46 protein-coding genes and 1 riboswitch (1 of these 47 cut by a window edge) are annotated in these 43376 nt (G+C 71.7%); of the genes, 24 read left to right on the forward strand and 22 right to left on the reverse strand.

Translation table 11 applies throughout. The features are described 5' to 3' along the window. The 7 genes from hypB to ACWEBX_RS02830 form a co-directional block, all read left to right on the forward strand. Nucleotides 1-324: the 3' end of a hydrogenase nickel incorporation protein HypB gene (gene hypB / locus ACWEBX_RS02800; RefSeq protein ID WP_451883099.1), read on the forward strand. 492 nt of this gene lie to the left of the window's left edge; only the last 324 of its 816 coding nucleotides appear in the window; its start codon lies off the left edge, out of view; its stop codon occupies nucleotides 322-324. Between the two features lie 44 nt (nucleotides 325-368). Beyond that, on the forward strand, nucleotides 369-2681 hold the full coding sequence (gene hypF / locus ACWEBX_RS02805) for a carbamoyltransferase HypF (protein WP_451883100.1): 2313 nt from the start codon (nucleotides 369-371) through the stop codon (nucleotides 2679-2681). Nucleotides 2682-2716: 35 nt separating this feature from the next. Next, nucleotides 2717-3055, forward strand: a complete 339-nt coding sequence (locus ACWEBX_RS02810; RefSeq protein ID WP_451883101.1) for a HypC/HybG/HupF family hydrogenase formation chaperone — start codon at nucleotides 2717-2719, stop codon at nucleotides 3053-3055. Then, a complete protein-coding gene (gene hypD / locus ACWEBX_RS02815; protein ID WP_451883102.1) occupies nucleotides 3052-4170 on the forward strand; it encodes a hydrogenase formation protein HypD in 1119 nt (372 codons plus the stop codon). The genes ACWEBX_RS02810 and hypD overlap by 4 nt, the downstream gene beginning before the upstream one ends. 73 nt (nucleotides 4171-4243) lie before the next feature. Then, nucleotides 4244-5233, forward strand: coding sequence for a hydrogenase expression/formation protein HypE (hypE, locus tag ACWEBX_RS02820; protein WP_451883141.1), 990 nt, complete (start codon nucleotides 4244-4246; stop codon nucleotides 5231-5233). Nucleotides 5234-5437: 204 nt separating this feature from the next. Then, nucleotides 5438-5794 carry a DUF779 domain-containing protein gene (locus ACWEBX_RS02825; RefSeq protein ID WP_451883103.1) on the forward strand — a complete coding sequence of 119 codons (357 nt, stop codon included), beginning with the start codon at nucleotides 5438-5440 and terminating at the stop codon, nucleotides 5792-5794. A 75-nt stretch (nucleotides 5795-5869) separates the two neighbouring features. Next, on the forward strand, nucleotides 5870-7099 hold the full coding sequence (locus tag ACWEBX_RS02830; RefSeq protein ID WP_451883104.1) for a phosphodiester glycosidase family protein: 1230 nt from the start codon (nucleotides 5870-5872) through the stop codon (nucleotides 7097-7099). 25 nt (nucleotides 7100-7124) lie between these two features. Here ACWEBX_RS02830 and ACWEBX_RS02835 read toward each other — a convergent pair whose 3' ends face one another. The 6 genes from ACWEBX_RS02835 to ACWEBX_RS02860 all read right to left on the reverse strand — a co-directional run bounded on the left by ACWEBX_RS02835 (nucleotide 7125) and on the right by ACWEBX_RS02860 (nucleotide 12695). Beyond that, nucleotides 7125-7319 (reverse strand): hypothetical protein, encoded by a 195-nt coding sequence (locus ACWEBX_RS02835; RefSeq protein ID WP_451883105.1) that lies wholly within the window; start codon nucleotides 7317-7319, stop codon nucleotides 7125-7127. A gap of 104 nt (nucleotides 7320-7423) precedes the next feature. Then, nucleotides 7424-8287, reverse strand: coding sequence for a phosphatidylinositol-specific phospholipase C/glycerophosphodiester phosphodiesterase family protein (locus tag ACWEBX_RS02840; RefSeq protein ID WP_451883106.1), 864 nt, complete (start codon nucleotides 8285-8287; stop codon nucleotides 7424-7426). A 265-nt stretch (nucleotides 8288-8552) separates the two neighbouring features. Then, nucleotides 8553-9677 carry an acyl-CoA dehydrogenase family protein gene (locus ACWEBX_RS02845; RefSeq protein ID WP_451883107.1) on the reverse strand — a complete coding sequence of 375 codons (1125 nt, stop codon included), beginning with the start codon at nucleotides 9675-9677 and terminating at the stop codon, nucleotides 8553-8555. After that, complete coding sequence (locus ACWEBX_RS02850; protein ID WP_451883108.1) at nucleotides 9656-10846, reverse strand: acyl-CoA dehydrogenase family protein; 1191 nt, start codon at nucleotides 10844-10846, stop codon at nucleotides 9656-9658. Before ACWEBX_RS02850 ends, ACWEBX_RS02845 begins: the two co-directional genes overlap by 22 nt. Next, a complete protein-coding gene (locus ACWEBX_RS02855) occupies nucleotides 10843-11820 on the reverse strand; it encodes an NADPH:quinone oxidoreductase family protein (RefSeq protein ID WP_451883109.1) in 978 nt (325 codons plus the stop codon). Before ACWEBX_RS02855 ends, ACWEBX_RS02850 begins: the two co-directional genes overlap by 4 nt. A 230-nt stretch (nucleotides 11821-12050) precedes the next feature. Beyond that, entirely contained in the window at nucleotides 12051-12695 is a 645-nt protein-coding gene (locus ACWEBX_RS02860; RefSeq protein ID WP_451883110.1) for a helix-turn-helix domain-containing protein, read from the reverse strand. A 101-nt stretch (nucleotides 12696-12796) separates the two neighbouring features. On the opposite strand from ACWEBX_RS02860, the gene ACWEBX_RS02865 reads away from it, so the two are divergent. From ACWEBX_RS02865 to ACWEBX_RS02885, 5 genes are all read left to right on the forward strand, one after another. Then, complete coding sequence (locus ACWEBX_RS02865) at nucleotides 12797-13777, forward strand: NAD(P)/FAD-dependent oxidoreductase (protein ID WP_451883142.1); 981 nt, start codon at nucleotides 12797-12799, stop codon at nucleotides 13775-13777. Nucleotides 13778-13957: 180 nt separating this feature from the next. Continuing rightward, on the forward strand, nucleotides 13958-15496 hold the full coding sequence (locus tag ACWEBX_RS02870; RefSeq protein ID WP_451883111.1) for an ATP-dependent DNA ligase: 1539 nt from the start codon (nucleotides 13958-13960) through the stop codon (nucleotides 15494-15496). Then, nucleotides 15493-15969, forward strand: coding sequence for an NUDIX domain-containing protein (locus ACWEBX_RS02875; protein WP_451883112.1), 477 nt, complete (start codon nucleotides 15493-15495; stop codon nucleotides 15967-15969). The genes ACWEBX_RS02870 and ACWEBX_RS02875 overlap by 4 nt, the downstream gene beginning before the upstream one ends. A gap of 110 nt (nucleotides 15970-16079) precedes the next feature. After that, nucleotides 16080-17471 carry an NADP-dependent succinic semialdehyde dehydrogenase gene (locus tag ACWEBX_RS02880; protein WP_451883113.1) on the forward strand — a complete coding sequence of 464 codons (1392 nt, stop codon included), beginning with the start codon at nucleotides 16080-16082 and terminating at the stop codon, nucleotides 17469-17471. Nucleotides 17472-17496: 25 nt separating this feature from the next. Further along, on the forward strand, nucleotides 17497-17736 hold the full coding sequence (locus tag ACWEBX_RS02885) for a DUF6213 family protein (RefSeq protein ID WP_037616672.1): 240 nt from the start codon (nucleotides 17497-17499) through the stop codon (nucleotides 17734-17736). A 65-nt stretch (nucleotides 17737-17801) separates the two neighbouring features. On the opposite strand, the gene ACWEBX_RS02890 is transcribed toward ACWEBX_RS02885, so the two are convergent. Together ACWEBX_RS02890 and ACWEBX_RS02895 are read right to left on the reverse strand one after the other, a co-directional pair. Continuing rightward, nucleotides 17802-18497 carry a transcriptional regulator gene (locus ACWEBX_RS02890; RefSeq protein WP_451883114.1) on the reverse strand — a complete coding sequence of 232 codons (696 nt, stop codon included), beginning with the start codon at nucleotides 18495-18497 and terminating at the stop codon, nucleotides 17802-17804. 223 nt (nucleotides 18498-18720) lie between these two features. Beyond that, entirely contained in the window at nucleotides 18721-19950 is a 1230-nt protein-coding gene (locus tag ACWEBX_RS02895; protein WP_451883115.1) for an acyl-CoA dehydrogenase family protein, read from the reverse strand. Nucleotides 19951-20119: 169 nt separating this feature from the next. Here ACWEBX_RS02895 and ACWEBX_RS02900 point away from each other — a divergent pair, with 169 nt between their 5' ends. Continuing rightward, nucleotides 20120-20764 (forward strand): TetR family transcriptional regulator, encoded by a 645-nt coding sequence (locus ACWEBX_RS02900; RefSeq protein WP_451883116.1) that lies wholly within the window; start codon nucleotides 20120-20122, stop codon nucleotides 20762-20764. Nucleotides 20765-20839: 75 nt separating this feature from the next. Here the strand turns inward: ACWEBX_RS02900 and def are convergent, their stop codons facing one another. Next, nucleotides 20840-21379 (reverse strand): peptide deformylase, encoded by a 540-nt coding sequence (gene def, locus ACWEBX_RS02905; protein ID WP_451883117.1) that lies wholly within the window; start codon nucleotides 21377-21379, stop codon nucleotides 20840-20842. Nucleotides 21380-21532: 153 nt separating this feature from the next. Here def and ACWEBX_RS02910 point away from each other — a divergent pair, with 153 nt between their 5' ends. The 4 genes from ACWEBX_RS02910 to ACWEBX_RS02925 all read left to right on the forward strand — a co-directional run bounded on the left by ACWEBX_RS02910 (nucleotide 21533) and on the right by ACWEBX_RS02925 (nucleotide 25943). Further along, complete coding sequence (locus ACWEBX_RS02910; RefSeq protein ID WP_451883118.1) at nucleotides 21533-22771, forward strand: MurT ligase domain-containing protein; 1239 nt, start codon at nucleotides 21533-21535, stop codon at nucleotides 22769-22771. A gap of 19 nt (nucleotides 22772-22790) precedes the next feature. Continuing rightward, entirely contained in the window at nucleotides 22791-23519 is a 729-nt protein-coding gene (locus tag ACWEBX_RS02915) for a type 1 glutamine amidotransferase (RefSeq protein ID WP_451883119.1), read from the forward strand. A 308-nt stretch (nucleotides 23520-23827) separates the two neighbouring features. Further along, nucleotides 23828-24853, forward strand: a complete 1026-nt coding sequence (locus tag ACWEBX_RS02920; RefSeq protein ID WP_451883120.1) for a 6-phosphofructokinase — start codon at nucleotides 23828-23830, stop codon at nucleotides 24851-24853. A 136-nt stretch (nucleotides 24854-24989) separates the two neighbouring features. Beyond that, nucleotides 24990-25943 carry a cytochrome c oxidase assembly protein gene (locus ACWEBX_RS02925; protein WP_451883121.1) on the forward strand — a complete coding sequence of 318 codons (954 nt, stop codon included), beginning with the start codon at nucleotides 24990-24992 and terminating at the stop codon, nucleotides 25941-25943. A gap of 46 nt (nucleotides 25944-25989) precedes the next feature. Here ACWEBX_RS02925 and ACWEBX_RS02930 read toward each other — a convergent pair whose 3' ends face one another. The 5 genes from ACWEBX_RS02930 to ACWEBX_RS02950 form a co-directional block, all read right to left on the reverse strand. Beyond that, nucleotides 25990-26148 carry a hypothetical protein gene (locus tag ACWEBX_RS02930; RefSeq protein WP_384782862.1) on the reverse strand — a complete coding sequence of 53 codons (159 nt, stop codon included), beginning with the start codon at nucleotides 26146-26148 and terminating at the stop codon, nucleotides 25990-25992. A 128-nt stretch (nucleotides 26149-26276) separates the two neighbouring features. Beyond that, nucleotides 26277-27482 carry a sensor histidine kinase gene (locus ACWEBX_RS02935; protein WP_451883122.1) on the reverse strand — a complete coding sequence of 402 codons (1206 nt, stop codon included), beginning with the start codon at nucleotides 27480-27482 and terminating at the stop codon, nucleotides 26277-26279. After that, nucleotides 27479-29260, reverse strand: coding sequence for a sodium/solute symporter (locus ACWEBX_RS02940; RefSeq protein WP_451883123.1), 1782 nt, complete (start codon nucleotides 29258-29260; stop codon nucleotides 27479-27481). Before ACWEBX_RS02940 ends, ACWEBX_RS02935 begins: the two co-directional genes overlap by 4 nt. A 3-nt stretch (nucleotides 29261-29263) precedes the next feature. Further along, a complete protein-coding gene (locus ACWEBX_RS02945) occupies nucleotides 29264-29659 on the reverse strand; it encodes a hypothetical protein (RefSeq protein WP_451883124.1) in 396 nt (131 codons plus the stop codon). Nucleotides 29660-29670: 11 nt separating this feature from the next. Next, nucleotides 29671-30426: a LytR/AlgR family response regulator transcription factor gene (locus tag ACWEBX_RS02950; RefSeq protein ID WP_386981237.1), complete on the reverse strand. Its 756-nt coding sequence runs from the start codon at nucleotides 30424-30426 to the stop codon at nucleotides 29671-29673. Between the two features lie 98 nt (nucleotides 30427-30524). Here ACWEBX_RS02950 and ACWEBX_RS02955 point away from each other — a divergent pair, with 98 nt between their 5' ends. The 4 genes from ACWEBX_RS02955 (at nucleotide 30525) to ACWEBX_RS02970 (ending at nucleotide 34033) form a co-directional block, all read left to right on the forward strand. Then, nucleotides 30525-31028 (forward strand): Lrp/AsnC family transcriptional regulator, encoded by a 504-nt coding sequence (locus tag ACWEBX_RS02955; RefSeq protein ID WP_451883125.1) that lies wholly within the window; start codon nucleotides 30525-30527, stop codon nucleotides 31026-31028. 125 nt (nucleotides 31029-31153) lie between these two features. Continuing rightward, nucleotides 31154-31966 (forward strand): dimethylargininase, encoded by an 813-nt coding sequence (gene ddaH / locus ACWEBX_RS02960; protein ID WP_451883126.1) that lies wholly within the window; start codon nucleotides 31154-31156, stop codon nucleotides 31964-31966. After that, on the forward strand, nucleotides 31963-33207 hold the full coding sequence (gene rocD, locus ACWEBX_RS02965) for an ornithine--oxo-acid transaminase (protein ID WP_451883127.1): 1245 nt from the start codon (nucleotides 31963-31965) through the stop codon (nucleotides 33205-33207). Before ddaH ends, rocD begins: the two co-directional genes overlap by 4 nt. A 100-nt stretch (nucleotides 33208-33307) precedes the next feature. Beyond that, nucleotides 33308-34033, forward strand: a complete 726-nt coding sequence (locus tag ACWEBX_RS02970) for a lysophospholipid acyltransferase family protein (RefSeq protein ID WP_451883128.1) — start codon at nucleotides 33308-33310, stop codon at nucleotides 34031-34033. Between the two features lie 67 nt (nucleotides 34034-34100). Here the strand turns inward: ACWEBX_RS02970 and ACWEBX_RS02975 are convergent, their stop codons facing one another. The 8 genes from ACWEBX_RS02975 to ACWEBX_RS03010 all read right to left on the reverse strand — a co-directional run bounded on the left by ACWEBX_RS02975 (nucleotide 34101) and on the right by ACWEBX_RS03010 (nucleotide 41182). After that, nucleotides 34101-35711 carry an alpha/beta hydrolase gene (locus ACWEBX_RS02975; RefSeq protein ID WP_451883129.1) on the reverse strand — a complete coding sequence of 537 codons (1611 nt, stop codon included), beginning with the start codon at nucleotides 35709-35711 and terminating at the stop codon, nucleotides 34101-34103. Nucleotides 35712-35879: 168 nt separating this feature from the next. Further along, complete coding sequence (locus tag ACWEBX_RS02980) at nucleotides 35880-36638, reverse strand: urease accessory protein UreD (RefSeq protein ID WP_451883143.1); 759 nt, start codon at nucleotides 36636-36638, stop codon at nucleotides 35880-35882. After that, the gene (ureG, locus tag ACWEBX_RS02985) at nucleotides 36635-37312 is read right to left on the reverse strand and encodes an urease accessory protein UreG (RefSeq protein WP_451883130.1); all 678 of its coding nucleotides are present in this window, start codon (nucleotides 37310-37312) and stop codon (nucleotides 36635-36637) included. Before ureG ends, ACWEBX_RS02980 begins: the two co-directional genes overlap by 4 nt. Nucleotides 37313-37571: 259 nt before the next feature. Further along, nucleotides 37572-38246: an urease accessory protein UreF gene (locus ACWEBX_RS02990; protein ID WP_451883131.1), complete on the reverse strand. Its 675-nt coding sequence runs from the start codon at nucleotides 38244-38246 to the stop codon at nucleotides 37572-37574. Continuing rightward, complete coding sequence (locus tag ACWEBX_RS02995) at nucleotides 38246-39967, reverse strand: urease subunit alpha (RefSeq protein ID WP_451883132.1); 1722 nt, start codon at nucleotides 39965-39967, stop codon at nucleotides 38246-38248. The genes ACWEBX_RS02990 and ACWEBX_RS02995 overlap by 1 nt, the downstream gene beginning before the upstream one ends. Then, entirely contained in the window at nucleotides 39960-40271 is a 312-nt protein-coding gene (locus tag ACWEBX_RS03000; RefSeq protein ID WP_361684177.1) for an urease subunit beta, read from the reverse strand. The genes ACWEBX_RS02995 and ACWEBX_RS03000 overlap by 8 nt, the downstream gene beginning before the upstream one ends. 15 nt (nucleotides 40272-40286) lie before the next feature. Then, nucleotides 40287-40589: an urease subunit gamma gene (locus tag ACWEBX_RS03005; protein WP_103550668.1), complete on the reverse strand. Its 303-nt coding sequence runs from the start codon at nucleotides 40587-40589 to the stop codon at nucleotides 40287-40289. A 314-nt stretch (nucleotides 40590-40903) separates the two neighbouring features. Beyond that, nucleotides 40904-41182 carry a type II toxin-antitoxin system Phd/YefM family antitoxin gene (locus tag ACWEBX_RS03010; protein ID WP_451883133.1) on the reverse strand — a complete coding sequence of 93 codons (279 nt, stop codon included), beginning with the start codon at nucleotides 41180-41182 and terminating at the stop codon, nucleotides 40904-40906. A 187-nt stretch (nucleotides 41183-41369) separates the two neighbouring features. On the opposite strand from ACWEBX_RS03010, the gene ACWEBX_RS03015 reads away from it, so the two are divergent. From ACWEBX_RS03015 to ACWEBX_RS03025, 3 genes are all read left to right on the forward strand, one after another. After that, the gene (locus ACWEBX_RS03015) at nucleotides 41370-42005 is read left to right on the forward strand and encodes an ATP-dependent Clp protease proteolytic subunit (RefSeq protein WP_451883134.1); all 636 of its coding nucleotides are present in this window, start codon (nucleotides 41370-41372) and stop codon (nucleotides 42003-42005) included. Between the two features lie 7 nt (nucleotides 42006-42012). Beyond that, nucleotides 42013-42318 carry a hypothetical protein gene (locus ACWEBX_RS03020; protein WP_037616621.1) on the forward strand — a complete coding sequence of 102 codons (306 nt, stop codon included), beginning with the start codon at nucleotides 42013-42015 and terminating at the stop codon, nucleotides 42316-42318. Between the two features lie 361 nt (nucleotides 42319-42679). After that, nucleotides 42680-42852: riboswitch (cyclic di-AMP (ydaO/yuaA leader) on the forward strand. Nucleotides 42853-42855: 3 nt separating this feature from the next. Next, complete coding sequence (locus ACWEBX_RS03025; RefSeq protein ID WP_451883135.1) at nucleotides 42856-43329, forward strand: C40 family peptidase; 474 nt, start codon at nucleotides 42856-42858, stop codon at nucleotides 43327-43329. Nucleotides 43330-43376: the final 47 nt, after the last annotated feature.

Raw genomic sequence — 43376 nt, forward strand, 5'->3', positions numbered from 1 at the left:
ATCACGAAGACCGACATCGGGGACGCCGTCGGCTTCGACCGGGAGGCGTTCCTGCGAGGTGTCCGGCAGGTCAATCCCGGGGTGCCGGTCCTGGAGACCTCGGCGCGCACCGGCCAGGGGGTCGACGCCCTGCTGGCGCACGTCCTGCGCTGCGCTGCCGGCGAGGAGGCGCACGTACCGGTCCTGGCGCCGCAGCACGAGCGGTACCTGCACAGCCACGAGAACGGGAACGGCCACAAGCACGAACACGGTCACGAGCACGAGCACGAGCACAGCCACGAACACTCCGGCGGGCACGCAGCCGTGGACGGGCAGGCGCGGTGAAGCGGGCCCCGGGGCGCGAGCGCCGGCACGTCACGGTCACGGGCGTGGTCCAGGGGGTGGGTTTCCGGCCCTTCGTGTACACCCTCGCGGAGGAACTGGGGCTGAGCGGCTGGGTCACCAACAACGCGCGGGGCGTCGAGGCCGAGGTGGAGGGCCCGGGCGCCGACGTCGCGGAGTTCTGCGCTCGGGTCGGGACGCGACCGCCGCCGCTCGCGGTCGTCGAGTCGGTCGAGCAGCGGACCGTGCCCCTGGAGAACGACGGCTCGGTGTTCACCATCCGGCCCTCCTCCGGCGGGCCGGGCCGCACCCTGGTCTCCCCCGACACCGCGACCTGCGACGCCTGCCTGCGCGAGCTCGCGGACCCCGCCGACCGGCGCTACCGGCACCCCTTCATCACCTGTACGCACTGCGGTCCGCGGTTCACGATCGTGACCGCGCTGCCGTACGACCGGGACAGCACCACCATGGCGGGCTTCCCGATGTGCGCAGACTGCGCCCGTGAGTACGCGGACCCGTCCGACCGGCGCTTCCACGCCCAGCCGATCGCCTGTCCCGCCTGCGGTCCCCGGCTCACGCTGCGCACGGGAGCGGACGATCCGGGCGAGCTGCGGGGCGCGGAGGCACTCGCCGAGGCCCGTCGGCTGCTGGCCGAGGGCGCCGTGGTCGCGGTCAAGGGCATCGGCGGCTACCACCTGGCGTGCGACGCGGGGGATCCCGCGGCCGTACGCACCCTGCGCAAGCGCAAGAACCGCGGCGGCAAACCCTTCGCGGTGCTCGCCGGCTCGCTGGAGACCGTCCGGCGGCTGGCCCATGTCGGGCCCGAGGAGCGGGAGTTGCTCCTCGGGCCGCGCAAGCCGGTGGTCCTGCTGCGGCGGCGGGCGGGGGCGGCCGACGAGATCGCGGCGGGCGTCGCGCCCGGCAGTCCCGACCTCGGCTTCATGCTCCCGTACACGCCGGTGCACCGGCTGCTGCTCGGTCTTCCCGGTGATCCGCCGGGTCCCGCCGTCCTCGTCATGACCAGCGGGAACCACTCGGGCGAACCCATCGTCACCGACGACGCCGAGGCGCTGACCCGGCTGGCGGGGCTCGCCGACGCCTGGCTCGCGCACGACCGGCCCGTTCACGTGCCCTGCGACGACTCGGTGGTCCGGGTCTGCGCGGGAGCCGAGCTCCCGGTGCGGCGCTCGCGCGGCTACGCCCCCTTCCCGATCGCGCTGCCGGTGCCGGTGGTCCCGGCGCTGGCGGTGGGCGGCGACCTGAAGAACACCTTCTGCGCCGGGGACGGCCGCTACGCCTGGCTGTCCGCGCACGTCGGGGACATGGACGACCTGGCCACCCTGAACGCCTTCGAGCGGGCCACCGGCCATCTGACGGACCTCACGGCCGTCACACCGCGCCTGCTCGTCGCCGACCGGCATCCCGGCTACCGCTCCACCCGATGGGCACGGCGCGCCGCCGAGGCCCACGGACTGACACTGCGCCAGGTGCAGCACCACCACGCCCATGTCGCCTCGGCGATGGCCGAACACGGGCTCGACGGTTCGGCGCCGGTGATCGGGGTCGCGTTCGACGGGACCGGTTACGGCGACGACGGGGCGGTGTGGGGCGGTGAGGTGCTGCTCGCCGACTACGACGGATACCGGCGGTTCGCCCATCTGGGCTATGTCCCGCTGCCGGGCGGCGACGCGGCCGTACGCAATCCCTACCGGATGGCCCTGTCGCATCTGCGGGCCGCGGGACTGGCCTGGCTTGACGAGCTGCCGTGCACCGCGGCGGCCACACCGGAGGAGCGTCGGCTGCTCGAACGGCAGCTGGAACGGGGCCTCAACTGCGTTCCCACGTCCAGCATGGGACGTCTCTTCGACGCGGTGTCCTCGCTCGCGGGAGTCTGCCACCGGGTGGAGTACGAGGCCCAGGCGGCGATGGAACTGGAGAACGCGGCAATGGGCGACCTGGCGGGGCCGCTGGCCGACGACGAGCGGAACGACGCGTACCGGTTCATGCTGAGAGCGGCCCGTCAGGGCCCCGAGGTGCCGCTGGTCGCCGATCCGGCGCCGGTCCTGGCCGCCGCCGTCGCGGACGTCCGGGCTGGTGTCACGGCCGGGACGGTGGCCCGTCGGTTCCACCAGGCCGTGACCGGTCTGGTCCTGGAGGTGTGCACGGTGGCGCGAGAGCGGACCGGGCTCGACACGGTGGCCCTCAGCGGCGGGGTGTTCTGCAACGCCCTGCTCACCGAGGCCTGCGGCGCCGTCCTGGAACGGGACGGCTTCACCGTGCTGAGGCACCACAGAGTTCCCCCCAACGACGGCGGTCTGGCCCTCGGTCAGCTCGTCGTCGCCGCCCGGTCGATGGACTAGCGCGGCGGAGCGCACGAGCGAGGCAGGAGCAAGTCATGTGTCTGGCCGTACCCGGCCGAGTGCTGGAGATCGAGGAACGTGACGCGACGCGGATGGCCAAGGTGGACTTCGGCGGTGTCGTCAAGGACGTGTGTCTGGAGTACGTGCCGGACATGAAGGTCGGTGACTACGCCATCGTCCATGTGGGATTCGCGTTGCAGCGGCTGGACGAGGAATCGGCGAAGCAGACCCTGGAGCTCTTCGAGAACCTCGGGGTGCTGGAGGAGGAGTTCGGCGACGCCTGGGGCAAGGCCGCCCGGGACGCCGGCGCCGAACGCCCCGACGGAACCGGACTACCGCCCCTGGAGGGCGCCGAGAAGGAGGCGCGGTCATGAAGTACCTGGACGAGTTCAGCGACCCGGCCCTCGCCAAACGGCTCTTCGACGACATCAGGGCCGTCACCACCAGGCCCTGGTCCCTCATGGAGGTCTGCGGAGGCCAGACACACTCGATCATCCGCCACGGCATCGACCAGCTCCTGCCCGAGGAGATCCAGTTGATCCACGGGCCGGGCTGCCCGGTCTGTGTGACCCCGCTGGAGATCATCGACAAGGCGCTGGAGATCGCCTCCCGACCGGACGTGATCTTCTGCTCCTTCGGCGACATGCTGCGCGTGCCCGGCAGCGGACGCGACCTGTTCAAGGTCAAGAGCGAGGGTGCGGACGTCCGTGTCGTGTACTCGCCGCTGGACGCGCTGAAGATCGCGCAGGAGAACCCCGACCGGCAGGTCGTGTTCTTCGGCATCGGCTTCGAGACCACGGCACCGCCCAACGCGATGACCGTCTATCAGGCCAAGAAGCTGAACATCCCCAACTTCAGCCTGCTGGTCTCGCACGTCAAGGTGCCCCCGGCCATCGACGCGATCATGAACTCGCCGGACTGCCGGGTCCAGGCGTTCCTCGCCGCCGGGCACGTCTGCACGGTGATGGGCATGGCCGAGTATCCCGAGCTCGCCGAACGGCACCGGGTGCCGATCGTGGTGACGGGCTTCGAGCCGCTCGACATCCTGGAGGGCATCCGCCGCGCGGTGCGCCAACTGGAGGCGGGTGAGCACACCGTGGAGAACGCCTATCCGCGCGCGGTCCAGCCCGAGGGAAGCCCCACGGCCCGGGCCATGCTCTCCGACGTCTTCGAGGTGACCGACCGGGCCTGGCGCGGGATCGGCATGATTCCGCAGAGTGGCTGGCGGCTGTCGCCCAAGTACCGCGAGTTCGACGCCGAGCACCGCTTCTCGGTGACCGGCATCGATACCGAGGAGTCGACCGTCTGCCGCAGCGGCGAGGTGCTCCAGGGCCTCATCAAGCCGCACGAGTGCGCCGCCTTCGGCAAGGAGTGCACCCCGCGCAATCCGCTGGGCGCGACCATGGTCTCCAGCGAGGGCGCGTGCGCCGCGTACTACCTCTACCGGCGGCTGGAGACCCCGGACAAGGAGGCGAGCTCCGTTGGCTGACTCGGCATACGCCCCGGTCGACTTCTCCTCCTGGACCTGTCCGGCGCCGCTGCGCGACCACGACAGGATCGTGATGGGGCACGGCGGCGGCGGCACGCTCTCCGCCGAACTGGTGGAGCACCTGTTCGCGCCCGCCTTCGGCAGTGACGTGCTCGCCGAACTCGGCGACTCCGCGCATCTGCTGCTGGGCGGCGCCCGGCTCGCCTTCTCCACCGACTCCTTCGTCGTACGGCCGCTGTTCTTCCCCGGCGGCAGCATCGGGGACCTCGCCGTCAACGGCACGGTCAACGACCTGGCCATGGCGGGGGCCGTACCGGCCTACCTCTCCTGCGGGTTCATCCTGGAGGAGGGCGTCGAGCTCTCCGTCGTGGGTCGCGTGGCCGAGGCGATGGGCGAGGCGGCGCGGACGGCCGGAGTGGTGGTGGCGACCGGCGACACCAAGGTCGTCGACGCCGGTCACGGCGACGGCATCTTCATCAACACCGCCGGGATCGGGCTGATCCCGGAGGGCGTCGACATCCGTCCGCAGCGCGCGGCACCCGGTGACGTGGTGCTGGTCAGCGGACCGATCGGCGTGCACGGGGTGGCGATCATGAGCGTGCGGGAGGGTCTCGAGTTCGGCGTCGAGATCCAGAGCGACACCGCCTCGCTGGCCGGTCTGGTCGCGGACATGCTGGCCGTCTGCCCCGACCTGCACGTGCTGCGCGATCCGACCCGCGGCGGTCTGGCCACCTCGCTGAACGAGATCGCGGCGGCGGCACGGGTCGGCATCAGGCTCGACGAGCGGTCGCTGCCCGTCCCGGAGACGGTCGCCAACGCCTGCGCCTTCCTCGGTCTGGACCCGATGTACGTGGCCAACGAGGGCAAGCTGGTGGCCTTCGTGGCGGCCGAGCACGGCGACGCGGTGCTCGCGGCGATGCGGGCGCACCCGCTGGGCAAGGAGTCCGTGGCGATCGGCCACTGCGTCCCCGACCACCCGGGAATGGTGGTCGCGGCCACCGGTCTGGGCGGCACCCGGGTGGTGGACATGCCGCTCGGCGAGCAGCTTCCGCGCATCTGCTGACCCACCGCTTCCACGCCCACGGCTGACTCCTCGTCGGCCGGCACGAGTGAGTACTTCCGAGGCCGGTCCTCGGTGACGGACCCGCATCACGCGGGTGTCACCGGGGACCGGCCTTTTCCGTGCCCGTGGTGTGTGCAACCCTCTCGCAACGTCCGGTCTGGTCGGCTGGTGCGCGACAGCCGTGAGACCCGAGGGGGAGAGCCGATGGACGTCGTCCCGCGCGTGGAACTGACACCCGCGGCCGCCGAACTGCTGCGGCGGCTGCGGACCCTGCACGGACCGCTGATGTTCCATCAGTCCGGCGGCTGCTGCGACGGCAGCGCCCCCATGTGCTACCCGGAGGGCGAGTTCCGCACCGGCGGTTCCGACGTCCTGCTGGCCGAGCTGGAGATCGAGGGGGTCGCGGAGCCGGTCTCCTTCTGGATCTCGAAGAGTCAGTACGAACTCTGGAGCCATACGCGGCTCATCGTGGACGTCGTCGCCGGCCGGGGCAGCGGCTTCTCCCTCGAAGCACCCGAAGGAGTGCGTTTTCTGATCCGTTCCCGCGTCGTCGGCGTCTAGCCACCGGACCGGGTCCCCGTCTCTGGTGCAATTCCCCTGAGTCCTGGCAGAGTTGACGAGACATCAGGGGGCACGGTGACGCGTCTTCGCGGACGGTTCAGAACGGCACTGACAGTCTTCACGGCAACCGGAGCGCTGGCCGGTGCGGCCCTGACGGGGGCGGCACCGGCCGCCGGCGCGGAGGGCGCGACCCGTATCGCGCCCGGCGTCGCGTACACGGAGCTGGACATCCCGGCGGCCAAGGGTGTGGCCCACGCTCATGTGCTGGACGTCGATCTGCGCAATCCTCATGTGCGGGTCGACCTCCTCTACCCCGGCGCGGTGGCGTCGCGGGCTCCCGTCTCTCAACTGGCCGACTCCCAGGGCGCGGTCGCCGGGGTCAACGGCGACTTCTTCAACATCACGGAGACCCAGCATCCGGGTGTCGAGGCGACGGGCGCGACGGTGGGCCCGGCGATCGCGAGCGGCCGGGGCCTCAAGGCCGCGGTGCCCGACGGCCAGCGGTTCGGGCCGGCGCTGCCGCCCGGCACGCACACCGAGGACGTGTTCGGTGTGGGCGTCGACCGCCGGGCCCGGCTGGACGACGTGCTCCTCGACGGATCCGTCCGCGGTCCCGACGGCATCTGGCCGCTCGGCGGGTTCAATCAGTACGCGCTCCCGGTGGACTCCCTCGGCGCGTTCACCGCCGACTGGGGAAGCGTCTCGCGGGTCCGCGCGACCTGCGGTACGGACACGAACCGGGCCGCGCCGTGCAGTTCCGACACCTACGAGGTGACGGTCCGCCACGGGCGGGTCGTGTCCGCGGCCGACACTCCCGGCAGCGGGCCCATCTCCCGGGGCACCACCGTGCTGGTCGGCCGCGAGGCGGGTGCCCGGAAGCTGCGGAAGCTGTCCGTGGGCGAGACGGTCGGGGTACGGCACCGGCTGGTCGCAAAGTCCTCCAAGGTGCCCTTCCGGTTCGCGGTCGGCGGCTATCCGATGATGACCGACGGCGTGCCGCTGCCGGGTCTGGACGACAGCACCGCCGCCGTACGCACCGCGGTGGGCTTCTCCGACCACGGGCGCCGGATGCAGCTCCTCGCCCTGGACGGCGCACCAAGGTTCCGCGCCGGGCTCACCATCGCCGAGGTCACTCGGGCGATGGAGCGGCTGGGGTCCGAGGACGCCTTCAGTCTGGACGGCGGTGGATCCACCACGATGGTCGCCCGGCAGCCGGGGACGGACTCCGTCAGTGTCCTCAACCATCCGAGCGGCGGTGCCGAGCGTCCCGTCCCCAACGGCATCGGGGTGTTCGAGGGCCCGTGAGACGCGGGCCGGAAACGGGGTCGGGTCACGGGGTCAGGCTGCCCATGATGTCGGCCGTCGCGGTGAGACCGCTGTGGATGGTCGGGGCCATGCTCGTGCTGGCCAGCAGGAACCCGAGCAGGGCGCAGACCAGGGCGTGCGAGATCTTCAGCCCTCCGTTGCGCAGGAAGATCACCGCCAGCACCAGGAGAAACAGCACCGCAGAGATGGAAATGGCCATCGTCAACCTCCTCCGCCACGTCCGCTTCGCGGCGTTCGGCCGCAAGTGTGGCGTAGCGGAGGGACCGGCCGGGCGGCTGACGTGTCCCCCGAACGGGTGGTCTTCTACCGTCGGTCGTGGGCGTCCAGGAACTCCTCGAGACCGCCCAGGTCATCGGTGTTGAAGTAGTCGACGCCGGCGGCGAGCAGTTCGTGCCAGAGCGCCTCGCGTGTCGGGCCCGGGAGGTCCGGGGTGGCCCAGAACCGGACCTTCTGCCGACGCGTGTGGGCGGCGGTCATGATGCCCCGCAGCTTCTCGCGTTCGGCGTCCGGGAACGGGCCTTCGCCCAGCCAGCCGAAGGTGAGGGTCCAGTTGTCGCTGATCAGCGGGATGAAGGAGGCGGGGGCGGTGCCGCCGAGGTCGGCGAGCCGGCCGTCGTAGAAGGCGAGCCGCTCGGGCTGCGCCTCCATCGGGACGCGCGCGGCGCGGTCGCCGGAGATCACGGCCGTGACCGGGCCGGGGCGCACCTTGCCGTGCGCGTACGACGTGAACAGGTGCCGGTGGCGGCGCAGATGACGGTCGAGTTCGAGGTACGTCGAGGAGCCCTCGGTCTTGATGTCGATCAGCAGGTGCAGCGGCCGATGGTGGCCTCGGTACACCGAGCCGTGGTTGGCCCTGACGCGGGCGGCCAGCGGTTCGAGGTAGAGGGATTCGAGAGTGCGGGTGGGGTCGAGGTCCACCGGGTCGTGGGCGACGAGGAGTTGATCGCCGACGAGGTAGATGTCAGCCTCGACGCTGCCGAAGCGGTGGTCGAGCGCGTCGAGGAGGGGGCGGGGGTGCTCGTAGTCGTTGTGCGCGTGGGCTCGCCATAAGGGCTGGGTCCGGGGCTTCGTCCCGCCCGCGAGAGCCCGTGGCGCGGGCAGCGCGAACGAGCCCGCGAGGGCGGCGCCGAGGGTGGTGAGGGCTCTGCGTCGGGTGGTGTGGGCCATGCTCTGCCTCCCTTGAGGATGCCGTACAGGACCTCAGGGAGTATGCGGCCCGCCGAGGCCGGAGAACCGTGCTCCGGGGGGAGTTGGCCGGACCGACGTGACGCGTTCACTTCACCGGAGCGGGGCGTGATCCGGTGTTCCCTCCCGCTGCCCGGTGCCCGGCGGGCACACGGAAGAGCCCGCCCCAGGCGGGGCGGGCTCTTCCGGAGACGGTGTCAGGGCGTTTGTGGGACGACCCTGTCGGAGCGCTCGCGGGTGGACGAGGTCACGGCGCCCGCAGGTCGACCAGTTCGGCCAGGGCCTCGCGGTGCGCGCCCGCCGTGCCGTAGGCGATGGAGTCGGCCTTGGCGCGCTTGAGGTAGAGGTGCGCCGGGTGCTCCCACGTCATGCCGATGCCGCCGTGGAGCTGGAGCGCCTCCTCCGCCGCGTGCACGGCGACCGGTGCCGCGTACGCCTGGGCGACGGCGACGGCCACGTCGGTGTCCGTACTCGCGGTGGCCAGCGCGTCGGCCGCGTTCCGGGCGGCGGCCCGGGTGTTGACGACCTCCAGCCACACCTGAGCCAGCCGGTGCTTGAGCGCCTGGAACCCGCCGACCTGGCGGTTGAACTGCTTGCGCTCCTTGAGGTAGCGCACGGTCTCCGTCAACGAGTGCTCCGCGATCCCCAGTTGCTCGGAGGCGAGCAGTCCGGCGCCGGCCCGCAGGGCACGGCGTACGGCACCCGCCACGTCCGCGGTGAGCTGCCGCGCGGGCGCGGAGTCGAAGGTGATCCGGGCGAGCGGCCGGGTCTGGTCGAGACTGACCTGCGGGACGATCGTGACGGCGTCCGCGTCGACGGCGTACAGCCCGCCGTCCTCGGCCGGAACGAGCAGGACGTCGGCGGCGGCCGCGTCGGCGATGCCCGTCAGCTCCCCGTGCAGGGAACCGTTCTCCAGCCGTACGACCTGGTGGACGGCGCCCGGTCCGATGTTCAGCGCGACGGCGAGGGCGCCCACGGTCCGGCCGGAGGCGAGCGCGGCAAGCAGTTCGGCCGCGGCCGGCCCCTCGCAGGCCAGGAGGGCCTCGGTCGCGACGACGGCGCTCGTCAGATAGGGCACGGGAGCGACGGCGCGGCCCAGTTCCTCCAGGACCACGGCGGCCTCACGGTGCGTGGCGCCCTGGCCGCCCCGGTCCTCGGGCACGAGGAGGCCCGCGAGGCCCATGCCCTCCGTGAGGGCCTTCCACAGGTCGGCGTCGTGCGGGGTGCCCGACTCGCTGCGGGTGATGACGTCCGCCGCGGCACAGCGGTCGGTGAGGAGGTCGCGGACGGCCGCGCGGAGCGCCTCTTCCTCCTCGGTGTAGAGCAGATCGGGCTCGGTGCTCACCTGGCTCATCGGGCGAGGTCCTTCCATGCGACGTCCTTGTCGGTGCGCGGCTCGGACGGCAGGCCGAGGACGCGTTCGGCGACGATGTTCAGCAGGACCTCGCTGGTCCCGCCCTCGATGCTGTTGCCCTTGGAGCGCAGGTAGCGGTATCCGGCGTCCCGGCCGGTGAAGTCGACGAGTTCGGGCCGGCGCATCGTCCAGTCCTCGTACAACAGGCCTTCCTCGCCGAGGAGTTCGACTTCGAGGCCGCTGATCTCCTGGTTGAGCCGGGCGAAGCCGAGCTTCATGCCGGAGCCCTCGTGGCCGGGCTGGCCCTGGGCGAGCTGCTGGCGCAGCCGTTCGCCGGAGAGCCGGGCGACCTCGGACTCGACCCACAGCTTCAGCAGCCGCTGGTGCGTGTCGTGGGTGCGCAGTTCGGGCCGCTCGCGCCAGGTCTTCGAGACCGGGCCGATCATGCCGCCCTCGCGCGGGATGCGCATGCCGCCGATGGAGACGCGCTCGTTCATGAGGGTGGTCTGCGCGACCCGCCAGCCGTCGCCGACCTCGCCGAGGCGGTGCGCGTCGGGGATGCGGACGTCGGTGAGGAAGACCTCGTTGAACTCGGCCTCGCCGGTGATCTGGCGCAGGGGCCGCACCTCGACGCCCGGATCGGTCATGTCGCAGATGAAGTAGGTGATGCCCCGGTGCTTGGGCACGTCCGGGTCGGTGCGGGCGATGAGGATGGCCCAGCGGGCGACGTGGGCGCTGGAGGTCCACACCTTCTGCCCGTTGACGACCCACTCACCGTCCTCGCCGTCCGTGCGGACCGCGCGGGTGCCGAGCGCGGCGAGGTCCGAACCGGCGCCGGGCTCGCTGAAGAGCTGGCACCACACCTCCTCGCCGACCCACAGGGGCCGCAGGAAGCGCCGCTTCTGCTCCTCGGTGCCGAAGCCGAGGATGGTCGGGGCGGCCATGCCGAGGCCGATGCCGATCCGGCGCGGGTCGTTGTCGGGTGCGTTCGCGGCCGCGAGTTCGGCGTCCACGACGGCCTGGAGGCGGCGCGGGGCGCCGAGGCCGCCGAGGCCCTCGGGGTAGTGCACCCAGGCGAGGCCGGCGTCGAAGCGGGCTCCGAGGAAGTCCAGCCGGTCCGTTTCCCCGGGCGGGTACGCGGCCAGCAACTCCTGGGTGCGGCGGCGCAGTTCTGCTGCGTCGGTCATGCGGCGGCTCCGTTCTCCAGTGTGGGCACCACGGCGATCCGCCCGGTGGTGACTCCGTCGGCGACCCGCTGCACGGCGGCGGCGGCCCCGCTCAGCGGCACCCGCTCGCTCACCAGCGGCTTGATCGCGCCCCGTGCGGCCAGCTCGGTGAGCTGCTCGTGGCAGTGCTGGACGAGCTTCGGGTTCTTGGTGTTGTACAGGCCCCAGTGCAGGCCGAGGACGCCGTAGTTCTTGACGAGGGCGTGGTTCAGCGCGGGGCTCGGGATCGAGCCGCTCGCGAATCCGACGACCACGATCCGGCCCTCGAAGGCGACGACCTTCGTGGACTGGGTGAAGGCGTCGCCGCCGACGGGGTCGTAGATCACGTCGGCGCCGCGTCCGCCGGTCGCCTCCTTGACGGCGCCTATGACGTCCTCGGCGCGCCGGTCGACCACGACGTCGCAGCCCAGCTCGCGTGCGACGGCGGCCTTGTCGGCGCCTCCGACGACACCGATGACCCGGGCGCCCGCCGCCTTTCCGAGCTGCACGGCGGCGCTGCCGACGCCTCCGGCGGCCGCGTGGACGAGCAGCGTCTCGCCTGCCTCCAGGCGGGCGCGGCGGTGCAGGCCGAACCAGCCGGTCTGGTAGCCGATGTGCAGGGCCGCGGCCTCGGCGTCGTCGAGGGCGTCGGGCGCCGGCAGCAGGGCGGCGGCGTCCGCGACCGCGTACTCGGCGAAGCCGCCGTGCGGCAGCGCGGGGTTGGCGATCACCCGGCGGCCGTCCTCGGTCTCGCCGCAGATCTCCACACCCGGCGTGAACGGCAGCGGCGGCCTGACCTGGTAGTGGCCGCGGCACATCAGTGCGTCCGGGAAGTTGATGTTCGCGGCGCGCACCCTGAGCAGGACCTGGCCGTCACCGGGCGTCGGCCGATCCACCTCCAGGAGGCGCATCGCCTCTGCGGGCTCGCCGTTCTGGTGCACTTGCCATGCCTGCATGCGGGGCCTCCAGGGGGCTGCGTCGGCTGACCGGGGTCCTTCGCATACTAAGCGGTCGCTTGCCGCCCTGGGAACAGCGGACGGCCCACGTCTTCACCGAGCCCGGCGCCGGCGGCGCTGCCTCGGCGCCGTCGACCCCTGCTGCGCCGCCCCGCCGCCCGGGACACTCGCGTCCCCGCCCCCTCGACCCCCGGGGACTCCCCCTCCCCTTGCCGCCCCGCCGCCCGCCGTCACTGCCCGTCGGACCGGGCCTTGGGCCGCGCCCGTACGTGCATCCGCTCCCCCTGCGGACCGAACAGGCTCAGGAACTCCGCGGGCCCCTCCCCCGTCGAACCGAACCAGTGCGGCACGCGGGTGTCGAACTCCGCCGCCTCGCCGGCCTCCATCACGACGTCGTGCTCACCGAGGACCACCCGCAGCCGCCCGGAGAGCACGTACAGCCATTCGTAGCCCTCGTGGGTGCGCGGATCGGGCTCCGCCGTCCGCTTCGGTTCGAGCACCTTGTAGGCCTGGAGTCCGCCCGGCTGGCGGGTCAGCGGCCAGTACGTGCGGCCATGGCGCACGAGCGGCTCGGCGCGCACCCGGGGGTCGCCGACCGGCGGGGCGCCGACCAGTTCGTCCAGGGGAACCTGATGGGCCCGCGCGATGGGCAGCAGCAGCTCCAGGCTGGGCTTGCGCAGGCCGGACTCCAGGCGCGAGAGCGTGCTCACCGAGATGCCGGTGGCCTCGGACAGCCCTGCGAGGGTCGCCCCGCGCTCCTTCCTGATCCGGCGCAGCCGCGGACCCACCTCGGCGAGAACCTCGTCCGTCGCCGCGTCGCCGGTCACTCCGCGCCCGCCACCGTCACTCCCGCCCGCACGGGCCGCGTCACTCATCCCTCTATTGCAGAATCGGCAAAGCCGTTTGTCAATCCGGCGGCTTCGGGGCGACCGTCTCCGTGGAGGTGGTCACCATGACCGAGGCAGTGACCGAAGCAATGGCCGAGACGATGACCGGGACAACGACCGGCACATCGTCCGGGTCGTACGAGGTGGTCGTCGTGGGCGGCGGCACGGCGGGGCTCTCCGCGGCCCTGGTCCTCGGCCGGGCGCGGCGCCGCACGCTCGTCGTCGACGAGGGCGAGCCGCGCAACGCGCCCGCCGCGCACCTGCAGGGCTATCTGACCCGCGACGGCATGCCGCCCGCCGAGTTCCTCGCCGAGGGGCGACGGGAGGTCGAGGGGTACGGCGTGGAGATCGTCAGGGGCCGGGTGACGGACCTCGTCCGGGACGGCGCCGGGGAGTTCGACGTCACGGTCGGGTCCGGGGACACGATCCACGCGCGCCGGCTGATCGTCACGACGGGCCTGGCGGACGAGATGCCGTCGGTGCCCGGCGTCGCCGAGCGCTTCGGGCGCGACGTGCTGCACTGCCCGTACTGCCACGGCTGGGAGGTCCGCGACCAGGCCTTCGGCGTGCTGGCCACGACGCCGATGAGCGTGCACCAGGCGCTGATGGTCGGCCAGTGGTCGAAGGACGTCACCCTCTTCCTGCACACGGTGGCCGAGGACGAGCTCTCCGACGAGGACCTGCGCCGGCTCGCCGCGGCGGGGGTCGCCGTGGTGCCCGGTGAGGTCGCGGAGCTGGTGGTCGCCGGGGACCGGCTGACCGGCGTGCGGCTCGCGGACGGGACCACGCACGACCGCTCGGTACTGTTCGTGGCGCCGCGCCCGGTGCCGCGCACCGGCCTGCTGGAGCGGCTGGGCGCGGACCTGCGGGAGACGCCGTTCGGCAGCTACCCGGTCGTCGACCCGAGCGGGCTGACGAGCGTTCCCGGCGTCTGGGCCGCAGGCAACGCCGCCGGTTTCGCGGAGCAGGTGGTGAACGCGGCGAGCGGCGGATACCGCGCGGCGGCCACGCTCAACGGAGAACTCCTCTTCGCCGACCTCGACGCGGCGATCACGCGCGGACAGGACTGAGACCGCGGCCCGGGGCACACGCGGGCAGATCTGAGACCCACCGCCCGAGGCACACGCGGACGGGGCGGAGACCCGCCGCCCGGAGGCGCCTGCGGGGACAGGGCCGAAACACGCCGCCCGGTGGCACGCTCCGCGTCCCGTACGGGTGTGAAGCGGGCGCTCGCGTTGCACGATGGCTGCATGCTGCTGAGCCGGCTCGCCCATGTGTCCCAGGAGGTCGCCGCCACCTCGGCGCGGTCCCGGAAGACCGCTCTGCTCGCGGAGCTGTTCCGGGACGCCGAGGCGGACGACGCGCCGATCGTGATCCCCTATCTGGCGGGCCGGCTGCCGCAGGGCCGCATCGGCGTCGGCTGGAAGGTGCTGAGCACACCGGTCTCCCCCGCCGCCGAACCCACCCTCACCGTGCGCGAGGTGGACGCCCGGCTCACCGCGCTCGGCGAGGTCTCCGGCACCGGTTCGCAGGCCGAACGAACCCGTCTGGTGGGCGAGTTGATGGCGGCGGCCACGGAGGAGGAACAGCGTTTCCTGTTCGGGCTGCTCACCGGCGAGGTCCGCCAGGGCGCGCTGGACGCGCTCGCGGTCGAAGGCCTCGCGGAGGCGACCGGCGCGCCCGCCGAGGACGTACGGCGGGCGGTGATGCTGGCGGGTTCGCTGCGGGCCGTGGCGCGGGCCCTCCTGGCGGACGGTCCGGGGGCCCTGGACGGGTTCCGGCTCACGGTCGGCCGCCCGGTGCTGCCCATGCTGGCGCACTCCGCCTCCTCCGTCCCGGAGGCGGTCGGCAAGCTCGGCGCCTGCGTGGTGGAGGAGAAGCTGGACGGCATCCGGGTGCAGCTCCACCGGGACGGCGAGGACGTCCGCGTCTACACCCGTACCCTCGACGACATCACCGGCCGGCTTCCCGAACTGACCGCCGCCGCCATGGAGTTGCGGGGCGAGCGGTTCATCCTGGACGGCGAGGTGATCGCCCTGGACGACCGGGGACGGCCGCGGTCCTTCCAGGAGACGGCCGCCCGGGTGGGGTCCCGTGTGGATGTGGCGGCGGCCGCGGAGACCATGCCCGTCTCCCCCGTCTTCTTCGACGCGCTGTCCGTCGACGGGCGGGACCTGCTGGATCTGCCGTTCACCGAGCGGCACGCGGAACTGGCCCGGCTGGTTCCCGAGCCGATGCGGGTGCGGCGGACGCTCGTGCCGGGGCCGGACGACACCGAGCGGGCCGAGAGGTTTCTCGCCGAGACGCTGGCCCGGGGGCACGAGGGCGTCGTGGTGAAGGCCCTCGACGCCCCGTACAGCGCGGGCCGGCGCGGTGCCGCCTGGCTCAAGGTCAAACCCGTGCACACCCTCGACCTGGTGGTCCTCGCGGCCGAATGGGGCCACGGGCGGCGCACCGGCAAGCTCTCGAACCTGCACCTGGGGGCCCGCACCGCCGACGGCTCCTTCGTCATGCTCGGCAAGACGTTCAAGGGCATGACCGACGCGATGCTCACCTGGCAGACCGAACGGTTCCGGGAGCTGGCCGTCTCGGACGACGGCCACGTGGTGACCGTACGGCCCGAACTCGTCGTCGAGATCGCGTACGACGGACTGCAGCGGTCCACCCGCTACCCGGCCGGTGTCACCCTCCGCTTCGCCCGGGTCGTCCGCTATCGCGAGGACAAACGGGCGGCCGAGGCCGACACCGTGGACACCCTGCTCGCCGCCCACCCGGAGGTGACGCGATGAGCGGAGGGCAGCACGGGAAGCGGAGCGCCGGACTGCTGTTGTTCCGGCGCACCGACCACGGCGTGGAGGTGTTGGTCGGCCATATGGGCGGCCCGTTCTTCGCGCGGCGGGACGCCGGGGCCTGGACCCTTCCCAAGGGCGAGTACGGGCCCGACGAGACGGCCTGGGACGCCGCCCGCCGCGAGTTCCGGGAGGAGCTCGGGCTGCCGCCGCCCGACGGCGAGGCGGTCGCCCTCGGCGAGGTGACCCAGACGAACGGCAAGGTGGTCACAGCCTGGGCGATCGAGGCGGATCTCGATCCGGCGGCCATGGTCCCCGGCACGTTCACGATGGAGTGGCCCCCGAGGTCGGGGCGGCGCCAGGAGTTCCCCGAGCTCGACCGGGTGGAGTGGATGAGCCCGGAGCGGGCCCGGACTTTGCTCGTGACGGCGCAGACCGTGTTTCTCGACCGGCTGGCTGAGCACTCGCACTGAGAGCCGGCGTTCGGCCAGGAGCGTCGGCTCACCTCGGGGGCCCGCCCGCGTTGCGCCGTGCCGCACCGCGCGGGAGGGTCGGGGAACAGCCAGTCTTCAGGAGGTCGGCCATGCCCATCGCGACGGTGAACCCGGCGAACGGCGAGACGCTCAAGACGTACGACGCCCTCGGCGCCGAGGAGATCGAGCGCAGGCTCGCTGCCGCCGAGGCCACGTTCCGTACGTATCGCACCACCCCGTTCGCCGAGCGGGCGCGGCTCATGCACCGCGCGGCCGCTCTCCTGGACGACGACCTGCAGGACATCGGCCGGGTGATGACCACCGAGATGGGCAAGCCGGTCAAGCAGGCCCGGGCGGAGGCCGCCAAGTGCGCCAAGGCGATGCGCTGGTACGCCGACCACGCCGAGGATCTGCTCGCCGACGAGCTGGCGGCCCCCGCCGACGCCGCGGACTCCGGGGCCTCCCGGGTCCTCGCGCGCTACCGTCCGCTCGGCCCCGTGCTCGCCGTGATGCCGTGGAACTTCCCGCTCTGGCAGGTGGTCCGCTTCGCCGCGCCCGCGCTGATGGCGGGCAACGTGGGACTGCTCAAGCACGCCTCGAACGTGCCGCAGACCGCCCTGTACCTGGAGGACCTGTTCCGCCGCGCGGGATTCCCCGAGGGCTGCTTCCAGACGCTGCTGATCGGCTCGGGGGCGGTCGAGGGCGTCCTGCGCGACCCGCGCGTCAAGGCGGCCACCCTCACCGGCAGCGAACCGGCCGGCCGGGCGGTCGCCTCGGTCGCCGGAGACGAGGTGAAGAAGACGGTGCTGGAGCTCGGCGGCAGCGACCCGTACGTCGTGATGCCGTCCGCCGATGTCGAGCGCGCCGCGACGATCGCCGTCACCGCGCGTGCGCAGAACAACGGACAGTCGTGCATCGCCGCCAAGCGCTTCATCGTGCACGCCGACGTGTTCGACGCCTTCGCCGAGCGGTTCACGGCGGGTATGCGGGCCCTCACGATCGGCGACCCGCTGGAGGAGGACACCGACATCGGTCCGCTGTCCACCGAGCAGGGCCGGGCCGACCTGGAGGAGCTCGTCGACGACGCGGTCGAGAACGGCGCGACGGTGCTGTGCGGCGGCGAACGCCCCGACGGTTTCGGCGGCGGCTGGTACTACCGGCCGACCGTGCTCACCGACATCACGCCCGACATGCGCATCCACCAGGAGGAGACGTTCGGACCGGTCGCCACGCTGTACCGGGCCGCCGACCTGGACGAGGCGCTGGTCCTCGCCAACGACACCCCGTTCGGGCTGAGCTCGAACCTGTGGACCCGTGACGAGGCCGAGGTGGAACGGTTCGTACGTGATTCCGAGGCGGGCGGGGTGTTCGTCAACGGGATGACGGCCTCGCACCCGGCGTTCCCGTTCGGCGGGGAGAAGCGGTCCGGCTACGGGCGTGAACTGTCGGGGCACGGAATCCGCGAGTTCTGCAACATCACCACCGTATGGCACGGAGCGTGAGCGTTCCGCAGCTACGATCCCTCGTGTGAACCGCGAAGTGACCCTCCCTCTGATCGTCGACGACCGCGGCACGTTGCAGGTGGCGGCCGCCGACGTCAGCAAGCTGTTGCGCACGGTGGGCGGCCGGTGGCTGCATCTGGTGGAGGCCGGCCAGGACGGTCTCGACGAGGACACGGTGGCCGCGCTCACGATCGAACTGGCCAAGCTGGCCGACCGGATCGACGTGGCCTGCATCGCGCACAGCAGCGGCCCGAACGGACGCTGAACACCGGCGGCGACGCCGAAGCGGCCACGGACGGCGTCCCGGCACGGGACGCCGTTCCGGCCGTCTCAGGCGACTCGCTGGTCCTGTTCCCACAGGGCGTGCCAGAACTTCGCCTCGTAGGCCTGGAGCAGCCGCCCGTGGCGCAGGACGTCGTCCAGGGAGATCCGTTCGGCGTCGAGACCGGCCTGCACGGCGTCCAGGGCCTTGCTCTCCAGCTCGGGCGCCGGCTCGGCGAAGAAGTCGAAGAAGCCGCAGACCTCGTCGTCGAAGCCGTAGTGACGGCGCAGGGCCTCGGTGATGGTCTCGCAGTAGCCGCCCCACGCGGCGAAGCCGGCGCCGAGCGCGAGGACCACGTCGGTCGGCTCCCCGTTCAGGGCGAGCCAGGCGACGTACGCGGGATAGGCCTGGCAGTCGGCGAGCGGTTCGTACTCCGCCGCCCGCGCCTCGTCGGCTCCCACCGCGGTGGCGAACGCGCCGAGCCGGTCCGCGGCCACCGCCTCGCCCTCGGCGAGCATCCCGAAGAAGGCGGCGCTCGCCGGGTCGGCCGGCGACGTCCGTGTACCGGCCGCCGAGCGTTCGGCCAGATGAACGAACGCGCGGTGATCGGCCGCGACCACGTGGCGCTCTTCCATGGCCAGTGCGGCGAGCGTGTCGAGCTGGGCGGCACCCCGGGCGATCAGCGGGAGCAGCCGGTTCGCATGGGGGTCGGGGGCGAGTTTCCCGGTGACGCCCTCCAGCAGTTCCCTGGCCGTCCGCGTCATCGCGCGCTCCTTCGGTCCGGCTGACTCCGAGCCCCCGCGACCAGAGTGCACGGTCATCCCCGGTTCATGCCGCTGCGACGCGACGTGCCAGGTCCGGTGGGGTGACGGCCGCTGCGCGAGGCAGCGGCGGCCGCGCTCGGCCTCGAGAACACCCGCGGACGCCCGGGACGCCGGTGATCACCGGCGTCCCGTCATCGGAACGGCCCCGGGCCGTGCGGCGGTGTCAGCGGATCGGCATCCCGGACAGGGTGCGGGCGATCACGAGGCGCTGGATCTCGCTGGTGCCTTCGAAGATCGTGTAGATGGCCGCGTCGCGGTGCATCCGCTCCACCGGGTACTCACGCGTGTAGCCGTTGCCGCCCAGGATCTGGATCGCCTGGCCCGTGACCTTCTTGGCCGTCTCGCTGGCGAACAGCTTCGACATCGAGCCCTCGGCCGCGGTGAACTGCTTGCCGTTGACCGCCATCCAGGACGCCCGCCAGACGAGCAGCCGGGCCGCGTCGATGGAGGTGCGCATGTCGGCGAGCTGAAAGGCGACGCCCTGGTTGTCGATGATCGGGCGGCCGAACTGCTCACGCGTCTTCGCGTAGTCGAGGGCGACCTCGTACGCGGCCCGCGCGGTGCCCACCGCCATGGCGCCGACGGCCGGACGGGAGGCCTCGAAGGTGGCCATGGCGGCGTTCTTCACCCGCTCGCCGCCACCCGCCTTGGCGCGCTCGCGGGCACGGGCGAGGCGCTCGTCGAGCTTCTCCTTGCCGCCGAGCAGGCAGGATCCGGGGATCCGGACGTTCTCCAGGACGACCTCGGCGGTGTGCGAGGCGCGGATGCCGTGCTTCTTGAACTTCTGGCCCTGGGACAGGCCGGGCGTGTTCGGCGGCACGATGAAGGAGGCGTGGCCCTTGGAGCCGAGTTCCGCGTCGACGACCGCGACGACGACGTGGACGTTGGCGATGCCGCCGTTGGTCGCCCAGGTCTTCGTGCCGTTCAGGACCCACTCGTCCTTGGCCTCGTCGTAGACGGCGCGCGTGCGCATCGAGGCGACGTCGGAGCCGGCGTCGGGCTCGGAGGAGCAGAAGGCGGCGACCTTGACATCGTTGGCGTCGCCGTACATCTGGGGGATCCAGGTGCCGATCTGCTCCTCGGTGCCGTTGGCGAGGACGCCCACGGCGGCGAGGCCGGTGCCGACGATGGACAGCGCGATGCCCGCGTCGCCCCAGAACAGCTCCTCCATCGCCATGGGTATGCCGAGCCCGGTGGCGTCGAAGTACTGCTGGGCGTAGAAGTCCAGGGAGTAGATGCCGACCTTCGCCGCTTCCTGGATGACCGGCCAGGGAGTCTCTTCGCGCTCGTCCCATTCGGCGGCCGCGGGGCGGATCACATCGGCGGCGAAGCCGTGCAGCCAGTCCCGGACCTCCTTCTGTTCGTCGTTGAGCTCCATGGTGAACTCGGCCATGTCCCCTCCAGCGCTGCACTAAACTGTTACTTGCGGTAACTGGAGTGTGTTACTGGCTAGTAGGAAAAGTCAACTCCCGAGCCCGGCTCGGCATCCCGTTCGATACCCATACGACGATCAGTGTTAGTTTGCGCAGGCGTCACCGAATAACCACGGGTGGGGAGAGCACATGGACACCACACAGCGGACCGATCAGCAGAGGTCCGCCGACCGCCGCCGGCGCGAGCTGCTGGAAGCCGCCGACAGAGTGGTGCTCCGCGACGGCCCCGGGGCCTCCATGAACGCCATCGCGGCCGAGGCGGGCATCACGAAGCCCATCCTGTACCGCCACTTCGGCGACAAGGGCGGCCTCTACGCCGCTCTCGCCAAGCGGCACACGGACGCACTCCTCGAAGCGCTGCGGGCGGCACTGGACGCCCCGGCCGAACGGCGTGAGCGTGTGGAGTCGACGCTCGACACCTACTTGGCCGCCATCGAGGCCCGCCCGCAGGTCTACCGCTTCCTGATGCATCCGGCGGAGGGCGGCCAGCCGGGCGACCCCGGCTTCGACGTGGGCAAGTACTCCGCTCCCGTACTGCGCCGCATGGGCGAGGAACTGGCCGAGGTCATCGAGGAGCGGGTGGACCTCGGACCGGGCAGCCAGCAACTGGCACGGGTGTGGGGCCACGGCATCGTCGGCATGATGCACGCGGCCGGGGACTGGTGGCTCGGCGAACGGCCGTGCACGCGCGCCGAGTTGGTGCGCAGCCTGGCCGACCTGCTGTGGGGCCGTCTCGCGGCGGCCGGCGACCGGGTCGGCGGCCCGGGTTTCTGACCGGGGCTCACCCGGACATCCCGTCAGGACAGGGGGCACCGACCGCCGGAGGCGGCCGGCGGCCCCGACCGGCCCTCAGCCGCTCCAGGAGGCCCGTTTCACCTTGCGCAGCAGGCGCCGCCGGCGCCACCCGGTGACCCGGTCCGCGTACACCCCGCCTTCGAGGTGGTCGCACTCGTGCTGGAGACAGCGGGCGAACCAGCCGGTGCCGTGCACGGTGACCGGCTCACCGGTGACCGTACGGCCTTCGACCACGGCATGGTCGTACCGCTCGGTTCCGGCCTCCAGACCCGGCAGCGAGAGGCAGCCCTCCGGTCCGCGCAGGACCACTCCGTCCGCCTCGACGAGACGAGGGTTCACCACATGACCGACATGACGGACATCGTCGTCGTCCGGGCAGTCGTACACGAAGACCCGCAGACCGACGCCGATCTGGTTCGCGGCGAGCCCGACGCCCTCGGCGGCGTACATCGTCGCGAACATGTCCTCGACGAGCTCCGCGAGTTGGGGGCCGAAATCCGTGACGTCCTCGCAGGCTGTACGCAGGACGGGGTCACCTAGCAGGATGAGGGGCCGGACGCGCCCGCGCGTGCCGGGGATGGAACCGTGTCGCATGGCGGCAAGGGTACGGTCCTGGTAGGCGCGCGCATGTCGCGCCGGCACCGAGGTGGTGCCGCGATTCGGGCCCGTGAGTGGATCTCGATAGGCTGACCCCCACATGTGCCGGGGGCAGGGGCGCGGCGCGTACGCAAGGAGGATCGAGAAACGATGTCAGGCAACTCGGACCCGCTGTCGCCGCGGGCCAAGCTGGCCGTGACGGCGGGCAAGGCGGCGGCAGCCGTCTCGCGTGCCGCCGGACGCGGCAGCGGATCGGTGATCGGCGGCCGGGTGGCGCTCAAGCTCGACCCCGACCTGCTGGCGAGGCTCGCCACGCACCTGGACGTGATCCTGGTGTCGGCGACCAACGGCAAGACCACGACGACCCGGCTGATCGCGGAGGCACTGCGCGCCGCGGGTCCGGTCGTGTCCAACGCGCTCGGCGCCAACATGCCCGCGGGCATCACCTCGGCGCTGGCCGGCGGCTCGGACGCCAAGTTCGCGGTCATCGAGGTCGACGAGAAGTACCTCGCCGGTGTCGCCCGTGACACCGACCCGAAGTGCATCGCACTGCTGAACCTCTCGCGCGACCAGCTCGACCGTGCCGCCGAGACCCGGATGATGGCCGAGCACTGGCGCGAGGGGCTGGCCGGTTCCAAGGCCGTCGTCATCGCCAACGCGGACGACCCGCTGGTCGTCTGGGCCGCGTCCTCCTCGCCGAACGTCATGTGGGTGGCGGCGGGCCAGATGTGGAAGGAAGACGCCTGGTCCTGCCCGTCGTGCGGCGGTGTGATGCAGCGCCCCGGCGACGACTGGTTCTGCGGCGAGTGCGGCTTCCGCCGTCCGACGCCGAGCTGGGTGCTGTCCGGGGACCACGTCCTCGACCCGCACGGTTCGGCGTGGCCGATCCACCTCCAGCTGCCGGGCCGCGCCAACAAGGCCAACGCCGCCTCGTCGGCCGCCGTGGCCGCCGTCTTCGGAGTTCCGCCGCAGGTCGCCCTGGAGCGCATGTACCAGGTGCAGGCGGTGGCCGGACGCTACGACGTGGTCCAGTTCATGGAGCGTGATCTGCGCCTGCTGCTCGCCAAGAACCCCGCGGGCTGGCTGGAGACCTTCTCCCTGATCGACCCGCCGCCGACCCCGGTCATCCTGTCGGTGAACGCGCGCGGCGCCGACGGCACCGACACCTCCTGGCTGTGGGACGTCGACTACACCCGCCTGACCGGACACCCGATCTTCGTCCTCGGCGACCGCAAGCTCGACCTCGCTGTCCGCCTCGAAGTCGCCAACCAGCAGTTCCAGGTCTGCGACACCCTCGACCAGGCCGTGCAGATGGCGCCGCCCGGACGCATCGAGGTCATCGCGAACTACACCGCATTCCAGGACTTGAGGCGTCGTGTCGGCAACTGAGCCACGGAGGACGAAGAGAATGACTGACAACAGCCTGCGCCTGGTGTGGATCTACCCGGACCTGCTGAGCACCTACGGCGACCAGGGCAACGCCCTCGTCGTGGAGCGCCGGGCACGTCAGCGCGGCCTCGACGTGGCCCGTGTCGACGTGCGCAGCGACCAGCCGGTCCCGACCTCCGGTGACATCTACCTCATCGGCGGCGGCGAGGACCGGCCGCAGCGGCTCGCCGCGGAGCGGCTGCGCCGCGACGGCGGTCTGGAGCGCGCGGTCGGCAACGGCGCGATCGTGTTCTCCGTCTGCGCCGGCTACCAGATCCTCGGGCACGAGTTCATCAACGACCTCGGCCAGCGCGAGCCGGGCCTCGGCCTGCTCGACGTGGTCTCGGTGCGCGGTGAGGGCGAGCGGTGCGTCGGCGACGTCCTCGGGGACATCGACCCGCGGCTCGGTCTGCCGCAGCTGACCGGTTTCGAGAACCACCAGGGCGTCACCCACCTCGGACCCACCGCCCGCCCGTTCGCGAACGTGCGGCTCGGCAAGGGCAACGGCACGGGTGACGGCACCGAGGGCGCGTACAACGACACCGTGTTCGGCACGTACATGCACGGGCCCGTCCTCGCCCGCAACCCGCAGATCGCGGACCTGCTGCTGAAGCTGGCCCTCGACGTCAACGCGCTGCCGCCGACCGACGACCGCTGGTACGAGGCGCTGCGCTCCGAGCGCATCGCGTCCGCCCAGCAGCCCGCGTAGGGCCGGCCCGCCGCTGCGGGTCAGAGGAACCGTTTCTCAAGGAGGAACGGTTCCTCTTCGCGTTTCCCGGAAAGAACCGTTTCCGACGTCCCGGGAAACGCGAGGTGAAACCGTTTCCGCTGGGCGCGAAGGACCCGTGGGGCCCCCGCCCGGAGCCCGTCTGAAACGGCATCCGCACAGGTGAGCGGGTGCGTCCAGCAGGCGGACGCACGGTACGGCGAGGACCCCTCCCGCCGGTAGGCTGGCGCCGATCCTCGCCGGACAACGTGGTCCGGTCCCCGGACCACGTTGAGAAGGTATTTCGGGCTATGCGCATTGGTGTCCTCACGTCCGGCGGCGACTGCCCCGGCCTGAACGCCGTCATCCGGTCGGTCGTACACCGTTCCGTCGTCGACCACGGCGACGAGGTCATCGGCTTCCGGGACGGCTGGAAGGGTCTTCTGGAGTGCGACTACCTCAAGCTCGACCTCGACGCGGTGAGCGGCATCCTCGCTCGCGGCGGCACCATGCTCGGCTCCTCCCGGGTCCAGCCCGCGCATCTGCGTGACGGCGTGGAGCGGGCCAAGGGCCACGTCGCGGACCTCGGGCTCGACGCGATCATCCCGATCGGCGGCGAGGGCACGCTGAAGGCGGCCCGTCTGCTGTCGGACGGCGGCCTGCCGATCGTCGGGGTGCCGAAGACCATCGACAACGACATCGCGGTCACGGACGTCACCTTCGGTTTCGACACGGCCGTCGGTGTCGCGACCGAGGCCCTCGACCGCCTCAAGACCACCGCCGAGTCCCACCAGCGCGTCCTGATCGTGGAGGTCATGGGCCGCCACACCGGCTGGATCGCGCTGCACTCCGGCATGGCCGCGGGCGCCCACGCCATCGTCGTACCGGAGCGCCCCTTCGACATCGAGGAGCTGGCCGCGCGGGTCGGCGAGCGCTTCGAGGCGGGCAAGCGGTTCGCCATCGTGGTCGCCGCCGAGGGCGCGAAGCCCCGCGAGGGCTCGATGCGCTACGACGAGGGCGGCAAGGACATCTACGGGCACGAGCGCTTCGCGGGCATCGCCCGGCAGCTCTCCATCGAGCTGGAGGAGCGGCTCGGCAAGGAGGCCCGGCCGGTCATCCTCGGACACGTGCAGCGCGGCGGTACCCCGACCGCGTACGACCGCGTGCTCGCGACCCGGTTCGGCTGGCACGCCGTGGAGGCCGTGCACCGGGGCGAGTTCGGGATGATGACCGCGCTGCGCGGCACCGACATCGTGATGGTGTCGCTCGCGGAGGCGGTCGAGACCCTGAAGACGGTTCCGGACGAGCGCTACGCCGAGGCGGAGTGCGTGCTCTGAGCCGTACGTCTTCGGAACCGCCCCCGGTCGCAGTCGCGGCCGGGGGCGGTTCTACTCTGGTGCGGACAGACAGCGCACAACCTCCCCCAGTGCCTTAAAAGGGCCGGGAGGTATCCCCAGAAACAGGAGCCGGCGGATGGATCACAGCGGGCACGGCATGACCATGGATCTGCCGCCGTTCACGCTGGGGCGGGGGCTCGAGTGGTCCGCGGACCCGTTCTTCCTCGTCGCGTGCCTGCTCGGGCTCGGACTGTACGGCTGGGGAGTCGTCCGGCTGGTCCGGCGCGGCGACGCCTGGTCGTGGGGCCGTACGGCCGCCTTCGTGACCGGCGTGCTGACGGTCATGCTCGTCATGTGCACCCGGCTGAACGACTACGGCATGGCCATGTTCAGCGTGCACATGGTCCAGCACATGGTGATGAGCATGCTCACCCCGATCCTCATCCTGCTCGGGGCGCCGATCACGCTGGCGCTGCGCGCGCTGCCGGTGGCCGCCAGACGCGGCACCAAGGGGCCGCGCGAACTGCTGCTGATGTTCCTGCACAGCCGGTACATGCGTGTCGTCACCCACCCGGCGTTCACCATCCCGATGTTCATCGCGAGCCTCTACGCGCTGTACTTCTCCCCCATCTTCGACTTCCTGATGGGCTCCACCACGGGCCACATCGTGATGATGTGCCACTTCCTCCTCGTCGGCCTGTTCTTCTTCTGGCCGATCATGGGCGTGGACCCGGGCCCGCACCGGCCGGGCTATCTGATGCGGATGCTGGAGCTGTTCGCGGGGATGCCGTTCCACGCGTTCTTCGGCATCGCCCTGATGATGGCGTCGGGCCCGATGGTCGAGTCGTACAAGAACCCGCCGGCCTCGCTCGGCATCGACGCGCTCGCCGACCAGACCGCCGCCGGCGGGATCGCCTGGGCGTTCAGCGAGATCCCCTCCGTCCTCGTCCTGCTCGCGCTGCTCTTCCAGTGGTACAACTCCGAGCAGCGGCAGGCCCGGCGCCTGGACCGCGCCGCGGACCGGGACGGCGACAAGGAACTCGAGGCCTACAACGCCTATCTGGCCTCGCTGAACGCACGCGGCCGCTGAGGTTCCGGCCGCCGGGAGAGGACCGGCCGGTGCGGCGGGCTCACGGTCAGGTGCTGCGGGAGACCACCATCCCCAGGGTGATCAGACCCAGCACGACCCAGCCGAACCACAGCCAGCCGTTGCTGCCCAGCGCCACCGTGTAGGCCGTCACCACGACGAGCCCGCCCACGGTGAGCACCCCCATCGTCTTCGTCGAACCGGGCATCGCAACACCCTCCTCGAGGCGGGTCCGCGACGCGGGCCGTGGCCTTTGGGGCCATTTTCACCCGGAGGGACGCGCTTCGCCAGGGCCGTGCGAACTCCCGGGCCCCTCGGGCGCGGGCCGTGATGATCTCACTGGCGGGAGAGACGGGTCGCGGAGTGGACGCCCGGCTGGTACTTGGGGAGCCGGGCGGTGATCTTCATTCCCGCCCCCATCGCGGTTTCGATGACCAGGCCGTGATCGTCGCCGTACACCTGGCGCAGCCGTTCGTCGACATTGGAGAGTCCGATCCCCCCGGAGGGGCCGACCTCCCCGGACAGGATGCGGCGCAGCCGTTCGGGGTCCATGCCGATGCCGTTGTCCTCGATGACCACCAGCGCCTCCGCGCCGGCGTCCTGCGCGGTGATGCTGATGTGGCTCTTGTCGGTCTTGCCCTCCAGACCGTGTTTGACGGCGTTCTCCACCAGGGGCTGGAGGCAGAGGAAGGGCAGTGCGACCGGCAGCACCTCGGGCGCGATCTGCAGGGTGACGGACAGCCGGTCGCCGAAGCGGGCCCGGACGAGCGCCAGGTAGTGGTCGATGGCGTGCAGCTCGTCGGCGAGAGTGGTGAAGTCACCGTGCCGGCGGAACGAGTAGCGGGTGAAGTCGGCGAACTCCAGAAGGAGCTCGCGGGCGCGCTCGGGATCGGTGCGCACGAACGAGGCGATCACGGCGAGCGAGTTGAAGATGAAGTGCGGGGATATCTGCGCGCGGAGCGCCTTGATCTCCGCCTCGATCAGCCGTGTCCGGGACCGGTCGAGGTCGGCCAGTTCCAGTTGGACGGAGACCCAGCGCGCGACCTCGCCGGCGGCGCGCACCAGGACCGCGGACTCGCGGGGCGCGCAGGCGACGAGCGCTCCGTGCACCCGTTCGTCGACGGTGAGCGGAGCCACGACGGCCCAGCGCAGCGGGCAGTCGGGTTCGTCGCAGGTCAGCCGGAAGGCCTCGCCCCGGCCGGTCTCCAGCGGGGCGCCGAGACGTTCCATGACCTCGGCGCGGTGGTGGGCGCCGACGCCGTCCCAGGCGAGGACCGTCTCCTGGTCGGTGAGGCACAGGGCGTCCGTGCCGAGCAGGGTGCGCAGCCGCCGGGCGGACCGGCGGGCCGTCTCCTCGGTGAGTCCGGCGCGGAGCGGGGGCGCGGCGAGCGAGGCGGTGTGCAGGGTCTGGAAGGTGGCGTGCTCGACCGGGGTGCCGAGTCCTCCGAGGCTCTCGGACCGCGCGGTACGCCTGCCGAGCCAGAACCCGGCCGCCAGCAGCGGGAGCACGGCCACACACAGCCCGGCGACGAACCCGCTCACCCGCTCACCACCCCGCCGGTCTCCTTCGTGTCCGCGGCCGTGCCCGCCGGGGCGCCGACCGCCGCGCGGACCTGGTCGTCCGTGAGTTCTTCCGGTAGGTGGAAGCGGGCGAGGATCGCCGCCGTTCCGGGCGGTACGCGGGCGGCGGTGGCGAGCGACACCAGCACCATGGTCACGAAGCCGAGCGGCACCGACCAGAGCGCCGGCCAGGCGAGCAGAGCGCGCAGCGGGCCCGCCGTCCCCGGATAGCCGGCCATGGTCGCGCCGACGGCGACGAGTGCCGCCCCGCCGCCGACGAGCATCCCGGCCGCCGCCCCGGGCGGGGTGAGCCGCCGCCACCAGATGCCGAGGACCAGCAGCGGGCAGAAGGAGGACGCGGACACGGCGAACGCGAGCCCCACCGCGTCGGCGACGGGCAGCCCGCCCACCAGCACGCTCGCGGCGAGCGGTACGGCCATCGCCAGGACGGTGCCGAGCCGGAAGTGCCGTACGCCGCGCGAGGGCAGGACGTCCTGGGTGAGCACGCCCGCGACCGCCATGGTGAGCCCGGACGCCGTCGAGAGGAACGCGGCGAAGGCGCCGCCCGCGACGAGCGCCCCGAGCAGGTCCGCGCCGACTCCGCCGATCATCCGGTCGGGCAGCAGGAGGACGGCGGCGTCCGCGTCGCCGGTGAGGCTGAGTTCTGGGGCGTACAGCCGGCCCAGCGCGCCGTAGACGGGCGGCAGGAGATAGAAGGCTCCGATGAGGCCGAGGACGGCGACGGTGGTGCGGCGGGCGGCGACACCGTGCGGGCTGGTGTAGAAGCGGACGACGACGTGAGGAAGGCCCATCGTGCCGAGGAAGGTGGCGAGGATCAGTCCGTACGTGGCGTAGAGCGGGCGTTCCTCACGGCCGGCGGCCGGCGAGGCGGACAGGGCGTCGGCGCTGCCGCGTTCGGCCGCCGGGACCGGGGTTCCCCGGTCGAAGGTCAGCCGGGTGCCGCCGTCGACGCGGTGGGTGCCGCGCGGGAGCCGGACGCGCGTGCCCTCGTACCGCCGGCCGTCGACGGTGCCCGTCGCGGTGACGGTGAGCGGCCGGGACAGCTTCAGGTCGAGCGTGGAATCGACCCGGACGAGGCGCTGTTCGCGGAAGGCCGGCGGTTCCTCGAAGGCGTCGCGCGGGGCGCCGTGGGAGTGCCAGGCGAGGATCAGGAAGAGCGCGGGGACGAGCAGGGCGGTGAGCTTGAGCCAGTACTGGAAGGCCTGGACGAAGGTGATGCTGCGCATGCCGCCCGCGGCGACCGTGGCCACCACGACGACGGCGACCAGCACCCCGCCGAACCAGTCGGGCGCGTCGGTCACGACGGCCAGCGTCAGCCCCGCACCCTGGAGTTGAGGCAGCAGATAGAGCCAGCCGACACCGACGACGAACGCCCCGGCGAGCCGTCGGACGGCCTGGGAGCCGAGCCGGGCCTCCGCGAAGTCGGGCAGGGTGTAGGCGCCGGATCGGCGCAGGGGTGCCGCGACGAAGAGGAGCAGCACGAGATAGCCGGCGGTGTAGCCGACCGGGTACCAGAGCATGTCGGGTCCCTGGACGAGCACCAGGCCGGCGATGCCGAGGAAGGAGGCGGCGGAGAGGTACTCGCCGCTGATCGCGGCCGCGTTGAGCCGGGGGCCGACGGTGCGCGAGGCGACGTAGAAGTCGGAGGTGGTCCGGGAGATGCGCAGCCCGAACGCGCCGACCAGGACGGTCGCGAGGACGACGAGGGCGACGGCGGGAACGGAGTAGCTCTCGTTCACGGTTCAGCGGTCCTCGACCAGGCGCACGAGGTCCCTCTCGTTGCGTTCGGCCCGCCGTACGTACCAGCGGGCCAGCAGCACCAGCGGCGGGTACAGGCAGAAGCCGAGGACGGCCCATTCCAGGGTGGCTCCGTCCGGCATCGCGGCGAAGACCAGCGGCAGTGGTCCGACGAGCAGGACCAGAACGGCGAACGTGAGGCAGGCCGCCCGGAGTTGACTGTGCATCAGGGAGCGCACATAGGTGTGCCCGAGGGTGGTCTGTTCGTCGATCTCGGTCCTCGGCCGGTAGTAGGGGGAGGTCTGGGGGTACCGCCCGCGCGGCCGAAGCCGAGCGTGGGGGAGGGTGTCCCGGGGCACTCCGGTGACGACCACGCGGCGTTCGGTGGGGTCCTGCGGCACGCGGGTGCTCCTCAGCTCGTGGTCCGGCGCAGCAGCAGATCGCGCAGTTGGCGGGTGTGGCGGCGGCTGACCTGGAGTTCGACGGAGTCGACGAGGACGCTCACCGTGCCCGCGTCCAGGCGGAGTTCGCCGATGTGGCGCAGGGCGACCAGGTGGCGCCGGTGGATGCGGACGAAGCCGCGGGAGCGCCAGCGTTCCTCGAGGGTGGACAGCGGGATGCGCACCAGATGGCTGCCCTGCGCGGTGTGCAGCCGGGCGTAGTCGCCGTGGGCCTCCACGTGGGTGATGTCCTCGACGGCCACGAAGCGTGTGACTCCGCCGAGTTCGACGGATATGTGGTCGGGGTCGGGCTCGTGGACGGGGATGAGCGGTGCGGTGTCCCGGAGTTGGGCGGCCCTGCGGACGGCCTCGGCGAGCCGTTCGCGGCGTACGGGCTTCAGGACGTAGTCGACGGCCTTGAGTTCGAAGGCCTGCACGGCGAATCCCTCGTGGGCGGTGACGAACACGACGAGCGGCGGCTGCGCGAACCCGCCGAGCAGCCGGGCCAGGTCGAGCCCGTCCAGGCCGGGCATGTGGATGTCGAGGAAGACGACGTCGATGGCCTCGGGTCCGCCGGGGCCCGACTGCAGGGCCCGGTTGATCCGGCGCAGCGCCTCGGTCGCGTCGCTCGCTCCCTCGGCGCTGGAGACCCGGGGATCGGCGTTGAGCAGGTACAGCAGCTCTTCGAGGGAGGGTTGTTCGTCGTCGACGGCGAGCGCGCGCAGCATGAGAGTGGAGTGTAGGAGCGATTCGCGTGGCTGGACATGTGCGGGACACGGCCGTCGCCGCCGGCCGGGTGGTGGTCGCCGCTGGATACAGTGCGCCCATGAGCAGCAAGCCCGCGATGTTCGACGAGCTCGACCGCAAGATCATCACAGCCCTGATGGCCAATGCCCGGACGACATTCGCGGAGATCGGCGCGGCGATCGGGCTGTCCGCGACGGCGGTCAAGCGCCGGGTCGACCGGCTGCGCGAGACAGGCGTGATCACCGGCTTCACGGCCACGGTGAAGCCCGCGGCGCTCGGCTGGCGCACGGAGGCGTACGTGGAGGTGTACTGCGAGGGCGCGGCGCCCCCCAGGCGGCTCGCGGAGGTGGTGCGCAACCATCCGGAGATCACCGCGGCGATGACGGTGACCGGGGGCGCGGACGCGCTGCTGCACGTACGGGCCGTCGACGTGGAGCACTTCGAGGAGGTCCTGGAGCGCATCCGGGTGGAGCCGTTCATCCGGAAGACGATCAGCTACATGGTGCTGTCGCATCTGCTGCCCGAGGCGCCGGAGGCCGGGGCGACCCACGCCGCCCCCGATGACGCAGGAAACGTGCGCTGACCCCGCCGATCACGCAGCAGTACTGCGTATACGCGCAGCTCTCGTCGCTTGTCGCCCGTGTCCCCCGCTTCTTACCGTTGAGACATCCCACCAGATGACACCGCAGGAAGCGGAGGAACCTCTCTGTGTCCGAAAGCCGTGTGCCCCGCCCCCGGCGCTTTCTCGTCTGCGAACCCAGACACTTCGCCGTGCAGTACGCGATCAACCCGTGGATGCGTCCCGACACCCCCGTGGACGTCGATCTCGCGCGTGATCAATGGCAGGCGCTGATCAGCGCCTATCGCGCCCACGGCCACACCGTCGAATCCGTCGAGCCGGTCCCCGGCCTTCCCGACATGGTCTTCGCCGCGAACTGCGCGCTCGTCCTGGAGGGCCGTGTCTTCGGCTCGTCCTTCCACGCACCGGAGCGCCGCCCCGAGTCCACCGCGTACGAGACCTGGTTCAAGACGGCCGGTTTCGACGTCTACCGACCGGAATCGGTGTGCGAGGGCGAGGGCGATCTCGTCCCGACGCGCCGCCACATCCTCGCCGGTACGGGATTTCGCACCACGCCCGAGGCCCATCGCGAGGTCCAGGAGTTCTTCGGCGTCCCGGTGATCAGCCTGCGCCTGGTGGACCCGCACTTCTACCATCTGGACACCGCGCTCTTCGTCCTCGACGAGGACAACATCGCGTACTACCCGGAGGCGTTCTCGCCGGGCAGCCGCGAGGTGCTGGGCCGACTGTTCCCGGACGCGGTGCTCGGCACCCGTGAGGACGCCCTCGCCTTCGGCCTGAACTCCGTCTCGGACGGCCGTCACGTCTTCATCGCGCCGCGCGCCGAGGCCCTCACCGAGCAACTCGTCCACCATGGGTACGTCCCCGTCCCCGTCGACCTGTCCGAGTTCCACAAGGCCGGCGGCGGCATCAAGTGCTGCACACAGGAGATCCGTTCATGACCGCTCCCGCCCGTGCGACCACGCCCGCCGGCGCACGCAGCTCCGAGGAACTGATCCGGGCCGAGGGCCCCGTCCTGGCGCACAACTACCACCCGCTGCCCGTGGTCGTCGCGCACGCCGAGGGCACCTGGGTCGAGGACGTCGAGGGGCGCCGCTATCTCGACATGCTGGCGGGCTACTCGGCGCTCAACTTCGGCCACCGCAACCCGGTGCTGATCGAGGCGGCGCACCGCCAGCTCGACCGGCTCACCCTGACCTCGCGGGCCTTCCACAACGACCAGCTCGCCGGATTCGCTGAGTCCCTGGCCGCGTTGACGGGCCTGGACATGGTCCTGCCGATGAACACGGGCGCCGAGGCGGTGGAGAGCGCCGTCAAGGTGGCCCGTAAGTGGGCGTACGAGGTGAAGGGCGTCGAGCCCGGCGCGGCCACCATCGTGGTCGCGGCCGACAACTTCCACGGCCGTACGACGACGATCGTCAGCTTCTCCACCGACGAGACGGCCCGCTCCGGCTTCGGCCCCTTCACGCCCGGCTTCCGGGTCGTGCCGTACAACGACCTGGCCGCGCTCGAAGCGGCGATCGACGAGACGACGGCCGCGGTGCTGCTCGAACCCATCCAGGGCGAGGCGGGCGTGATCATCCCGGACGACGGCTATCTCGCCGGCGTCCGCGAGCTCACCCGCCGCACCGGCTGTCTGTTCGTCGCGGACGAGATCCAGTCCGGCCTGGGCCGAACCGGCAGCACCCTGGCGGTGGAGCACGAGGCGGTCGTCCCCGACCTGCTGCTGCTCGGCAAGGCGCTCGGCGGCGGCATCGTGCCCGTCTCCGCGGTCGTCGGACGCCGGGACGTGCTGAGCGTGCTGCGTCCGGGTGAGCACGGCTCGACGTTCGGCGGCAATCCGCTGGCCGCGGCGGTCGGCTCGGCGGTCGTGGGCCTGCTGGAGACCGGTGAGTACCAGCGACGGGCGGCCGACCTGGGCGTCCTGCTGCGGGACGGGCTGACGGCCCTGGTGGGCCGGGGCGTCGAGGGCTTCCGCTCACGGGGGCTGTGGGCCGGCGTCGACATCGACCCGTCCATCGGCACGGGCCGGGAGATCAGCAAGGGCCTGATGCACGAGGGGATTCTGGTCAAGGACACCCACGGCTCGACCATCCGGCTGGCGCCGCCGCTCACCATCACGGCGGAGGAACTCCTGTCGGCTCTCGGGTCTCTTGAGAAAGTGCTGACGCAAGGGGTCTGATACCGGCCAAGAGGCCACAGAGAGTGACACCTCCATGGTTACGCCCGGCGACGGCCGCGCCTACACTGATCGCTCCCCGGGGAAAACGAGGAGTGCCCCAGTGTTTTATCACGTGCTCAAATATGTGCTTTTGGGTCCGCTGCTGAGAGTGACCTTCCGGCCTCGGATCGAGGGCCTTGAGCACGTTCCGTCGTCGGGCCGTGCCATCGTCGCCGGCAACCACCTGTCCTTCGCGGACCACTTCCTGATGCCGGCGATCCTGAAGCGCCGGATCACCTTCCTGGCGAAGGCCGAGTACTTCACCGGGCCCGGCATCAAGGGGCGGCTGACCGCGGCGTTCTTCCGCAGCATCGGACAGATTCCGGTGGACCGCTCCGGCAAGGAGGCGGGCCAGGCGGCGATCCGCGAGGGACTCGGGGTGCTGAACAAGGACGAGCTGCTCGGGATCTACCCCGAGGGCACCCGCTCGCACGACGGCCGCCTCTACAAGGGCAAGGTCGGCGTCGCCGTGATGGCCCTGCGGGCTCAGGCCCCCGTCATCCCGTGCGCGATGATCGGCACCTTCGAGGCCCAGCCGCCGGGCCGGAAGCTCCCGCGGATCCACCCCGTGGTGATCCGCTTCGGCAAGCCGCTCGACTTCTCGCGCTATGCCGGGATGGAGGGCGAGAAGGCCGTGCTGCGGGCCATCACCGACGAGATCATGTACGCCATCCTGTCTCTCTCCGAGCAGGAGTACGTCGACCAGTACGCGGCCGTCGCCAAGGCGGAGGAAGCGGCGGAGAAGGCCGAGGCGGGACGCAAGTTCCCCCGGATGCCGTTGAGTTGACGCGTACGACGCCAGGCACGGCGAAGGGGGCGGCCGGGATTCCGGCCGCCCCCTCGTGCCGTCGGGACTACGGCTGCGGCGTGGCGTGCGGCGTGCACGTCACATCGGCCGCGTCCGTCCTGCCGGTGAGCAGGTAGGAGTCCACCCGCCCGTTGATGCACGGGTTGACCAGTCCGGTCACACCGTGCGAGCCCGCGCCCTGCTCGGTGATCAGGCGGGAGCCCTTGAACCGCTTGTGCAACTCGACGGCGCCGGCGTAGGGCGTGGCGGCGTCATTGGTGGACTGGACGATGAGGACGGCGGGCAGGCCCTTGCCGGTCCTCACCTCCACCGGGGTCTGCTGCTTGACCGGCCAGGTAGCGCACGGCAGGTTCATCCACGCGTTGGCCCAGGTCATGAACGGGTACTGGGCGTTGAGCCGGGTGTTGTCCCGGTCCCACTTCCGCCAGCTCGTGGGCCACTGCGCGTCGGTGCACTCGACGGCCGTGTACACGGCGTTCCCGTTCTCCGAGGAGATGTTGCCCGCCGTGTCCGACAGGTCGGGGGACGCGGCGTCGACGAGCGCCTGGGTGTCACCGGCGACGTACTTGCTGAACACCGAGGCGGTCGGCACCCACGAGGAGTCGTAGTACGGGGCGCTCTGGAAGAAGGAGATCAGCTCGGCGGGGCCGACGACGCCGCCCAGCGGGGCCTTCTTCGCGGTGGCACGCAGCTTCAGCCACTGGTCCTGCACCTTGGCGCGGGTGTCACCGAGGTGGAAGGCCGCGTCGTTATTGGCGACCCAGTCCTCCCAGTCCTTCCAGCGGCCCTCGAAGGCGATGTCCTGCTCCAGGTTGGCCTGGTACCAGATGTTCTCGCGCGACGGGTTGACGACGCTGTCGACGACCATGCGGCGCACGTGCCCCGGGAAGAGCGTGCCGTAGACGGCTCCGAGGTAGGTGCCGTAGGAGACGCCCAGGTAGTTGAGCTTCTTCTCGCCGAGCGCGGCCCGGATGACGTCGAGGTCGCGTGCCGTGTTGGGCGTGGTCATCTGCGCCAGCACGGCCTTGCCGCTGCGCTCGGCGCAGCCGTCGGCGTACTCCGCGGCCAGCTTGCGCTGGGCCCGCTTGTCGGCCTCGGAGTCCGGGACCGGGTCCGCCTTGGGCGCCTTGACGAACTCCTGCGGGTCGATGCAGGAGATGGGCGCCGAGTGGCCGACACCGCGCGGGTCGAAGCCCACGAAGTCGTACGCCTTGGCGGTGTTCACCCACAGGGGGTTCTTGGTGGTGACACGGCGCGGGAAGCGCATGCCGGAACCGCCGGGGCCGCCCGGGTTGTAGACGAGCGCGCCCTGCCGCTCCTCCTTGGTGCCGGTGTTCCCGATGCGGTCCACGGCCAGCTTGAGCTGCTTGCCATGGGGGTGTGCGTAGTCCAGCGGCACGCTCACCCAGCCGCACTGGATCGGCTTCTCGAAGCCCCAGTCGGTCGGGCAGTCCTGCCAGTCGATCCCGGCCTTGGCGGCCCGCTCGGCGGCGACGGCCGCGCCGCGCTGCTCGCGGCTCTGCCCGTAGTCGTGGCCGTGCCGCGAGTCGGCGGTGGCCGACGGCGCCGCGACGGCGCCGGCTATGAGGGTCGCCGTGACGAGCACACCGGCCGAACCCAGCGCCGCCACCCGTTTCGTCGGTCTCTTGGACCTCAAGTGTGACCTCCCCGTACATCATTGCGATTGGTACGGGAATCCTTTCGGCTGTGAGGTCCCTGGGAACAGACGCGACCGGTGTTCTTTACCAATCCGATAGCCGGTACGGCCTGTTCCGGTGAGCGGTCAGCCCGATGTGAATACGACCACTGTGAAAGATAGTTGACATTACGTCAGTTCGCTCAGCGCTTCGTCCAGCACCCGTCTCAGCAGCAGCGCGTCGGGCGCGAGTGCCGTCACCAGCACGGCGGGTCCGGCGAGCGGCGTGAGCGCGGCGTACTCCCCGAGCGGTCGTGCCGCCGGCGGATCCCCCTCGAACTCCGGTTTTACGATCACGAGTTGGCCGAGTGCGCGATGTCCGGCAAGGACGGCGGGCCCGTCCCAGCCGCCGGGCGCACCGGGACCGCACGCCAACTCCTGGTCGAGCAGGGCCCGTCCGTGGTGTCGCACGGTGAGACGGCTGGTCAGCCGCCCGGGTTCCTCGCCCACCCGCCCGAGCACCTGCTCCTCCCGGAAGACCAGGCGGGCACCGCCCCGGAGCTCGATACGCGACGAGACGGACAGTTCACTGCCTCCCGCTGAGATCAACTGCTCGGGCAGCCACCACAGTTCGCCTCCGTCGGCAACGTCCAGGCGCATGTCGTAGCGGGCCTCCCCCTTGGCCTGTCCGGGCAGGGCGATGGTGGCGGCGGCCGAGCCGACCCGCAGGCGCGCACCCGGACCGACCCGGGTCTCGACGGCGAGCCGATCGCCGCCGAGCGGTCCGCTCATCGCCCCGACGAGCATCACGCGCGCCTCCGGCCCACCGCTTCGCACCCGGCGCAGGGCGAGCGGTCCCTCTCCGTCCAGCACGGGCAGCGAGGTCCCGCCTCGGCCGTCGTCCCTGGCCTCGATCCGCGCGGTGGCGCGGACTCCCGCCGTCGTCACGCGGTCCACGCCGCGAGCCGCTCCCGCACCCAGTCGGCGACCGCCGCGACGCCGGCCTCGGTGCGCAACGACTGGAAGACCACGGGACGTCCGTCCCGCTGGGCCTTGGCGTCGGTCGCCATCCGCCCGAGGTCGGAGCCGACGTACGGCGCCAGGTCGGTCTTGTTCACGACGAGCAGGTCGGCCGTCGTGACCCCGGGCCCGCCCTTGCGGGGGATGTCGTCCCCGCCGGCGACGTCGATCACGAAGATCTGGGCGTCGACGAGTCCTTTGGAGAAGGTCGCTGTGAGGTTGTCGCCGCCGGACTCCACGAGGATCAGATCCAGCGGGCCGATCTCGTCCTCCAGATCCTCGACCGCTTCGAGGTTGGCGGAGATGTCGTCCCGGATCGCGGTGTGCGGGCAGGCGCCGGTCTCGACGGCGGTGATCCGCTCGGGAGGCAGCACCGCCTCCCGCAGCAGGAACTCGGCGTCCTCGCGGGTGTAGATGTCGTTGGTGACGACGGCGAGGGACAGTTCGTCGCGCAGCGCACGGCAGAGCGCGGCGACGGTCGCGGTCTTCCCGGAGCCGACGGGGCCGCCGAGCCCGATACGCAGGGCACGGCGCCTTCCGTCGGGCCGCCGGGCGTCGGCGCTGACGGCGGACGGTCCGTGGTGAAGGTGATCGAGATGCACGATACGACTCCAACTTCGTTCGGCGTGGGGGGGGAGGGATCGAGTTCGGGTAGCGGGTCGGCAACGGGTGTTCCGGAAGCCGGGAATCCGGACGAGCGGGCACCCTGGGCGACGGGGTTGCCCGGGTGACCGGGTGACCGGGTGACCGGGTGACCGGGTGACCGGGTGACCGGGCTGGCGGCTGGTCGGCCGTCCGAGGGACGGCTACCGGGCCACAGCGAGGTCCGCGGGCTTCCCGTGGTCCGGGAGCGTGCGGCCGTCAGGACGCGAACAGCCGTACCGGCCAGGCCGCGTGCGCCTCCGCGCCGATGTCCAGCAGCGGGGCCGACGCGGCGGGAAGTGCCTCGACCCCGTCGTCGAGGACCCGCCGCGCCGCACTCGCCGCCGCGTGGGCGACGACGTCGAGTTCCGGCGCGAGCCGGGCCAGCGCGGCCGTCGCGTCGAACGGGTCGAGGCTCAGCAACCGGACCGTCGCCGACGCGGGCCCGCTGACGCACTCGTACGCGGAGCAGTACGCGGCGTCCTCGGGCCCGAGACCGGCGGCCCGCGCGGCCACGCCCAGCACGACCGGCTGATGCGCCCCCTTGGGGAACTCCCGGGCCAGCGCGTCGAGTTCGGAGGACGGCCAGGTCGCCCTGGCGGCCCGCAGGAGCTGCCGGCCCAGGCGGCGCGCGGCGACCCGCAGAGCGAGGGAGGGCGTGCGGGCGTCGGCGGCCGCGTCCAGGGCCACCGGATCGACCCCGAGCGCGCCCGCCGCGGCCAGCGCGGCCGAGACGAGTCCGCTCGTGTGCAGCCTTCCCCTGCAGAAGTCCTCCAGGCTCGCCGCTCCGGTGATCCGCCCGGCCCGCACCGCGGCCTCGGCCCCGCCGGAGTGCGCGTGCCCTCCGGCGGGGAAGCGGCCGTCGGCCAGGACGAGAAGTGCCGCCCGGGACATCAGAAGAGGAAGTAACGCTGGGCCATGGGCAGTTCGGCGGCCGGAGTCGCCTCGACGAGCTCCCCGTCGATGTGCACGGCGAAGCTGTCGGGGTCGATCCGTACGTCGGGCCGGGCGTCGTTCTCCCGCATGTCGGCCTTGGTCACCGCCCGCGTGGACTCGATGGCGACGAACCGCTTGCCCAGCGAGAGCCGTTCCGGCAGCCCGTCCTCGATGGCCAGCGGTGCCACGAAGTTGAACGAGTTCGCGGCGGGAGCCCGCCCGATCGCCCCGAACATCGGCCGGGGCAGGACCGGTTGCGGTGTCGGGATGGAGGCGTTGGCGTCGCCCATCTGCGCGTACGCGATCATTCCGCCCTTGATGACGAGGTGCGGTTTGACCCCGAAGAACGCGGGCTCCCACAGGACCAGGTCGGCGAGCTTGCCGGTCTCCACCGAGCCGATCTCGCGGGCGAGTCCCTGCGCGAGCGCCGGGTTGATCGTGTATTTGGCGACATAGCGACGTACACGATGGTTGTCGGCACGGCCGTCACCCGGCAGGGCGCCCCGGCGCCGCTTCATCACATGGGCCGTCTGCCAGGTCCGCAGGACGACCTCGCCGACGCGGCCCATGGCCTGGGAGTCGGAGGAGATGATCGAGATGGCACCGAGGTCGTGGAGTATGTCCTCGGCCCCGATGGTGGACGGCCGGATGCGGGACTCGGCGAAGGCCAGGTCCTCGGGCACCGCCGGGTTCAGGTGGTGGCAGACCATCAGCATGTCGAGGTGTTCCTCGGCGGTGTTGACGGTGTAGGGCCGGGTCGGGTTGGTCGAGCTCGGCAGGACGTACGGCTCGGAGACCACGGTCATGATGTCCGGCGCGTGCCCGCCGCCCGCACCCTCCGTGTGGTACGCGTGGATACCGCGTCCGGCGATGGCGGCGAGGGTGTCGGCGACGAACCCGGACTCGTTCAGGGTGTCGGTGTGGATGGCGACCTGGATACCGGTGCGGTCGGCGACGGTGAGCGCGGCGTCGATCGCGGCGGGTGTCGAGCCCCAGTCCTCGTGGATCTTCAGGCCGAGCGCACCGCCCCGGATCTGCGAGAGCATCGCCTCGTGCGAGACGGTGTTGCCCTTCCCGAGCAGACCGAAGTTCAGCGGGTAGCCCTCCATCGCCTCCAGCATCCGGGCCAGATGCCAGGGGCCGGGGGTGACGGTGGTCGCCTTGGAGCCCTCGGCGGGACCCGTGCCGCCGCCGACGAGCGTCGTGATCCCGGAGGCGAGGGCCTCGTCGGCGATCTGCGGGCAGATCAGATGGACGTGGGCGTCGATGGCGCCCGCCGTCATGATCCGTCCGTTGCCCGCGATGATCTCGGTCTCGGGGCCGATCACCAGGTCGGGATGGACGCCGTCCATGGTGTCGGGGTTGCCGGCCTTGCCGATGCCGGAGATCCGGCCGTCGCGGATGCCGACGTCCGCCTTGACGATCCCCCAGTGGTCGACGATCACGACGCCGGTGACGACGGTGTCCGGGGTGCCTTCGGCGCGCGTGGCGCGTGCCTGGCCCATGGATTCCCGGATGACCTTGCCCCCGCCGAACACCGCCTCGTCACCGGCGAGACCGGGCCCGCCGCAGCGGTCCTCCTCGATCTCGATCAGCAGGTCCGTGTCGGCGAGGCGGATGCGGTCGCCGGTGGTCGGACCGAACAGATCGGCGTACGCGGCACGCGAGATCTCAGGCATCGAGGGCACCTCCTGTCTCCCCGCGCAGTCCGGGCACCACGCGGGCGCCGGCGAGCGGGACGAGTTCGACCTCGACCGGGATCCCCGGCTCGAAGCGCACGGCGGTTCCGGCGGCGACGTTGAGCCGCTTCCCGCGGGCGGCGGCGCGGTCGAAGTCCAGACCGGGATTGGCCTCGGCGAAGTGGTAGTGGGAGCCGACCTGGACGGGGCGGTCGGCGGCGTTGAGGACGGTCAGCCGGGTGGCGGCACGCCCCTCGTTGAACACGACGGGTTCGTCGGCGAACAGGAACTCTCCGGGAATCACGGCGCTCCCCCTCCGTCAGACGATCGGGTCATGGACGGTGACGAGCTTGGTGCCGTCCGGGAAGGTGGCCTCGACCTGGACGTCGTGGATCATCTCGGGGATGCCCGTCATGACGTCGTCCCGGGTGAGGATCTTGCGCCCGGAGGACATCAGTTCGGCGACGGTACGGCCGTCACGGGCGCCTTCTAGGATGTGCGAGGTGATCAGGGCGACGGCCTCGGGGTGGTTCAGTCTCAGTCCGCGGGCCCGGCGCTTCTCGGCGACATCGGCCGCCACATGGATCAGCAGCCTCTCCTGCTCGTGCGGGGTCAGTTGCACGGCGTACCACCTCACATCCTCGCTCCGGGCCGTGCGGGGCCCGGTGGCCGCGGCCACCGAAACCCCTGGTGGCGTGGATGGGCACGCTAGTTGGCCGGAGTTTCGAGGACGTTAACCGGCCTGTGATCCCTTTCGGGTCCGGCCGAAGAACGCTCCCTGATCCGCGATGCCGTCCCGCTTGCCCCGTTCCGCCGACCGGGGCCCTGGCGGCACCCCGGGCCGCCGTGCGGCCGCCGGGGGCCGGACCGTATACGGCGTGCGGCGCGAGGCACCGCGTCGCGGGACGCCGGGGCGGCACGTCGGTCACGCGGCGGTCAGGAGGCGCTGGGCCCCCGGTGCTCCGCGGCGATGCCGAACCGCTGGTGCTCGCGGGGCGCGGACGCCACGTCACGGACGCTGGACAACGAGCTGATCACCTGGTCGTCCGCGGGCTCCGGGAGGTCTTCGAGTCGCTCCAGGTCGGCCGCGGAGACCAGGGCGACGAGTGGCTTGCCGTGCCGCGTCACGACGACGCGCTCACCGCCGTACACGACGCGGTTGATCAGTTCGGCGAGCTCAGCCCTGGCTTGCGTCACCGGAATCTCGTAGGCCATGACGTCCAGCTTAGACCGGGCCTCCCGCACTCCGCGGGGCGCGAGATCCCGCCGGCCGGCGCCGCCCGGCACCCCTCGGCCACCTTCCCGTCCGGGCATGCCGCCGTTTCGCTCTCAGCATGGCCCCCTTCCCCAGGGACGTACGTCCTGTACATTTTTTACAGACGTCGATCTGAGGAGGCGCGCCATGGACAGCCCGTCCGCCCGCTATGTCCTGCCCGAGTTCACGGAACGCACGAGCGCGGGACACCGGACCCTGGATCCGTACGCGAAGCTGCTCGGCGAACGGATCGTGTTCCTCGGAACGCCCATCGACGACACCTCGGCGAACGACGTGACGGCCCAGTTCATGTACCTCGAACACCAGGCGCCCGAACAGGACATCTCGCTGTACATCAACTCCCCCGGCGGCTCCTTCGGCGCGATGACCGCGATCTACGACACGATGCGGTTCGTCACCTGCGACGTCGAGACGGTCTGCCTCGGTCAGGCGGCCTCGGCGGCGGCGGTGCTGCTGGCCTGCGGGACTCCGGGCAAGCGGCTCGCCCTGCCGGGGGCCCGCGTGCTCCTGCGTCAGCCGTCGGCGGCCGAGCCGTTCCAGGGCCGGACGAGCGACCTGGTCATCCAGGCCGAGGAGTTGCTGCGGACCCGTCGGACGCTCGCGGAGATGCTCGTACGGCACACGGGCCGGAGCCCGGAGCGGGTCGCGGCGGACCTCGAGCGCGACAAGATCCTCGACGCCCCGGCGGCCCGGGCCTACGGGCTGATCGACCGGATCGTCCCGAGCCGCAGGGCCGCGCTCGACCCGTCCGGCGCGAGGTGAGCGGCCGATGATCCCGGACCTCCCCCCGCTGCCCGCGCTGACCCGCGCCGAGGCCGAGCTGATCGACCGCTACCTCGACGTGGTCGACCTGGTCGGCCGCATCAATCCGTCCCGCCCCGGAGACACCTATCGCGGCCTGAGGGCGGCTCAGGCGCTCGTCGGCAAGGCGGAGGCCCTGCGGGACGCCCTCGCGCTGATGCATCAGCGGGGCGAGAGCGAGGTCCACGCCCCGACGCTGGCCCAGGCCCTGCGGGTGCTCGGCGGAGAGCGGCGGGCGGCCCGGGTCACCGTTCCGCCCGAGTCCGGAAGTTGACGGACCCCCACCGACGGGCCGGTACGCGCCGAAGCCCCGTGACGTCTGGTCCACGACTCAAACGGACCGGATGGTGTACCCCCCGACGGCGTATTCCTCGGTCCTTTCTGCGACCCCTTCGAGTTGCGCAACACGCGTGGTCCAGACGCCGGATGGGACCCGTCGTCGCAGGTGCGGGCCTCATCGGTGTCTCCAACACGTGCTCGAACAGAGGGGTGTTCACTCGAACAGCCGAGTGGTGAGTAAGCCCACAAAACGCCGGTTCCGCTCGGATTTTCCGACTCTGATGAGTGAAGATCCCTTCCGACGACAAGCCCCCGCCACAGCGGCGGGGCGGTCCGGGCGGACGCCGAGTCCTGCCGCCTCCCGGATGCCCGGTCGACAGGAGTGGATCGGCAGGAGTGGAGGACCCAGCTAGACGGGCCGCCGGAACAGTTCCGGGCGGTCCTTGGGGTGAAGCCGCAGCAGCGGCCGGGCAACTTCGCCAGCCCGAATCCGACAGGTCATCCTTCACAGGCGGCTGACGAAGGGTTGCGCATGACTGCGCTCAATCGTGTCCCGTCGCTGTGGACCCGGGCCGGTACGGCCTCGGCGCTCACTCTTGCCGCCGTGGGCGGCAGCCTGGTGGTTCCCGGTGTCGCACCCGACGCCGAGGCGGCCACCATCGCGACGAGGGCACTCCAGGTCGCGGCGTCGAAGCACGGCTCCCCCTACCAGTGGGGCGCCACCGGACCGCACCGTTTCGACTGCTCAGGGCTCACGCTCTACTCGTACAAGAAGGCGGGCAAGAAGCTGCCTCGTACGGCCGCGGCGCAGTACAACAAGACGCACCATGTCTCGGCCTCGCACCGCAAGGCCGGTGACCTCGTGTTCTTCCACTCGGGCCGGAACGTGTACCACGTCGGCATCTACGCCGGTAAGGGAAAGATCTGGCACTCCCCGAAGACCGGGGAAGTGGTGAAGCTGCAGAAGATCTGGACGAGAAGCGTCTGGTACGGCAGGGTCGGCTGACCCTCACGCCGGGGCGGCGGACCTCGCCGCCCCGGCGTGAGCCCTTC

This window comes from Streptomyces sp. NPDC005070 (assembly GCF_053600395.1).

Coding starts and splice junctions, on each gene's coding strand:
- ACWEBX_RS02810 (WP_451883101.1), top strand. CDS start 2,717: ATGTGTCTGGCCGTACCCGGCCGAGTGCTGGAGATCGAGGAACGTGAC.
- hypD (WP_451883102.1), top strand. CDS start 3,052: ATGAAGTACCTGGACGAGTTCAGCGACCCGGCCCTCGCCAAACGGCTC.
- hypE (WP_451883141.1), top strand. CDS start 4,244: ATGGGGCACGGCGGCGGCGGCACGCTCTCCGCCGAACTGGTGGAGCAC.
- ACWEBX_RS02825 (WP_451883103.1), top strand. CDS start 5,438: ATGGACGTCGTCCCGCGCGTGGAACTGACACCCGCGGCCGCCGAACTG.
- ACWEBX_RS02835 (WP_451883105.1), bottom strand. CDS start 7,319: ATGGCCATTTCCATCTCTGCGGTGCTGTTTCTCCTGGTGCTGGCGGTG.
- ACWEBX_RS02840 (WP_451883106.1), bottom strand. CDS start 8,287: ATGGCCCACACCACCCGACGCAGAGCCCTCACCACCCTCGGCGCCGCC.
- ACWEBX_RS02845 (WP_451883107.1), bottom strand. CDS start 9,677: ATGGAAGGACCTCGCCCGATGAGCCAGGTGAGCACCGAGCCCGATCTG.
- ACWEBX_RS02850 (WP_451883108.1), bottom strand. CDS start 10,846: ATGACCGACGCAGCAGAACTGCGCCGCCGCACCCAGGAGTTGCTGGCC.
- ACWEBX_RS02855 (WP_451883109.1), bottom strand. CDS start 11,820: ATGCAGGCATGGCAAGTGCACCAGAACGGCGAGCCCGCAGAGGCGATG.
- ACWEBX_RS02860 (WP_451883110.1), bottom strand. CDS start 12,695: ATGAGTGACGCGGCCCGTGCGGGCGGGAGTGACGGTGGCGGGCGCGGA.
- ACWEBX_RS02865 (WP_451883142.1), top strand. CDS start 12,797: ATGGCCGAGACGATGACCGGGACAACGACCGGCACATCGTCCGGGTCG.
- ACWEBX_RS02870 (WP_451883111.1), top strand. CDS start 13,958: ATGCTGCTGAGCCGGCTCGCCCATGTGTCCCAGGAGGTCGCCGCCACC.
- ACWEBX_RS02875 (WP_451883112.1), top strand. CDS start 15,493: ATGAGCGGAGGGCAGCACGGGAAGCGGAGCGCCGGACTGCTGTTGTTC.
- ACWEBX_RS02880 (WP_451883113.1), top strand. CDS start 16,080: ATGCCCATCGCGACGGTGAACCCGGCGAACGGCGAGACGCTCAAGACG.
- ACWEBX_RS02890 (WP_451883114.1), bottom strand. CDS start 18,497: ATGACGCGGACGGCCAGGGAACTGCTGGAGGGCGTCACCGGGAAACTC.
- ACWEBX_RS02895 (WP_451883115.1), bottom strand. CDS start 19,950: ATGGCCGAGTTCACCATGGAGCTCAACGACGAACAGAAGGAGGTCCGG.
- ACWEBX_RS02900 (WP_451883116.1), top strand. CDS start 20,120: ATGGACACCACACAGCGGACCGATCAGCAGAGGTCCGCCGACCGCCGC.
- def (WP_451883117.1), bottom strand. CDS start 21,379: ATGCGACACGGTTCCATCCCCGGCACGCGCGGGCGCGTCCGGCCCCTC.
- ACWEBX_RS02910 (WP_451883118.1), top strand. CDS start 21,533: ATGTCAGGCAACTCGGACCCGCTGTCGCCGCGGGCCAAGCTGGCCGTG.
- ACWEBX_RS02915 (WP_451883119.1), top strand. CDS start 22,791: ATGACTGACAACAGCCTGCGCCTGGTGTGGATCTACCCGGACCTGCTG.
- ACWEBX_RS02920 (WP_451883120.1), top strand. CDS start 23,828: ATGCGCATTGGTGTCCTCACGTCCGGCGGCGACTGCCCCGGCCTGAAC.
- ACWEBX_RS02925 (WP_451883121.1), top strand. CDS start 24,990: ATGGATCACAGCGGGCACGGCATGACCATGGATCTGCCGCCGTTCACG.
- ACWEBX_RS02930 (WP_384782862.1), bottom strand. CDS start 26,148: ATGCCCGGTTCGACGAAGACGATGGGGGTGCTCACCGTGGGCGGGCTC.
- ACWEBX_RS02950 (WP_386981237.1), bottom strand. CDS start 30,426: ATGCTGCGCGCGCTCGCCGTCGACGACGAACAACCCTCCCTCGAAGAG.
- ACWEBX_RS02955 (WP_451883125.1), top strand. CDS start 30,525: ATGAGCAGCAAGCCCGCGATGTTCGACGAGCTCGACCGCAAGATCATC.
- rocD (WP_451883127.1), top strand. CDS start 31,963: ATGACCGCTCCCGCCCGTGCGACCACGCCCGCCGGCGCACGCAGCTCC.
- ACWEBX_RS02990 (WP_451883131.1), bottom strand. CDS start 38,246: ATGTCCCGGGCGGCACTTCTCGTCCTGGCCGACGGCCGCTTCCCCGCC.
- ACWEBX_RS02995 (WP_451883132.1), bottom strand. CDS start 39,967: ATGCCTGAGATCTCGCGTGCCGCGTACGCCGATCTGTTCGGTCCGACC.
- ACWEBX_RS03010 (WP_451883133.1), bottom strand. CDS start 41,182: ATGGCCTACGAGATTCCGGTGACGCAAGCCAGGGCTGAGCTCGCCGAA.
- ACWEBX_RS03015 (WP_451883134.1), top strand. CDS start 41,370: ATGGACAGCCCGTCCGCCCGCTATGTCCTGCCCGAGTTCACGGAACGC.
- ACWEBX_RS03020 (WP_037616621.1), top strand. CDS start 42,013: ATGATCCCGGACCTCCCCCCGCTGCCCGCGCTGACCCGCGCCGAGGCC.
- ACWEBX_RS03025 (WP_451883135.1), top strand. CDS start 42,856: ATGACTGCGCTCAATCGTGTCCCGTCGCTGTGGACCCGGGCCGGTACG.